Here is a 57671-nt window from a genome sequence, read left to right as displayed (position 1 = left end):
CCGCCCTTTTGTTCATTGAAGGATTTCATGAAGGGTTCGTGCTGTGCGAAAGACGCATCCACGTTGCCATCCTGAACCGCCTGCAGCGCTTCAATATTATTTGAAAACACCACAAACTCAAGCTTGTAGCCTTCTGCCTCCATTGATTTTTTCGCCGCCTTAAGCGAGTTCTCAGACACTTGATTACAGGCAATTTTAATATCCTTTTTCTCATCTTTTTCCGTCGCCGCTTCCTTCTTTGATCCGCACGCTCCCAATACTAGAACCGCTGCTAACATCGCTAATCCAATCTTAAACCTTTTCATCGTCATTCCCCTTATCGTTTTTTTAATCTTTACATGTGTGTGAGCGCACAAAAAAGAAACATACACTATCTGTATGCTCCTCCGATCAGCAGAAATAAACGTGAAAATCACGTATCAAAGAAAGGAGGTAAATTTTGCTTACTCACCGACTTAGAGCCTCTAAGTCCATACCCAACTCAAACTCATAGTTGATAAATAAACAAAATGACCACCTCCCCAAAAATTATAAGCGTTATCATAAAGAGTATAGCGGAAAGAGAAACACTTCACAATAACTCTAAAAAAATCTCTAATAAATAAGCCGAATCCAGAATTGAACTCGGCTATAGTTGCAGCTATTTTTGTTTAAAGTAGATTAGACCGCTGGTACCTAAGACAATCATTCCCAGCACGATAAAGATCGGTTGCTTTTCATCGTTCGTCTTTGGATATACCTTTTGCAGTGTACCATCGATCCAAGTCGTACTACTTGGTGTTTTCGTACTAACATTGGAGGCCACAATTTTACCTAGAACGGTTTTCTCAAAAACGACTTTCCCACCACTTGGACCAGTGACCGTAATCGTCACCTTTTGATCTTTCTTCAAATCCAAGTCTTTGATATCAAGGATGACATTCCCTTTTTCATTCGATTTGCCTAATGCGAATTTTTCACTCTTCTCAACAGAAACATCAATCATTGCATCTGCGATCGTTTTTCCTGTCAACTCTGTGTCACCTTCATAAATATTCGCAAACTTTGTAACCTTTTTGATTTGCTCTGTTTCTTTTGCTGCTGCATCGCCTAAAACATCGACTAAGAATTCTCCACTACCACCTTTTTCGCCGGTAATAATTAAGTGAACCTGATCGTCTTCAAGTAATCCTAATGCTTGTACATCAAGTTTAAATTCACCATCAGCACCCGATTTTTGAGGAGCTGCCGTCGCCGCTTGGACTGCCACTGGTTGAACGACGTTAGCCGCAGTCGTTTCTTCAACAGCTACTTCGACTGTCGCATTTGGAATCGTCTTCCCTGTCAGGTATTGACCCCCTTCGTAAAGATCATCCACTTCCGTTTCATTTTTAATTCGTTTCGTTTCTTCAGCTACAGGATCAGTTGGTTCAGTTGCTTTTGGTAAAACTTTCACTGTAAAGCTGGCTTCTCCACCATTATCTCCAGCAATTGTCACGGTCACCTCTTGGCCCTCTTTCAGACCTAACTGATCAACAGCAATGGTAATTTTTCCGTCTTTATCCGCAGTGCCTTGTGCTAGTGCACGTGCTTTAACCGGTGTGATTGTTACTTTCCCTTTTGGAATCGTTTGACCAGTTAAAACCTTGTCTCCCTCACGGTAGTCGTTGAATGTTGTTTTGGCTTTGATCTTTTCAGTTTCATCCTTAGCAGGATCATTTGGTTCAGTTGCTTTTGGTAACACTTTTACGGTAAAGCTGGCTTCTCCGCCGTTAGCTCCTGCAATGGTGACTGCTAACTCTTGACCCTCTTTTAGCCCTAACTGATCAACAGCAATGCTGATGTTCCCATCCTTATCCGCAATTCCTTGTGCCAGTACTCGTGCTTTTTCTGATGTGAACGTTACTTTTCCGTTTGGAATTGTTTTCCCTGTTAGATATTTATCCCCTTCGCGATAGTCGTTCAATTTTGTTTCAGCTTTGATTTTTTCCGTTTCTTCTTTTGCGGGATCAGTTGGCTCAGTAGTTGCCAATGTTTTGCGGCCTTCAATTGCTGCCGATACCTTTTGGCCTTTTGCTTCTAAGTCCTTGATGTAGCCAATAAAGGTTTCTGTGTCAGGGTCTAATGCACCTGTTAGTTTAGCATTCGTGAATTCAGAGAAACCATCCCCGCCGCCGTATAAGAAATCATTGATGATTAGCTTATACGTTTTGTCTGCTTCGATTGGTGTTCCATCTGCTTTTTTCATTTCTTTAACCACAAAAGAAGTATCGTTTTTCTCAACTGTATATTTTAAGCCAGAAACTTGTAAGAAGTATTTCTCATCCTGCTGGTTCAACACGTTCTCGATTTGCTGACCGGTCATCTCCACAATCTGCATGATATTTCCAAAAGGCTGAACTGCCTGAGCCGCTCCCCAAGTAATTGAAGAATCCGGCTTCACCTTCAGATCGTCACGAATACCGCCATTATTCGTCATAGCAAAATCAACTGGTACACCATTTTTATTCGCCATATAGACTTGTGCATCAGTCACAAGGTTGCCGACTGGTGATTCACCCATCTCATTCACCGTACGAGAAATATCTTCTGCTTTGTCAGCTGTGCCGATTTTTTGCTCCGTTACTTGTGCAACACGCGTGTCCGCATCCGCTACGATTTCTTCTATAGCAGCATCCTTCGCAATTCCCTTAGTCGGATCAACAGCGCTGACCGTTGCCTTTGGTGTCGAAGCAAAATCTTTAGTAGCTGGATCGTATTCTCCCCGCAAGTCAATATAGCCTTTCCCTTGAGAAGTCGATTGAACGATCCGTGTATTTCCTACTACACCATTTGTATAAACATGATTATGTCCCGCAAAGAAGGCATCAACACTGTTGTCTGGATCGGTCTGTTTGACTTTATTCATGATCTCAGCAGTTTCCCCGCTTACCGTTTCACCAGATCCTTGCACCGATGGCGTATGACCAAGGACAACAATTGCGTTTACATCTTGATCAACAAGTTCTTTAGAATATTTGACAATTTCTTCGGCTGGATCAGTAAACGTGTAATCTTTATGATGTTCCGCTAATACAAGATTAGGAATTTCTGTAGTCACCACTCCAATAAAACCAATGTTAATTGGTTCAGCAGCAGTACCGACGTTTTTAATCGTATATGGTTTCCAGCCATAAGGAATAGAGCCGTCTTTTTCGTGTACGTTCGCTATAACTAAATCAAAACCGCCTTTTAACTCGTCTTGAGAATAATCTTCGTTGTATTCCTTAACGATCGGTAAAAAGCCAGAGCTAGGATCTGGTTTAGTTCCCGTCAAAATTCGATTAAACTCTCCTAAACCTTCATCAAATTCATGATTTCCTAACGTACCAACAGCAAATTTCATTTGATTTAAAATTCGCATTGTCGGCTGATCCTGCAGTAAGCCTGAATTTGCTGGACTTGCTCCGACCATATCACCAGCCTGAACACGTAACGTTTTTCCTGTATTATTCTGAGCTTTAAAAGCAGTCTCTGCTTGATTAAAGTAGCCGGCTAACAATGCAGCGGTACCAGCATTAGACGTTTTATTGCCTGTAGCATCATAGTAACTCCCTGTCGTACTCAGAGCACCATGAAAATCATTAATTCCCAGCAATTGAATTGGGACAGTAGCTGTACTTTTTGGTTCATTGTCTAGTTCTGAGCTACTTTCAACTGTTGCTTCAACAGTCGAATCGGCCCCTGTCGTCTGACTGCTGGTTTCGCTATTTACTTCACTGATAGAATTTTCGTTACTTGTACTACTAATCTGCGTACTTGTTGCTTCTGTATTGATTGTTTCAGCTGCCGCAAACCCTGATGGCAACGTGAAACCTAAGACTGTAAATAATGTGACTGCACTTTTAACTAAATTCGACTTCCTCAATAAATTCATCTCCTTCTTTTTAAAAACGCTTACAAAGAAGATGGTAGCAATTATTCACGGAATATTCAAATATTTTCCGTATTTTCTTTTTATTTTTTATACTTCCAAATGAAAAATGAGTCTCTAGTAATAAAAGGGCATTAAAACTTCAGTAATTTTTTTCTAAGCAAAAAGAATCCGTTTTTCCTGTTTATTCCTTTATTCGCCTTCATTTATTTCTTATCAATTTGAAACTAGTGTATAAAAAGTCTTTTTCGATCCGAATTTGTTGATAATCGACTTTCAAGGATACTTATCTAAGTAACGATGCCCAAACCTATTCCTATCCATACAAACCTTCTACTGACACAAAAACAAGCCCAAACTCAGTAAATGAGTATTGAGCCTGTTTTTGTATTCATTAACTGAAGAATGTTGTGTTTAGTCTGTTACCCATAATTTATTGTCGTCTTTGTACGGCCATTTCTTCGCACCGTTCTCAACGATATATAACCGAGATTCATCGATGCCTTCATCGATGAGTAATGAGATTGTACGTTTCGCACCGCTTCCACCGCCTGGGCAGACAACATAGATTGGGTTGTCGCCATCCTTAAATTGATCAGCATTATCCACGACTAATTTTTCCAGTTCTTCAGTATCTACTGGATAAGCTGGTACGCTGATAGAGTTTGGCAGATGGCCTTTTTCATAGTCTGCCTCTGGTTGAATATCGATGATTTGATAATCGGCAGCATCGTCTGTTTCAAGAACGTCCTTCATCTTTTCTGGTGTAATCATTTGCCAATCAATATCCGCTTCGGCACGATCTTTCTTTCCATCGTTGTTGGAACAGCCTGTCAACACGATGGCAAATATTGCTAAAGTAATAAGTAATAATCCGCTAATTCTCTTTTTCATTTTTCTAAATCCTTCTTTCGATCGATTTTTTGTTGGTTCGTTGAATCGGTGAGTCATAGCTTTACTTTCACCTCGTTTTTTCCGCACAAAGGCTGTGACAGAAGTGGACAGCTTCAGGTTATTAACGAAGAAGATACTTCTAAAACGCCGTCAGTAAGGAAGGGGGGCCAAATATTTTTGTCATCCCTTATCCTTCGAAAGTATGGGATCAGATTTTTTTTAAGCACAGGAATACTTTGAGGGTAAGAATGCTACACGAACTCGCTTAGATACTCTAAGTTGGTTTTCACCTCATAGTCATAGTCGTTTTGACATTTCTTCCACCTCCTGCACCCTTTGTGAATCTTTCTTCAATCAAAGTATATAGAAAGGAAAACGCTTTTTCAATAACAATTTGAGTAATTTCTTTTGTTGTGAAATGTTTTAAAATAGCTAAAAAATTTGAATAAAATTACAATCGTTCTATTAATGCAGTTAAAGGAGGTTTAACTCCAGTCCGCCAACAGCCAGCTACTCGTCGTGGCGGTGCTTCGTACTCCGTACGTCAGCATGTTTCCTCCAAGGTCGCTAAAGGTCGCTTCAGCGCCAGCTTTTTAACTCAGCCATAATCTTATCAGCAAAGTAGTAGCTAGAATAAAAGAAAATTCTTGAAATTCCTTTGAAACCGTTATTGTAATCGCTTATACTTTTAGGTGTGAAAGAAAATTCGTTAAGGAGGTTTTTATGCTACTTTTATCTCGTGAAAATATCAAACAAGTATTTACCATGAAGGATGCCATTGAAGCAGACAAGGTGGCCTTCCAATTATTTAGTGAGGGTAAGACAGATGTGCCGTTGCGAACACAGATCGTTTCGGAAAAACAAAATGGCACATTCCTATTCATGCCGTCTTACGCACCTGATTTAGATGCAGCTGCCCTAAAAATCATCAATATTTTCCCTGACAATATTGATAAAGGTTTAGCCTCTGCCCCAGCTCAAGTGCTGTTAGTAGATGGCAAGACAGGTTATGTCAGCGCCCTACTAGATGGCGTGACTGTTACTCAGCTACGGACTGGTGCCGCATCTGGGGTTGCCTTTGATGTCTTGGGTCGAAAAGATGCAAAAAAAGGTGCACTGATCGGAACTGGTGGACAAGCCGCGACACAATTAGAGGCGATGATTTGTGCGCGTGATTTAGAGACGGTCCACGTTTTTGACCAAAATTCTGAGCGAACAAAAGCATTCGTTAAGCAAATGAATGAAGAGCTGAAGGACTATGGGACTCAAATTTTGCCAGCGGAAACTTCAGATGAAGCGATTAATGATGCCGATCTGATCATCACTGTTACCCCAGCCACTTCGCCAGTTTTTGATGGCAGTAAAGTCAAGGCTGGTGCCACAGTCAGTTGCGTAGGTTCTTATCAACCGCATATGCAGGAAATGGACCCGGTAATTTTAGAACGCGCCAGCAAGCTCTATTTTGATTCAGAAGAGGCGGTGCTATCCGAAGCCGGTGATATTTTGATACCACTAGAAGACGGCACAATTACGAAGGACGATTTTACCGGAGACATCGGAGAGGTGCTGATGGGAAAAATTGGCGGTCGCGAAAATGACGAAGAGATCATCGTTTTTAAAACTGTTGGGATCGGTGCTCAGGATCTCGTCACTGCCCAAAAAATCTATGAACGTGCGCTGGAAGAAAAAATCGGAACAGAATGGTCATAAAAAATAGAAATAAGGATGCCAGTCCAACTTCTCGCAGCCCGCTTAGCCAGTGAGACAGCAACGATAATTAAAAGCTGAATTACTTAGTTGGATGGTATACGCCATTCGGATCGGAATAATTTTTCCACGAAAAATTAATACGTTAAAACCAATAAGGAGGAATAAAAATGCCACATTTATCAGTCAAAATGTACCCTGGTCGTTCGGAAGAAGTAAAACAGGACTTTGCTAAAAAATTGCAGGATTTCGTGGTGAAGGAACTTGGTTGTACCCCGAATGTGGTCTCGGTGTCATTCAAGGAGATTGAAGCAGACAAGTGGAAAGACGTAATCGGTGACGAAATCGCAGGTGAGGATGTTTATATCAAAGCGGATTTCTAAGGAGGACGCGAATGAAAGAACATGCCAGTATTTTTAATGATGTGTTAGGCCCGGTGATGATCGGTCCTTCAAGTTCCCATACGGCAGCCTCGGTGCGGATTGGACGTGCGCTGCGGCAGATGGTCGTTGGAAAAATCATCTATTTTCAGGCAGATTTTGATCCAGAGGGTTCGTTAGCTGCAAGCTATATTACGCAGTGCTCCGATATCGGTCTAGTTGGGGGCTTGCTGGGAATGGACCCGACGGACAATCGGTTGACACGTGCTCTTGAAATTGCTGAAGCGGATGGCATGGAAATTGTTTTCCGTGTGATTCCTTACGAAAACAACCATCCTAACACTTATAAAATGACAGTCAAAACAGATCTGGGAGAAGAACTAGATGTAACTGCTCTTTCTGTTGGCGGAGGGATGATCGAGATCACCGAAATCAATCATTTTGCTGTCGAAGTTACTGGAGGCTTCTATGAGACCCTCCTGTTCGGTGAGTCTTTGACGTTATCTGAAACTGACTTAGAAGATAAAATCGACAAATTCTGCTCAGCTGTCGTCAAGGAACAAGCTGGTAAAACGATGCTGCATATCAAGACTCAACAGGAGATTTCTGAAATAGAAATCGCTTGGCTGAATAAGCAGATGAAGGTTGAACGATTCATTGCATTTGATCCTATCCTGCCTATTATGTCGCAAAAGGAACCAAAGATGCTCTTTTCAACAGCCGAAGAGATGATTGCTCTAGCAAAAGAGGAAAATTTAGATCTGGCCGATATGGCGCTGCGCTATGAAAGTCATCGCGGCAGTATTTCCGAAGAAGAAGTCTATAAAAAGGCGGAAGTAATTCTTGAAATTATGGAAAACGGCATTCAAATCGGCTTGACCGGCACTTCCTATGAAGATCGAATGCTGGGTTCTCAGGCGCCGAAAATCCGTGCTAATCGCGATCGGCTGATAGGAGATGCGCTGCCAGCTAAAATCATCGAGAATATCTCTGCCTTAATGGAAGTCAAAAGCTCGATGAATGTATTTGTTGCAGCGCCAACGGCAGGTTCCTGCGGCGCATTACCAGGAACCTTGATCGCTGTTAGTGATTATCAAAAAAAGTCCCATGATGAATTGGTTCGCGCGCTCTTAGCTGCGGGAATGATTGGTGTCTTCATTGCGGAATATGCTACATTTGCCGCAGAGGTGGCAGGCTGTCAGGCGGAATGTGGTTCGGGTTCTGGTATGACTGCGGGCGCACTCGTGCAATTAATGGGCGGAACCATCGAAGAAGCAGTCAATGCCGCATCTATGGGCTTGCAAAATGTCTTCGGAATGACCTGTGACCCAATTGGTGTTCGGGTAGAAGTTCCTTGTCTTGGGAAAAATATGATGTGCGGAATGAACGCATTGGGTGCTGCCAACATGGCGCTGGCTGGCTATGATGTCGTTATTCCGTTAGATGAAACCATCGAAAGCTTCAATAAAGTTGGTCGGATGATTCCAGCATCACTACGCTGTACAGGTCATGCCGGCTTGGCACAAACACCATCAGGACTAGCCATCGCCGAACGCTTAGGCTGTCCATTGGATTGCTGCTGATAGAAATTAAAAACAGAGTGATTCGCCTATTTTGGCGATTCACTCTGTTTTTCGGTTCTCTAAAGTATTTCCCAGATCATCATAAATAATGAAGCAAGAACACATACAATTCCAGCAATTCTGAATACCACCACACCTTTACGGCGAGAGCTGCTTCTTGTCCGTCCTAATGTTTTTTTCTTCACTGGAAAAAGTAACAGCGCCACTCCTAGAATAAGCAGCAGGGATGGGAAGATATACGCCTTTGCCTGCTCAACTATTGAGACTTTTCTCGTTGCCGGAAGACGCTTTTCTTCGGTTTCTACTTTTTTATAGTTCAGCGATAATTTCGGCATGTCTTCTGTCAGCTGCTCCTTCTGACTGGCTAACGACACCCGATTTTCTTGGAGCGTCATTTCTGGTTCCTCGCCTTTTTTCACGACACCATAAAAATCATTCGCTAGCTGTATCGGTTTTCCTTCAATCTCGTGGATTCCTTTTGGTAGGAGCAAGCGATGTTCATACTCATCAAAAACTTTTTTAAGCAACGCATTACCAAAGGGATGACGATAGTATTCTCCGTCTTGATCAGACCAGTCGCCCACCCCTAAGATCACTTCAATCAAACGAGTATCTCCCTGCTTGGCCGTTGCAATATAATTGAAGGCACTGCTAGGACCAGAACCCGTTTTCAAGCCATCTACACCTTCAAAACCATATTTTGCTCCAGGCAATGAATAATTGTAGGTTTCAAAGGTCTCTTCATAGGGCGTTCCCTCCATGGCAGTGACCTTTGGCTGATTCGTAAATTCCAATACTTCTGGATGCTCGTTAATCAAATGAAAAACCATTGTAGCCAAATCACGAGCAGTTGCAGTATTACTGCCATTCGCATCGAAGCCTTCTGGCGTGTAAAGCCCCTCAAAGCTCACAGCTGAAGCACCACTGCAATTATAAAAAGCAGTATTCTTCATACCGATTTTTTGAGCTTTTTCATTCATCTTTTCGACAAATTCACCCGCACGATTATTCGAAACGACATTTGCTAACATAACCGTCGCTACATTCGATGACGGCACAACGACCATTTTCAATAGCTCTTTAACAGGATACTCGACACCTGCTACAATATTATTATTACTGATGGCGTACAATTGACTGATGGCTTGATCCTTTTCCGTTGCCTTGATTTTCGTGTCTAAAGTCAATTTTCCTTCTTTTATGGCATCAAAAACTAAAAAGACCGTCATCATTTTAGAGATACTGGCGGGTTCTCTGACCACATCAGCGTTCTCTTCCCATAATATCTGACCATTCGTTCCATCAACCACGATCGAAGCTTTTGGTTTGTTTTCCTCTAACACATCGGTGTAGCCTGCTGATTTGGTAATCTCCATAATGTCCTCAGCAGCATGAGCAGGCGTTTCGAAAAGGAATAAAACAACTATTACTATTATAAATATGATTTTTTTACCCACAAGGCCTCCTAATTAATACGTAATACACAAAATTTTAGCATAGATAGAAATGAATTATTAGAACTTTTTCCACATAATACAAACTATTTCTTATTTCTATTGGTTCGCTGGGTCAAATTAAAAAAGCAGACCCCAATTTTTTTGGGGAATCTGCTATAAAGTACTCTTTTTAAACTTCAATAATTTTCGGCTGACGCTTAACATAAGGCAAGTATTTTTGCAGAACATCACTTGTACGTAATTTCAAATACCCTGTCGTTGTGCCATCGCTGCAGCCGTAATATTCTTGATCACAGACATCCTTATCCAGAACTAGCTGAACCTTCTTGGCTTCTTCCAGCAACGTACTAAAGATTGTTGCCGCACCGATTTTTGCTCCTAACATTTCAGCCATCTGCTCTGCTGAGGCAAATGAAACCCGAGCAATTTCCAACGCCTGACTGAATTCCTTCGATTTGAAGGGCTTGTCGCCACAGGTGACGAATAGATAAAAATTTGTTTTTTGCCGATTACATAAGAACAAGGTTTTCACCATATCCATCTCTAAACGTTCATTAATTTGCTGGCAATCCTCCATCGTGATGACTTCCTCTGTCTCCACTCGCTGAAACGCCATATCTAATTCTTGCAGGACCTGATAGACTTTTTCCTGCAATGGCGTGTTGCATATTTCTGGTACTGATGTATAGGCTTCACTGACTAATACCATTTTACTCACTCCTTTTTTCTAACCTGTAAATTTTGGCAGCTTGTCATTTGTGTACGCTGTCTTCTTCTATTGAATAGTTACTAGCAGTAATTTATCATAGAAATAAGGATTACAAAAACGAATTTTTAGCATCTTTAATATGATGAAAACAGATGCAATAAATGCTTATTCACATATCAGTTCAAATGAATAGGAGAATTCAATCATGGATATGAACATTCAGAAATACATCGCTTTTGTTAAAACTGTTGAACTGGGCAGCTTCACTAAAGCGGCTAAAATTTTAAACTACTCTCAATCGGGAATCAGTCGAATGATTCATGATCTCGAGCAAGAATGGGGGATCACTTTGTTGGAGCGCAACCGCGCGGGCCTTCGGTTAACGTCTGATGGGATGAATGTGTTGCCTTATGCAAAGGAGCTGGCGGAAAAATATCAAACCTTGCAAAATCAGTTGGCAGAGCTGGGGCATTTAGACACAGGTCTGATCCGTATCGGGACATTTTCGAGTGTGGCTACTCATTGGCTGCCTGAAGCGATCGAAACGTTTCAAAAGGACTATCCTAAGATTGATTTTGAATTATTATTGGGAGATTACGAAGAGATCGAACAGTGGATCTTAGAGGGGCGCGTTGATTTCGGCTTTTCACGATTACCTGCGTCCCATAATTTGGAGCAAAGATTTCTCCATGACGATGAGCAGCTGGTCGTTTTGCCGCAGGGGCATCCTTTTTTAGCTAAAGAAAAAGTCCATGTGACCGATCTAAAAGCGCAACCTTTTATTCTACTAGAACGTGAAGGAACCTCTGACGTCACTGAATTATTAGCAAAAGCACAGGTTTCACCACAAATAAAATTTCGCACATGGGATGATTATTCGATTTTGGCAATGGTAGAGAAAAATTTAGGGATTAGTATTTTACCCAAATTGATTCTGCAACGAATCGCTTTTCAAGTCGAGACTAGACCATTCGTTCATCCGGTCTTTCGTAAAGTCGGAGTCCTTTATCGTAACAAGTCCTTGCTCTCGTTAGCCAGTCGAGAATTCTTGAAGCTATACTTAGATTTTTAGGCTAAATCGGACTTATTTTTTCTTGCGATCGTTCAATGAATCACAATTTTTTCGAATTTTATGGTTTTTCTATTTCGTTTATTGTTATAATTATAAGAAAAAGACCTACGGGAGGATTTATGGCACAGATTATTTTTTATATTTTAATTGGACTGATGATCTTTCAAGCAATCATGCTTGTGCGCGATGTTGTGACCCATCGCGATGATTTAGGTCCAGGAAATTGGCTAATTAGCGGAATTATTGGCTTCATTGCAGATTTTGCAGATACGATTGGAATTGGGAGTTTTGCACTCACCACCATGATGTTAAATGTTACGAAACAAAATACTGATGATCGAAAATTACCTGGAATTTTAAATGTTGGGCACGCGATCCCTGTCTTGACTGAAGCTGTGATTTTCGTCACAGTTATCAAAGTTGATGCGTTGACTTTAGTCGCTTTAATCTTAGCGGCGATCGTCGGCTCTTGGTTCGGATCAAGATATGTTACTAAGCTATCCGAAACAGCGGTTCAAAAATGGATTGGTTGGGCATTATTGATTACAGCGATTTTGATGTTGCTACGTCAAACGGAAGTCATTGCCTTATTGGGTAAAGGAAATACCGCGATGGGATTAAGCGGGGGGAAATTAGTCATCGGTATCATCGGCAACTTCTTATTCGGTGCCTTGATGACGGTTGGTGTTGGGCTATATGCGCCATGTATGGCGATGGTCTACATGCTAGGAATGACACCATTAGCTGCTTTTCCTATCATGATGTGTTCATGCGCGGGACTTCAACCAGTCGCTAGTATCAACTTCATTCGTGAAAAAGCTTATTCTAGAAAAATTGCCTTGGCGATCACGATCGGCGGGATTCCCGGCGTTATCATCGCGTCACAATTTTTGATGAACTTAGACATTTCAATGGTCACTTATTTAGTTATTGTTATTATTTTCTATACAGGTATTCAATACATTCTAAAATCACGGAAAACGGCAGCGGCTTAAATCGCTCTGTTTATCAAAAAATGGTTTTGTACCAATATTGGTACGAAGCCATTTTATTTTTCTATGCGGCTTTCACCCTTATGAAAGGCCTTGACCTTTTCCAAAATGAATAAGACACCCACCAAAACCAAAATCGAGATAGATAATAACAAAGAATTCGTTCCGTTTCCGTGAGCCAGTAATAGCTCCCGCAGGATGGCGGTAATACTGATTAGAATCAAGTAACGAACAGGAATATGATGCCCTTCCTTGATGTAACGCAGCAGCATCAATATGACTTCCAATAAAATGAACAGCGTCGCGATTTCATCAATCAAGAGGGTCAATTCCGATACATTATTCAATGGAATCACGTGCATGATCATATTGATGATGCCTTCCCCCATGACAATGACAACAACAATTATCAATACAGCTAATAATATATCCACGACCGTACTGATCGCTTTTTCGAATTTTAAGAAATAATTCTCCTTCATCGTACGTCCTCCGTTCGATTTCTATCTAAATTATAGCAACTCTCAAAACGAATCAGAAGGAATACGCACTTAAAAAACTCCGCCAACTCGCTCAGTAGCTTACTAAGAGCGAGTTGACGGAGCTTATTTTATTATGAATGTAATTTCGCTTCTCTGGCTAAAGCTAAACAGCCAATTGTTCCGGCATTATTACCAAGCTTTGGTGTCACAATATAATCTTCTAATTCAGGTGTTTTTACATAATCATTCACTAATTCTTTGAAACGCACGCGAACCTTTTTAACTAAATGCTCCTGCTGCATCACACCGCCGCCAAAGATGATCACATCTGGTGAAAACATCAAGGTCGTATTGTAGGCACATTGTGCGATGTAATCCGCTTCAATGTCCCAATATGGATCGTCTTCGCTTAAGTCCTGACCTTTGCGTCCTAAACGTTTTTCAATCGCTGGACCTGCCGCCATTCCTTCTAAACAATGTCCGTGGAAAGGACAGCTTCCTTCAAAATCATCTTCAGGATTGCGGCTTACTAACACATGACCCATTTCTGGATGACTGAAGCCTTCAATAAAATTGCCTTTTTGCAACGCGCCGCCGCCGATGCCAGTACCAATGGTATAATACACGACACTGTTCACGCCATCGCCGCGACCCTTTACATATTCGCCATAACAAGCTGCGTTCACATCAGTCGTCCAAGCGATCGGTAAATCGAATTCCTTTTTCATGGTGCCGACAAAATCAAAATTCTGCCAAGCCAATTTTGGTGTTGACGTAATGTAACCATAGGTTTTTGAATCGCGATGAATATCGATCGGCCCAAATGACCCCACACCAATACTGACTAATTGCTCTTCATACTGCTTGAAGAAGCTGATCACTAATGCCATCGTCTCTTCTGGAGTAGTCGTCGGATAACTGACCCGCTCCACGATTTCCAGATCATTATTTCCCACTGCACAAACAAATTTTGTTCCGCCGGCCTCGATCCCGCCAAATAATTTTTCCACTAAGCTTCACTCACAATCATTTAGATTTATTCAACATACAAGGTCACGAATTTCGCGTGCCCGATGTTCTCGAGTTCTATTGTATCATTAATTATTGGCAGCGGTTCCTTTGTTTTTTCTTTCAAATCAACTTTTTCCGCAATTTTGATTTCATGCTTGAAGGTGATCGTTGCGTATCCCTCTTCAATAAGCAAACCATTATACAACCGAATAATATAGCCCGGGCGATCTTCGGCTTTTTTCAAAACACTCAGCGTCAGATTTCCTGTAATCTCAAAAAGGCTGAATTCAGCGGGTAGCGTAGGTTCGACATCACCTAGCGTAAAGATCAGACGCGAGTTTAAGAATTCCGCGTATTGATACAGTTCTATCGGAGTCACAGCTTGTTTGGCAAGTTGAGCTACGTTGGCTTGATCAAAGCCTTGCGCAAAGTAAGCAACCGAAAAATCAAAGCTCATCGTCTTATGACATTGCGCGTCTGGGGTGGCGATCACCGTTTCGCCTGATGCCCTTCCAGGACGATACATCAGATTTTCTTTCCCCATGAAGCCATAGGTCCGGAAAATCGTTAAGCGAATTGTGTCATAGTCCTCACCAACGATTTCATATTCCCGCACTCCTTTTGGCATCACTGCAACGCCATGCGTCTCATCGAATAAACCGACAAAAGACTGGCAGGTTTCGATGGCGATCGGCTGTTCATTCCATTGCTCTTTGTTGGCTTCCCATAGAGCCATTTCTTTTTCAAAAACAACTGGACGCTGCAACGTGCCGAATTGCTGATCAGCGATCGAGAATTTCGAGGTGATCCCAGTATCAAACAAAACACAGACCCGATGACTATCCACGGCTTGATTGTCCACCGTCAAATTGAAATCAATGATCGGCGAATTTTTCTTCAAGACTAATTCAAGAACGATCGGTAATTCCGCTGTCGCCTGTTTCTCAGACCGTTCACTCAAGTTTTGAGGAACCTTCAACAAGAATTCTAAACGTACCGATTGATAAATATCGGATTGTTGGATCGTGATTTTAGGGTCAACATCAGTCGATGAAATCGTCCAATCCTTAACTGGCGGCGAATAATTGAAGGAGTCGCCATCATCGCCATTTTCCTCAATGATTCCTTGATTCTTGTAGAGAATATCATTGGCCTTGTCCAAAATATCGAGTGAGCCATTCGGGTTGATCGTGATTTGATAATACTCATTTTCGATCATCGTATTCGAAGCGGCTTGTAAGGGTGCACTGCTATCGCCTTTTAGATCAATCGTCAACTGGGTATAGCCAATGCTTGGTACCGTGGTCGTTTCGATCGCGACTTTGGCTTTATAGACTTTTTCCGGCAAATAGATTTCTTTGACGGAATTCAAGATATTCCCTTGGTTCAGAACATATTCCGTCTGATCGATCAGTTCTAGGATCGTATAAGGCAAGAAATTTCCTGCTTGATCGAGGATCGCAAATGTCTTTTGCGGTAGATAAACTTCTGCTTCGATCACGCCTTCACGCGCAGTGTCGTAGGTATTAAACAGCGTAAACGTGATTTCTTGTGTCTGCGGATTATTGATGGCGGTTGAGATTTGACGTAATGTTAATTCTACTAGGTTCATGGAAATATCTCGCGCTTGTTTGTAGCGCATATAGACATCCTCATTTGTCGTATCCGACACACAGGAACCGATCGAATCGTGTGCCGCATTCTCAAACATCAGCTTCCAAATTTCCTTAACTGTTTCTACGGGGTATTCAAAACCTAATTGCATCGCCATCGTCAACACTGGCTCCATCACATTTACCAGATAATGCTGAATTTGCGTATTCAGTGCCTTCAAGTCTGGCCGTGAAGAGAAAATCGTTTTGTGGATACGCATCAACTTTCCGTTGATCAGCTCACCGGCAACTTCTTCTAATTCCGGATGGCGTTCTTTGACTGCCGCGATGTATTTTTCAATCGTTGAAAATTGCAGCTCATATTCCCCTTGGTAAAGCTCATTCATTTGTTCGACTAACTCCGGCAGGTTTTCTCTCACCGGTGCTTGGTCAAAGCCATTCGGAAAATAAACCTGATCCGTTGCGCTGCGACCCCACGTCGTTTTAAAAGGCTCTTGATGCAGGAACTCGGCTAAATCTGCTTCCCGCTCAGGAATCGCCCCGCCAATGTAATAGCCGCTGGGGATCTGATACACGTTCACAACGGAGCCGTCTTCCCCGCGCCAAGTGTATTCGGTATGCGTCACATCATCGTCACTCACCCCGCGCCAAAACATCGTATCGCTGATCCCAAACTCGCGATAAATCTGTGGCATGCTGGCTGCTTGTCCGAAGGAATCCGGTACGTAACCAACATTCATGTAGTCCCCGAACTCTTCACAAATCTTCATGCCGTACAGCATATTGCGGACAATGCTTTCGCCTGAAATCACCAGCTGATCGGTTTGCGTATACCAAGGACCAATGATCAGCTTGCCCTGCTGAACCAGCGTTCTAATTCGCGCTTGATCCTGCGGACGCCATTTCAAGTAATCATCCAATAACGAAGCCTGTCCGTCTAAAATAAAACTATCGTAAGGATTGTCCTTCTCTAGCTGCTCTAAAACTTTTTTTAAATCATGCATCAAGTAAATTTTTGATCGGCTGGTGGTGAAATACCATTCGCGATCCCAATGACTGTGAGGTACAACGTGTACTGTTTTTTTCATGTAAAAATTCCTCTCGTTTGATTAAAATAGGCACTCAACGATCTGCATCGTCAGTGCCTATTAATTTTTTGTCTAGTTTAGCGAACTAACTTTTTTTGCTAATTTTCAAAGCTAATATCAATATCTTCTAATTCAACTTCATCCGTTTGTTCTTCCTGTTTATTGAAGTTAACGAATAATGGTGCGACAAAGCCGATGAAAGCTGCTCCGACGAATAGACCAATCAGATACGCCCAGCCATTCCCAACTGTGAAGAAGCCGTAAATCCCTCCTACAGGCGGCATTTTTGCGTACATACCAAGCGCAATTCCTAAACCAGAAGCAATCGCTCCGCCGAGCATATTGATGGGAACCAAACGTAATGGATTAACCAACGTAAAAGGAATAGCGCCTTCTGTAATTCCGATGAAACCCATGATAAAATTGTTGCGACCGGCATCTAATAGTTCGTTGTTAAAACGTTTTTTGTGGAATAAAGTAGCCAAGGCATAACCAAATGGAACCGCACAGATCGCTACGTTAACGATAATCGCTGGCAAGTAAACACCTTCTGCTAATAAGACATTTCCGGCCATCCATGCTGCTTTATTCACTGGTCCGCCTAAGTCAGACCCGATCATTGCACCCATGATCATAGCCAGCAAGATCTTGTTCACATCGTTTTCGATCATATTACGAATCCAATCAACGAGACTAGTATTAATCCATGCTAACGGCTCCGATAAAAGTGCCCCCATAACGATCGCCACAGACATGGTCGCGATCAACGGTAAGATGACTAACGGCATCACGCCTGAGAATGATTCTGGTAATTTGATTTTTTCCTTCGACCATTTCACTAAGTAACCAGCTAAGAAACCAGCGATTACCGCACCAAGAAAACCGGCATTTGTACTTGAAGCAACGGCACCGCCGATAAACCCTGCACCTAATGCAGCCTTATCGCCGATGGAATAAGCAATAAATCCAGCTAATACAGTGTTGATCAAGCCAATCCCAGTCCAACCAACTTGTTCAATCAAATAAAGTGCATGTTTGAAGCCTTCTGCTTCTGCATATGGATCTAAACTCGTTATCCCCATGCCAAGGGCGATCATTTTCGGGATCGCAACGACTAGGGAAGCACCAATAATCAACGGCAGTACAAAACTGATCCCACTCATTAAGTGGCCCTTTAAATCTGCTAGAACTTTCTTCATCATTCTTGCTCCTTTTCTTTAATTTGCTTGTCTTTGCTGAACAGCAGCGATACATTTCTTCAAAACAGCCTCTGGTGCCTTGATACAAGTATTGATATTCACGCGCAGCTGCGGTTTTCCTTCAAATCGTTCCAGTCCCTCCACCTTTTGATCGGTTGCCAACAGTAAAAAATCAGCCTCTTTTGCTTCTTCTGTACTAATCTTATTGACTTGTCCTAATGAGCCCTGTTGTTCGATTTTGACATCGTAGCCCATCTTCGCGCCGGCCTTTTCTAAGGCTTTAGCGGCCATTGGTGTGTGTGCCAAACCTGCTGGACACGCGGAAATTCCTACTATTTTCATTTGATCCTCTCTCCAATCATTTCTTTTTTGATCAATTCAACTAATTGTGTTTTATCTTCTGATCGTTGAACCTGCTGGATAAACGACTCTTCCAATAACGCCGTCGCCAACCGACTCAGCATTTCCAGATGAACCGTTCCTCCGTCTTCTTTGGGAACCATTAGGGCAAAAATATTTTTCACCGCGGAATCATCAAAAGTCTCCCATTCGATCTCCTGTTTCAAGCGAATGAATAAAACAGTCGGCTTCAAAACGGTTTTCGCTTTCGCATGTGGGATCGCAAAGCCATCCTGCAAGCCAGTCGAATATTCTGCTTCACGTTCGATAAAAGCTTCGCAGGTCTCAGCCGCATTTGCGACAAATCCCAATTCATAGGCATAATTCGCAATGACTTCAAATAGTTCTTTCTTCGAAGCGACCGCTACATCCAAAAGGATTGTTGATTCGTTAAAGTCCATATCGGAAGCCCCTTTCTTAATTGTTTAGTTTTTGATTCATGTAACGTTTCGCTTTACACGTTTAATTTACGAGTTCTGGGCCTTTGTGTAAACACTTCCAATTTCCAACTAATTTGGCAATCATTAGTAAAGCGTTTTCCAAAGAGATTGCCAACTCTTTTGGAAAAATCCAGTACGACGGAACGATTTCAATCTTTTCTTCTATATTGTATGATTGGGTTAAGAACCGGAGGTGAAATACGTGTCAAAGCTTGCTTATCAACGTTTAGATGACCTACTAGAATTATTAGCCAAACAAACCACTCCGCTGCCGATGAAGGAATTAGCCAAAAGCTTCTCGATTTCTGAGCGAACCGTGCGAACGGACATTGCCAATCTAAATGATCTATTAAGCAATGTCGGTGCCACGATCACTCTCCTTCGTGGACAGGGCTATTTATTGACGATTCATTCTAAAGAACAGTTCAACGACTGGTGGACAGAAAGTATGACCTCTGCGGAATCTTTTTTAACGACCAGTGAAGAACGCCAAGCTTATTTACTGTTCCTTTTATTTAAAAATGAAACCCCTTTATCGTTGGATGATTTTTTGGATCGGCTGTTCATTAGCAAAAATACCTTTTACTCTTATTTAAAAACAGCTCGCGACAATTTGTTGACCTATCAATTGAAGATCATCAATCGTCCCAACATTGGGTTTGAGCTTCTAGGGAATGAATTTGCAAAGCGGCAGGCAATCAGCGATTTATTGATCGAAAAAGATTTACAGGAATATCTAGTGGGCTTTACGGAGATGGAGTTGGCTCTATTTGACAATATCGATCTTGACCTCTTACAACAGCTGGAGCTTGAATCCCTCGCGCCTTTGGGATTATTGGATTCGGATTATTATCATAAGAATATTCTTTCTCATTTTGCCTTAGCGTTAAGTCGTTTTCTTGATGGGCATGTCATCACTGATTTTCCTGTACGCGTTCCTATCTTGAAGCAGGAAGCTAAAGATGCTCTCAGTCGTTTTTTGGGCGAAATTGATCGCGCCTTCGACATTCAATTAACTGCTGCTGAAAAGGAATATTTTACGTACTACTTGGCATTAAATGCACCACGTCTGGTGGAAACGGAACTGACAAGCACCTCTTCGACAGAAACCGCGAAAACCCTCGTTGAAGAGTTATTGCAGGTGATTAAACGTACGTCGAACTTCGATTGGGTTCAGGACGCAACACTGGTGGAGGATCTAACCTCACATATTGAAGGCTTTATTAATATGAACCTGATGGAGGCCCGCCGCAGCAATCCTCTGTTGGCGACGATTAAAAAGTCCTTTCCCCAGGCTTATGATTTATGCCTGACCCACTTAGAAATATTAGGGGAAAAGCATGGATTGTATTTTTCACAAGACGAGGTGGGCTACATCGCCTTGCATATCGCAGGAGCAATGGAACGAAACTCTGTCAGCAATAATCGAAAATATCGAGTGATTCTTGTCTGCGGAACAGGACGCGCTATGAGCCGGATTATCGAAGCCAAGATCAATAAGAATTATCAGGATACCCTTGAGGTAGTGGATCGGTTTTCCTATGTAGAGCTGCAGCAATGCAATCTATCCACGATTGATTTTATCATTACGACCGTGCCGCTAGAGCAATTAAGTGTTCCTCATATCTATATCAATATGGCAAAATTAGATAAAGAAATCGTTAAAATCGAGAACTTCATAGCGAATTTTAATGAAGCGAACGGTGAAATTTATTCGTTGTTTCGAGAGGAGTTTTATTTTTACGGTGACGTAGAGAACAAAGAGCAGCTGCTCAAAAAAATGACGCAGCAATTATTCAAGCTAGATTTTATTCCTGAAGATTTCCATGACAGTATTATGAAGCGGGAAGCCATCAATCAAACAAATATCAATGAATGGTTGGCAATTCCCCATCCAATGTCCCTATTGGCCAAGCGCTCAGCGGTAGCCGTCGCGGTACTGCCTGAAGGTGTGGATTGGGGCGACGGCGATCTAGTTAAATTTGTTTTCCTGTTTGCCATTAGTAAAGAAGACTACGAAGATACAGAGGAAATCTACAGTCTGCTGCTGGAATTAATGGAACGCGAGGATATCCAGCAAGCGATTCTACAGCAAAGCGACTTTCAAAATTTCTTAAAGCAGATTAAGCAATTGTAAAAGGAGTTGGGAACTTTCCCAACTCCTTTTATGTTTGTTCACATAAAGATTTCTCTAATCCTGCTCTTGACTTAATAATGAGGAGCGTTTCTTTAGTAGAGAGAATAAACATTTTTTTCACGTTAAGTTTCACCAGTTTAGTTGATTAGATTTCGTATTTTTATACTGATAGAGCGAATGGGGTTCGAAAAAATCAATTTTCCTTTATCACAATTGAAAAAAAGCGCAATTTGCGTATAAATGGAGGTAAAGATATGACGATCAATGTTTCACCTGCTTTACTAGAGCCATATAATTCTTATGAGTTTCGGAATTTACCAAAGGAAAGTTTCAGAGGAGCTTCAACGGAATTTAGTCGTTTTCCAACAGGATTAGACTCAGAAGAGGAATTAGAAGAGTTAAAACTAGCCATCCATGAATCAGTTTTTAAGGAACTAGATCGAATTGATCATGCTATTTTTTCTGATTTTGACAATAAGAATATCCAAAAAAGAGAGTATCATGGAGAAATCACTTTTATCAAACTATCTCGAAATTAGGGATTTATTTTTCCAAAAACCGGAAAAATAGTCTGATGCTCGCCACGCATATCATTAGGCTACACAGCACCATCGGTTATTTTCTATCTAAAAATGAGTATATCCCGATCGTTGAATACTGCGAAAAGCCTAACTGACAAAGAGTGATCTGACTATCAACTATCGTGGAAAGATTATCTTCCTCAAAAAAATACGATTCATTAAGCATATGAGTCGAAGCAATCATGATACGTCAATATTCGAGTTTCGAATTGATTTGCGGGAAGATCTAATCAACAAATCAATTCCCGAATTTTCAGAATTGAGAAATTTCTTGAGAAAACGAAGTGTTGCTTTTCGCGGACTTTTTCTTATAGGTAATAATCCAGTACCTAACAGAGGGGCAAATCGTTTCATTACTGAAACTGTTAACAAATATTTTTTATGTTTTTTTGACAAAGGAATCACAAGCGAAAATAGGTATTCGGAAGCTTTCGAAATGATTCGCGTGCATAAATTTGAATTGTTGCTTGCTGTCCATGTTAGTAAAGGAGATGAGTTGAATGTCGATAAATCCGAATATTTTTAATCCAAATTTTTGGGATACGATTCCTTATGAAGATAAAACAGAGGAGTTACTCACGATTTCTAATAGTATGAATTGGGGATCTGAACAGCTTGCCAAAAAAATGGGGATTTCTGATGATGAGTTAGAAGAAATTATTACCCTGGAAAAAAAAGATGAAGTGCTAGTTACAGAATCATTAAAAAGATTTACCCCTATCTTAGCTCAACAACTAGAAGAGCATAAATTAAATATTGCTAGAAAAAAACGTGAAAAAACCAAAGAAGAAAACCGAAAGTATGCCTATCAGATAAGAGTAGTAAAGCAAAAGGCAAAACAAAAACACCTGAATCTCCCTGATTTATTAAATGTTAATGAACGTACTTTTCAAAACTGGTCTCAGGGAAGATCAAAGCCTCATGGATTAGAAGCTAAGGTAATGGATATTCTTATTAGAGATTTTGATACAGGAGTAAAACTGGTGATTGAAATTGAGGAAACAGCAAATCAAATCCAAGATCCTCCACATGATAAAATAAACGCCTGAATAATAAGGCGTCTTTTCATCTACCCAAATATCAATCCTCGCGTAACAATACCTACAGCCATAAGACCCTGAATAATACTAGAGACTTGAATTTTCTCTGAAACTACTCTTGTTTTGAAGAAGATTATTTCCTTACTATATTGGTATTGGTCAAGCTATGGATAAATATACGACCATTGATCCTTTTCAAAATCAATGGTCTACCACTCTTTTTCTACTATTTTAAATGTAATTTTTGATCAAACTCGACTTTAGAAAACGTGGTTTGGTCTGGCTTATGACATAGCATCAAATAGAACAACGGCAACCCTCTCGCATCTCTAATATTGCGCGCAAAGGTGTTTTCCCCTAATTAGGACTTCCAATGATCATCACCTTTTTTCATGACTGCTACTTATTCTGCTTGATTTGTCTAATGTACATGAAAAAACGCAACACAAAGGAAATTAGTTCAACGCTGCTTTCATTTCTTTCGCTGCTGCCACCGGATCATCCGCCTTCAATATCCCACTGCCGACGATCACAATATCCGGATCTAGCGCTACATAATCTCCGATAGTCTCAGCATTGATTCCGCCAGCAACTGCTACTTGAACATCTTTTGTATATTGCTTCAATTCCTTCAAATCCTCCAAAGGTGTTCTTCCGGCCTGCTGCTGATCCGCTCCTGTGTGGACTGCGATAATATCCACACCGAATGCTTCGATAATCGGCACCCGTTTAGCAAAATTCTCCACACAAATCAAATCCACCATGACTTGCCGCACTTGCTTTTGAGCCTGCTCAACACAGCCCTTGATTGTTAAATCATCAGTGATGCCTAAAACGGTCACATAATCAGCACCGGCATCGTAAGCCAACTGCGCTTCATAGGCGCCAGCATCCATGATTTTGGCATCGCATAAAACCTCAAGCTGTGGATAGGTCGCTTTGATCTGGCGAACAGCTTCACGACCAGCATCAATTAAAAATGGTGTTCCTACTTCGACAATATCTATATAGGGATGAATGTCTTTTAGAACCTCCAACGCTTCGGTAAGAGTTAATTCGTCGATTGCTAGTTGTAATTTCATTTATTTTCCCCCTTACTCTAAATTTGCATGTTTTTCAAACGCTCGATCAGTCGGAACTTTTTGTTCTATTGCCAACTCAACAATCAAGGAATCCGACAGTAATAGGACTGCTTCTTCAAACATGCTGCCACCTGGCAAAATTCCCTTTTGATTTTCCTTGCTTTCAGGCAGCTTGTCGGTATAAGCAGGAATTCGAATAATACTCGCAGATAATTTGGCTAAAGTTGATTCTGGAAAAACGGTCAAGCTAATGACGTTGCCGCCGATCTTTCCTGCCTTCGTTACGGTATTGATCAATGAAGTAGTTTCACCTGACGCGCTGGCCACGATCAATAAATCCTCCGATAAAAATGCTGGCGTTGTCACTTCTCCCACTACATAGACTTCATACCCCAGATGCATCAAACGCATCGCCAACCCCTTCAGCATTAACAAGGAACGGCCAGCCCCTGATACAAAAATCCGTTTCGCTTGCTTGATACTGGTTGCCAATTGATCTATCTGTTTTTGATCAATTTTTTTCAACGTTTCTGCCAGCTCTATTGCCGCTGTGTAGGCAACTTCCTTCGTTTCCATCTTATGCCTCCTTATTTTTATAGCTCGCCACGAATAGATCTAAGGCCCCGGTAAACTCCAAGTGCTCAATCCCCGCTGGAATTAAGACTGTTTCTCCCTTTGAAATCGGAACCTCATTTACCGTGCCCGCTCCATCTACTACTGTGATAAAAGCAAAACGCTTAAGCCGATACGTTCCCTGTTCTTTTGTTTTGATCCGACTCAAACTGTATAAACCTGGTTCATCCCAATAATCAGTGATTTCACAGCCGTTTCGTTGATAAGGTTCAATCCAAACAAAGCCCTCTGAAGTATCAGGAACTAAGACATTTTCCAAGACTTTATCGATGTGTAATTCTCTTTCTTCTCCTGTATTCGGATCGACTCGTCCATAATCATATAGTCGATAGGTCAAATCGGCGTTACGGGAAATGTTGTAGGTCAAGACATCGCGATTGATAGCATGCAATGTCCCTGCCGGAATATCAATGAAATGGTCCTTCTTGGCTGGCAAGTATTTCAACAGCTTTCCCCAATCGCCGGCATGTGCCCACTCCGCAAATTCTTCCTTGGTTTTCGCATGGTGACCAAACTCGATTTTGCCATCCGCGGGCGTATCTAGGATCACCCAAGCCTCTGGTTTTCCTCGTGAATTATCGTGCTTCATGGCATAGGCATCATCTGGATGGAGCTGAACAGATAAATCTGCTAAAGGATCTAATAAATTCACGCGAATCGGCAGTTCCTCCGTCTCACAATCGAACCAATCAGGATATTCTTCATAAAGCTGAGAGAGCGTCAGATCGGTATCAGCAACTGGACAATCCGCTGCTCCCGGCAAAGCCACTACATTGTAGACCTCACCAATTGGATAAATATCTGTCTGATAATTGAAGGTTTCCAGCATCCGTTTGCCGCCCCAAATACGTGCTTCAAAAAAAGGCAAGATTTTTACGATTTGTTTTTCCATTATGGCCCCTCCTTTTGTTTCCGCTTACAATTAGAATTATACAGTCCTGTATTTCTTTGACAATCCCCTAAAAAAATTAGTCCTTTTGAGGAGATATTTTCTGTTTTTACACTTTTATTCTGTTCTCTAGATCGTTTGCTCTTTTAGGGCGCAGCTTTTACTAGAAATCCCCTGAAAGAATACAATTTACAAACATTTTTCATTTGAGACCGATTGAGTTACTGGTTACAATAGTAAAAAAGAACGGATTTGAGGAAAAATTTATGGAAAAAGCCTTGCTTGTTGTTCACCGCTATATATCCGAAAAAGCTGATGATTGGGGTTTTATTGCAACAGACTATGCCACTGCGGATATGCTTAAAGACATTTCGAACCTTTATCCTGATTATGACTGGCATCCTGCAACATTGACACAAGCCAGACAATTACTGCGTGAAATTGACATTGATCTGTTGTTATTAGTTCCGATATTGAAGGATCATATAGCAGAGTTAAATGCCTATCCTCATGTTGAGGTCGACTATCTGAGAGCCGACGAGTATGGAAAAATCAGTAAATCGCCATTTTCTTTTATGCGAAAGGAACCGTTTAAATAATAATTTCTTGCAAAAAACCCGCTTTCCAGTTTGGATAGTGGGTTTGCTATTTCTTCTGCTCGGTTAATAGTCCATTTTTCGACTCATTCATTGCTTCTCTTACTTGTCGCTTGTTTAATAAAAAAAAACTTGGGCGACTATACTATGAAACTAAAAACAAATTCCATATAAAAAACCAACCTTTTCAGATTGGTTTTTCCGTTTGTTATATTAAGCGATCCACCTCATACTCAAAACCATTTTGATCGCTGAGCTGTTTGTAGAATTCCCCGCTTTTTTTGATCGTACGTTTTTGTGTTGGTAAATCAAGTGAGACTAAACCATAACGATTTTTGTAGGCATTGATCCATGACCAGCAATCAATAAAGGTCCATAGATGATAGCCTTTGATATTGCAGCCATCATTAATTGCCTTCCATAGATAAGCCAAATGATCTTGAATATATTCGATGCGATAATCATCGATCACTTGACCTGTTTCATCCATAAAGCGTTCTTCGTTGGCGACGCCCATGCCATTTTCCGAGATAAAGGCTTCAATGTTGCCATAGTTTTCCTTGATATCCATGCATAGATCATGAATGCCTTTTTCATAGATTTCCCAGCCGCGGTATTCGTTCATACGGCGGCCTGGCATCACATGATTTTCAAAGAACCAGTCTGGTAAAAATGGCCCTTTTGGATTAATCGCAGTTAGACGAGCCTTCACCCGCTTTGGCTCATAATAATTCAAGCCTAAAATTTGCGCCGTATTTTCTTTGATACATGCTAAGTCTTCTTCCGTATAATCAACCGGTAGCTGGTCGTATTCCTTCAGTAAATCAATTAATTTTTTAGGGTACGCCCCTTTGACCATCGGATCTAAAAAACTCCGCACATAAAAGAGATCAGCAATCTCTGCGGCTTTCACATCTGCTGGATTTTGACTACGTGGAAAGGTCGGACTTAAATTTAAAATGACGCCGATCTTACTCGTAAGCTTATGTTTTTTATGGGTCGCAATCGCCTTAGCATGAGCCAAAATCGTAAAGTGGGCAGCCTGTGCCCCTCGTTTGAAGTCAATGATATTTGGATAATGAAAATCTTCCAAATAGGAACCTAAAATTGGCCCCAACGGTTCATTGAAGGTAAACCAATGATAAACCAGATCGCCAAATTCTTTAAAACACGTATCCGCGAAATGTACATACGCATCCACGACCTCCCGTGATTCCCAGCCGCCTTTATCTTGTAACGCTGCCGGCATATCAAAATGATACAAGTTGGCGAAGACTTTGATGCCATTATCCTTCATTTCTGTAAATAAATCGCGATAGAATTCAATCGCTTTGGGATTGACCTCACCGACACCATCGGCTGGAAACATCCGTGCCCAAGAGATCGACACACGGAAAGAATTGTGTCCTGTTTGCTTCATCAGCTGGACATCTTCTTTGTAGCGATGGATATGATCGGTGGTTGTTTCTGAACTAATTCCTTGATAGAAGCGATAGGGTTGCTCCTTATACCAGCGTTCCCAGACGGTTTCTGCTTTACCTGTTTCCCCGCGTCCTTCTGATTGCTCGGCTGACCAGGCTGATCCCCACCAAAAGTCCGTTGGAAAAGTTAATTGCTGTTTATTCATTGTAGTCCTCCTCGTTCCGATTAAAAGTGAAGCCCATTTTCATGCCATCTCTTTCTAAGTATCCGAAGTAGAAATGGCAGGTTAAAGGCAGGTTTTCTTGTTTGCTCATTCATCATAACATCGCTTACTAAAAAATGAAATAGTTTTTTAATTAAAAGAATATACTTTTAAAACTAAATAATTCTTTTAACTACGAAAGCATTGCTAAAACCTCGCAAAAGTATATAATTATTTATATCTTTAATCGTTTGTTAAAGGAGGTAATTATGAAGAAAAAGGCAAAATATATGGAGGTCTATCTAGATGTAAAACGAAAAGTTGAGGATGGTACCTACGCGATTGGGGAGAAGTTGCCATCAGGTACTGAGTTAGCGAAGCTGTACAATACGAGTAAGTTAACCGTAAAAAAAGGGTTGGATATGCTTGTTTCAGAAGGCGTTCTACATAGCCGAAGTGGATTTGGTACCGAAGTATTACGCAAGCCGATCGATAATTCAAAGGTTTTCGGACCTAGTGAAGGACTCATGAGCGTCGTAGGTGAAGAGCATGTGGATTCAGAGATTCATACTTTTTCCATTGAGTTGCCTTCTAAAAAAGTTGCTGAAATGCTGCAAATAGACGAAAAGGACTATATTTATAATATTGTTCGCAGCCGCTTTGTAGATCAGCAACCTTACTCATTAGAACAAACCTTTATGCCCCTTTCCATTATCCCTGGGTTGGTACCAAAGCATCTAAAAAAATCCGTTTATTCCTACATTCGTGATGAACTGCATTTAGAGATCAACGCCTCTCACGTTTGGATGAAGGGTGTCCTTGCGACAGAATTCGATGCCAAAATCTTAGGGATCGATGTTGGCGATTTTATGATTGAGATTGAAAAGAGTGTTTCTTTAGCAAATGGCACACCTTTTGAATACTCAATTACGCGACATTTGTATCAGGACTTTATTTTTGAAGCTGTTTTTGTAGAGAATTGATTCCTTGAGCTGAGTGTTCAGCTCTTTTTTTGTCACTTTACAAATCAAAGATATATATTTTTGTAAAAAGGTATTTACTTTATTGTCGATCCGTTTTATTATGTAATCAAGGTAAGTGCTTACAACCAAAACATAAGGATGCAGTACCTTTTTTCGCAGGATACTGAGAGAAAGACAAACTAGCATTCTACAAAAAAGGAGAATCTATCGTGGAGAAAACAAATAAAAAGGAACAGCTCTTTGAACGCTTCGGGATTATCGCGACCAAGCTAGGAAATCAGATCCACATGCGAACGTTGCGTGACGCTTTTGCTACATTCATGCCCTTCATGATGTTAGCTGGTTTCGTAACCTTGATCAACTACGTTATCTTAGAACCCACCGGCTTCATGGGGAAAATCATCAACCCAGCCACCCTGATGAAGATTCAAGAGATTGGCATGTCAATCGCCAATGGTACCCTAAGTATCACAACACTATTAGTTGTTGCTGCAGTTTCTTATCATATGTGTGTCAGCAGAAATTATACCAATCATATTGCAGCTGTCTTAGTATCAATCTCGACTTTCATCGTTTTGACACCGATGAAAACCATGTTCACACCGGAAAATGCCAAAAAAGCGATTGAGGTGACTGGCGTTATTCCCGGTTCACATACGGGCGCTTCTGGGATGTTCGTCGGTATCTTTGTTGGTTTATTAGCGACGGAACTCTTCATCAAACTGTCCATAAATGAAAAGCTGCAAATCAAACTATCGGGAAATATTCCACCGGCTGTTCTGAAATCATTCAATGTATTGATTCCGATCATGATTACTGTCACAGTATTTGCGATTCTTTCTTTTGGTGTTAATCAATTGTTCAATATGGATGTCAATGGACTGATTACAAAAGCCATCACAGGTCCTTTGAGTCATGTCACTACTGGATTACCTGGCTTTGTCCTGATTACATCAATTGCCAATCTGTTCTTTGGCTTCGGGATTCACCAAGCCGTGATTTCTGGTTCATTGCTTGACCCATTCTTATTACAAAACATGCAGGAAAATATGGCTGCCTATGCGAATAACGAGCAAATCCCGCATATTATTAATATGGCCTTCAAAGATACTTTCGCTGTAATGGGTGGATCTGGAAACACGATTGCCTTACTGATCGCGATTTTCGTTTTTAGTCGTCGGAAAGATTATAAAGACTTTGCGAAATTATCTGTCACACCTGCCTTGTTCAATATTAGCGAACCGATCATCTTCGGTCTGCCGATCGTATTTAATCTAAGTCTGATCATTCCATTCGTCTTGGCTCCGATCTTCTCACTAGTAACAGCCTATTTCGCAACAGCTGCAGGATTGATCAATCACGTGGTTGTCCAAATCCCTTGGACCACACCGCCAGTGATTTCAGGCTTTCTCGCAACGGGTGGTGATTGGCGCGCCGCCATTTTACAAATCATCATTATTGCAGTCAGTGTCTTTATCTACTTGCCGTTCTTGCGAATCGATGAACACGTAACAGCGAAAATGGCTCAAACAGAGGCGGAAAAAGCGCTAAACTAAAAAAGTTGAATTCAGTTGAAAGAAAATCTTTCAACTGAATTCGACTTTTTATTTTACAATTCAAATACCGGTTCCAAATCAAAACTAACAGGTGAATCATCTGGATTTGTTTCCATTAAATCTTTCATATATGTCCACCATTTCTGATTGATGGCTGTAGTTGAAACCTGATTCCACTTTTCTTCATCCTCGATTTCAAGATAGCCGAAAAGCTGATTGCTTTCTGAATCTAAGAAAATAGAATAGCTTAACACCCCATGTTCCTTCAGCATTTCCCGCATCTCCGGCCACAATTCGTCGTGCCTTTTCTGATATTCTGCTTTCGCTCCAGGATATAGGTTCATTCTGATCGCTTTTTTTATCATGATATTCTCCTTTTTCAATCACAATGTTTCTACAATACCTGTTCAATCAATTGAACGGCTTTGTGAATCGCTTGATCCTTGGTCTCTTCCAAAACAACAAACAATCCGGGTTTTTCCTTGGCAATCAAGCGACAAATTGCTGGATAATCAATCAACCCTGTCCCTAAATTAACTGGGACGATTTGATCCTTTTGAACCTGATAGTCCTTCAAATGAATCGCAACGATTTTTTCGCCAAAACGTTCAAAAGCTTGTTGGACCAAAGCCACTTGATTTTGATAGGTTTCGCTGGTAATCAGATTCGTCGGATCTAAAATGATCCCTAAATAATCTGAATCGATCTGTTGGATTAATTGCTCTACTCGATCTAACGAGTAAAGTGGATGATTCAATCCTGGCTCAATTCCGATCAGCGTCTGCTGTTCTTCCCCAACCTTCACCAATCGCTGAATGACTCGAACCATGTCATTAAATGCTTCGTCGGTAAAATTCTTCGGCGTATAACGAATCTCCGGCAGTACATTCCCTGTCTCTGTCGCTACCATCGTCGCTCCAAAGTAACGAGCATGACGGACATAGCTTTCAAATTTGGTTAATGCTGCTTCACGCAGACTGCTGTCAGGATGAATCATATTGATATAGCAGCTTAAAATCCCTACTTGAATCTCACTTTTCTGCAAAACCCCTTTAACCCTTTGCCCTAAACCTGGATTTAGATTTTTGCCATCACTAGGCCAATCTGGAAAAGAAAGACCTAGTGCTAATTGCAGCGTTTGGACATTTTGTGCCTGTGTTTTTTCAGCTAAAGATTCTAGCGTTGTAACATCGGACAAATCATGTCCGCGAATCGATAAATTTAACATTTTTCTACCCCACCATATTCGGCAGCCACATAACTAGTGCTGGGAAATAAGTAATCAGTAATAAAATCACTAAAATAGCGACATAAAAGGGAATCAACGGCTTCAGCATCTGTTCGGCCTTGACGCCGCCGACACTGGCACCTACGTATAATCCCGTTCCGACAGGCGGTGTGATTGAACCGACACACAAATTCATAATAGCAAATAGACCAAAGTGCACAGGATCAACACCTACACTCGTCACCACTGGTAAAAAGATCGGTGTAAAGATTAATATCGCCGGACCGACATCCATGAACATACCGACAAGTAATAAGACAATATTGACTAATAATAAAACGATGAGCTTGTTGGTTGTTAATCCTAAAATCGCTCCACTGATCGCTTGAGGAATTCCTGTAAAGGCCATCGCAAAGGACATCATCGAAGAGGTTGCTAACAAGAAGGAAATTGTCCCTGTCGTTTTGACTGCTTCTGTTAACATTTTAGGAATATCTTTAACAGTGATCGTTTTGTAATAGAACATCGCGATCAATAAGGAGTACGCTACTGCAATCGCCGAAGCCTCTACAGCTGTAAACAGTCCGAAGAGAATACCGCCGATAATGATCACAATTAACATGACACTCGGAATCGCCTCTTTTAAAACCTTCCCCGCGGTCCCTTTTTCAGCGCCTTTGATCGTTTGATAATTGTTACGCTTAGCATGAATAAAAGCTACCACCATAATTCCGATACACCATAAAGCACCTACAAGATAACCGCCCATGAATAACGCTGAAATCGAAGCGCCACCAGCAACCAATGAATACATAATGAAGGCCGTACTAGGCGGTATCACCATTCCAGTGGGAGCCGAAGCGATATTTACCGCTGTGGCAAATTTTCGGTCATAGCCAGCTTTTACCTGCTGTGGTACCAACACACCGCCAATTGCCGTAGAAGCAGCAATCGCAGAACTAGACATGGAACCGAAAAGAGCGTTACCTAAAACATTCGTATGAGCTAAACCACCAGGAATTCGTCCAACAAACAGCATTGCAAAGTTCACCAGTTTCTCGGCGATCCCACCATTATTCATAATGATTCCCGACAAGACAAAGAAGGGAATGGCGATCAACGAAAAGCTATTTAGACTAGAAACCATTTTTTGTGCAGAGGTAAAGACCGCATTTTCAAAAGGAATCACTAACAACAATGTACAAATCGAGGAAGCAGCGATACTGATCGCGATCGGCATCCCAACGATTAAAAGAATTGCAAAAATTACAAAAAGAATCAGGCCAGCTTCTAGAGCCATAACTATTCCGCCTCACTTTCAACTGTTCGAGGAGTTCTATCTAATAAATTCATTACACTATATAAAAGCATGATGGCTCCCGATACTGGAACCGATAAATACACATAGCCCATAGGGATCGATAATGAAGGCGAAATTTGCCCCATTGTCACAAGAGAAGCCTGCCAGCCGCCATAAATCATGATGACTGCCGCAAACAAGATAAAGAGAACCTGAACGACAATTTCTAAAAAGAGCTTGCCTTTTTCATTCAAATTATCGCTTAACAAGGTGACACATAAGTGGCTCTTTTTCCCTACGACATAAGCTGACGCTAACATCGCAACCCAAACTAAACCAAAACGAACCAATTCCTCCGTAACTGTATTGGGATTGTTCAAAACCTTCCGAGCAAACACTTGATAGAGGACAATCAAAACCATCGCTGCTAAGATTGTAGAGCATAGAATCTCCATGAACTTATCCAACCCATTTCTAAACGCTTTCATTTGTCTTCTCCTACCTTTTCTGCTAACGCTCGAATTTCCTGATACAGCTCGCGATAATCTTCATTGTTCTTAAACTCATCGTGTAATGGCTGAACCAGCTTTTGGAATGGTTCACTATCTACTTCGTTATATTGAACACCATAATCCTTGGTCGCGATTTTCTTTTCTTCCTCGACAGCCTTTTTGAATACTTTCTTTTCATATTCTGTCGATTCTTTTGCCGCTTCCTGTACAGCTTTGTATTGTTCTGCAGTTAGACGCTCTTTAACCGAATCATTCATAATCACTACATCCGGCACACGGGTATGCTCATCGTAGGAATAATATTTCGCTACTCCGCCATGTCCAGCGGTAAATAGCACAAACTCATTGTTTTCAGCACCATTGATCAAATTCGATTGCAGCGAGGTATATACTTCGTTGCTCCCCATCGGAACCGCTGATCCACCAAGCAGCTCGACCATTTTGATCGCCGTCTCACTTTGCATCACACGAATCTTTTTCCCTTTTAGATCTTCGGGTGTTTTGATCGGTCCTTCTGTCATATAAAAGCTCCGTTGCCCTGAATCATAATAGGTCAATCCGACAAAGCCCAGCTCTTCTGTGGACTGATAGATTTCATTCATGATTTTTTCATTTTCCATCACTCTGAAGAAGTGTTCTTCATCGTCAAACAGGTATGGAATACCAAAGATCGAGTAATCCTTCGAAAAGCTTTCTAAGGCCGAACCGCTGACCTTGGTAAAATCGATTGCTCCAGTTTGCGTCAATTCGATCAGCTCGGTTTCTCCACCTAATTGTGCATCTGGATAATATTCGATTTCGACTTCTCCATTTGTCTTTTCTTTTACCAGTCGTCCGAACTCCTTCATTGAATCAACGACTGGCTGACTGTTGGAAGCATAGGCATAACGTAACGTTACCGCCTGTTCGTCAGCGGCTGCAACTTTCGTATTACTGCAGCCGCTTAAAAGAAAGGTTGTTGTAACTAGTGCTGCGGCTGTTAAAATCAATGATCTAATTTTCATCGTTTTGCTCCTTTTTCTTTAGCAGTAAGAAACTAACAACTCAGTCAGGCATAGAACAGTTAAGGATTGTCCGTATGGCATCGCAGTGATCCCAATATTTTTATAGAAATCCAAGCTGTCTCCCATTCCTGTCCCGACTGATACATTTTGCACCGTGCCATTTTCATCAATTTGCGCTAATAATCCTTCGATCGCCTGATACGCAACTTTCTCATATTTCTTCGGTAAATAATTCTTATGCACCGCTTTCAATATGCCATAAGCAAACCCAGCCGCTGCAGAAGATTCCTCGTATGAAGTTGGGTCATCGATCAATGTATGCCATAATCCGCTATCCGCTTGATACTCTGCTAAGGCCTTAACTTGGGCTTCTAATGTTTCAAGTAAGAATTTCCGTAAAGCATCCTCTTTCGATAATTCTAAAATTTCGATGATCTCTGGGATCGCAATGGTTAACCAGCAATTCCCTCGTGCCCAAAACGCTTCTGCGTAATTATGATTTCCTTCAAAGGTCCAGCCGTGGTACCATAATCCGGTTTTTTTATCCATCAAGTATTTGATATGAATCAAAAATTGATACCGGGCTTCTTCCAAATATTCTGGACGATTAAATAATTTTCCAATTTTTGCTAATGGCAAGACCGTCATCATCAGCGTATCATCCCACAGTTGATTCTTATTTTCAGGACCATAAGTTGCATGCTGCAGTCCGTTTTCTTTTGTTCGCGGCATGTCGTGCATCACCCATTCAGCCCATTGCTCTAAATAAGGGATATAACGTGTATCTTGTGTATCTTCGTACAAGTAAGCCATCGTCAATAAAGGCGCCATTGTATTGACATTTTTTGGTGGCGCTCCTTCTTCCATGCGCGCCTCAAACCAATCAGTAACGACCTTCAAAGCAGCTGGATTTTTGGTTATTTGATAATTTTTATAGATACCGTATAAGCCCACTCCCTGCGGCCAATTCCAGATAGTCCAGCTTTTATCATCGACCTTCAAGCCATCAAAGTCCAGGATAAATTCTCCACTGCTATCTTTGATCGTTGTGAGATTCTCGATTAATAAATCGATTTTTTCTTTGACTGTTTCTTTTGGTATGAATAGTTCTTCTAAAATAATTGCCATTGCTCTCTCCTTAATAAATCGCTTTCATTTCTTTCACGTGAATAGAGTAACAAATAAAAAGACCACAATAAATGTCTTAAATTGATCAAAAACTTGCAAAAATTGCTATTCGTAAAAATCAGAGGATAGGAACAAGCGCTCTAATAATTCCTATCCTTTTGCGAAATAGGCTTACGGCTGTTTACCAATATAAGCTAGAATGCCGCCATCAACATATAAAATATGCCCGTTCACAAAATCAGAGGCATCCGATGCCAAGAAAACCGTTGGGCCTGCTAAATCACTTGGTTCACCCCAACGCGCGGCCGGTGTTTTTGATACGATAAATTGATCAAAGGGATGACGTGAGCCGTCTGCTTGTTTTTCTCTTAAAGGGGCTGTTTGCGGCGTGGCTATGTAGCCAGGTCCAATCCCGTTACACTGGATATTCGCTTCTCCGAACTCTGAACAAATATTTTTCGTCAGCATTTTTAGTCCGCCTTTAGCAGCTGCATAACCCGCAACAGTTTCCCGACCCAGTTCACTCATCATAGAACAAATGTTGATGATCTTCCCATGACCTTTTTTGATCATTGATGGTAGGACTGCTTTAGACACGATAAAAGGTGCGTTCAAATCAACGTCGACTACTTGGCGGAAATCCTCCGCAGACATTTCTAGCATCGGAATACGTTTAATAATCCCAGCGTTGTTGACTAAAATATCAATCACGCCGACTTCATCTTCGATTTGCTTAACCATGGCCTGAACCGCTGCCTCATCAGTAACGTCACAAACATAGCCATGAGCCTGAATACCCTCTTTTGTATAATTTGCTAACCCTTGATCGACCGAAGCCTGATCCAAATTATTGAAAACAATCGTCGCTCCAGCTACTGCTAATGACTTGGCAATTTCAAAACCAATCCCATAGACCGCACCAGTAACCAAGGCGATTTTTCCATCTAAACGAAACATGTCCATCTTAAATTCCATTTTTTAGTCTGCTCCTCTTTATTTTATTTGATCCATTTCTACCATATCCATATCAGTATAGGTAATATTTTCACCACACATTGCCCAAATAAAGGAATAATTACTTGTGCCGACACCAGAATGAATCGACCAGCTAGGCGAGATCACTGCTTGCTCATTGTCTACAACTAAATGTTTGGTTTCATCGGGTTTGCCCATCATATGAAAGACCCGCGTATCTTCTGTTGCGTAGTCAAAATAAACATACGCTTCCATGCGCCGTTCGTGAGTATGACATGGCATGGTATTCCAAGCACTGCCTGGCTCTAAAATGGTATAACCCATTTGTAGCTGACAGCTTTCGCAAACATTCGGATGAATGTATTGATAAATTTTCCGTTCATTTAACGTCTGGCCATCACCAGTTTCCATTGGCTTGATTTGATCAATACTAATTTTGATATTTGGATATTTTTTATGCGCTGGTACACAGCTGATATAAAATTTCGCCGGGTTTGACGGATCTTCAGAGGTGAAGACCACATGCTTTGTTTCCTTGCCAATATAATACCCATCCTGCTTTTTCATCGTATCTCTTTGCCCATCAATTTCAATAAATCCTGGTCCGCCAATATTAATAACCCCTAACTCCCGACGCTCAAGAAAATAGTCCACCCCTAATTCTTGATCCAGTTTGATTTCCAGTGCTTCATCTGTCGGTGTAACACCACCAAAAATCATTCGGTCATTGTGAGTATACGTTAAGCTGATTTCACCAGGTGCAAAAATCTTTTCTACCAAGAATTCTTTTCGCAATTCTTCCGTTGAGTAATGACGAATATCCAACGGACTATGCGTATACCGAGTTTCCATCTGCTGCATGTTAAAACACTCCTTTTTCCCTAAAAAGATTGATTAATTGCCTAAAAAAATCATTGTAACTGCTTACAAGAGTTAGTTTAGCAGGGAAACTCTTTTTTAAATATGGCAATTTTTGATTTAAAACTGTCAAAAATTGCAGAATTTTGAAAATCTGAACTACTCAGCTCTCTTCTGATGTTTAATAGAATTAATAAAAGATAACGAAAGAAATTTTATTTATTTCTCTACCTGCCCTCACAAAACTACAGTATAATAAGCAACGATTGTTCAACTATTCACTAGGAGTGATTACATGACCCACCATAATAAGAAAAAATATTATGTGAATACAATGCTTTCTGATCAATATGAGATTTATCATGTAAAGGACAATGTAAATAACGAAAAGACTGTGTACCATTACCATGATTTTTACGAAGTGCATGCTACCTTGGAAGGCGTGGCGACCTTTTATTTAGACAATCGGCAGTTTGATATCGTTCCTGGAACTGTCCTGCTGATTCATTACAATGATCTCCATCGTATCATGAAGCAAAGTACCGATTATTTTGAACGGGTGTATATTTTTTTAACGGAAAAATTTTTACAGGATCGCTCAACTGAATGGACAAATTTAGAAGCCTGCTTCCATCCAGTTGGCGAGCAGCGAAGCAAGGTATTACAGCTAAAGCCGGAAAAACTACACGAACTGCTGCGTTTTGTAGATGAAAAGCCTTCCCCTGAGGTTTATGGTTCAGATATTCTTTATGAACAGCAGCTGGTTCATTACATGATGCAGCTGAACCAATTGATCGAAGAGGACACCCAAGAAAATCACGGTCTGCCGATCATCCAAAATGAACGAATCGTAGAAATGATTCATTTTATTACAGAAAATCTCTCCCATCCTTTGACCTTAGAGGAAATGGAGCAAAATTTTTATGTGAGCAAGTACTATATCACGCGGGAATTTAAAAAGCATACAGGCTTTACCTTTCATCAATTTGTCCTGAAAAAGAAGCTGCTCTATGCCAAGCAGCTATTGAAGCAATACAAAAGCTCCTCTGATGTTTACAGCAAGTGCGGCTTCAACTCCTATGCACATTTTTTGAAAGCGTTTAAAAAGGAATTTGGAATTACACCAAAAGAATTTCTGAAGCATGCGAACGAGAATCCGCCGATCAAATTTATCGAACCCCATTGATTTTTATGGGTCGTAGGTAAAATGCGTCGCAGGTCTGATATTAAGGAAAAATAAAGACTGTTATACTTTAGGAAAGATTAAAGGTATGTAGGATGTCAGTTCCACTTTTTACAGTGATTAACATGAACTGGGAAAAAACTTGTATAGGAATAAGGAGGGAAACTAATGAAGGATTCAGATAAAAAGGGAAGTGTTGGTAGAAAGCTTTTCTGGATTTTATTTATTTTAGCATTCGCAATAACGGGCGTAACGAACTTTGCGATTGATCAGCAATTTACTTGGTTTCGTATTGTCGGGAGTGCGTTGATTTTTGGAGGTTCCTTATTGGATGCGTTGCTTTTCAGCAAGAATTATCGCGTAATTCACTCGGTATCAGTTTTCACTGTATTGATTATTCCGTTCTTTATGGTTGTCGAGCGAACGGTGAATAACTACTTTTTAGATGCTCCGGTTTACTGGCTTTGGCCAATTGGAATTCCCATCGCAGTGACTTGGATTGTTTATTTCTGGGCCACAATCGGAACTCGAAAAATCTTGCACTGGAATATGGGTTCTTGTTTAGGGATGGCATCACTGCTGGCGATTCCGGCTGTTCTTATAACCAATACAATTGCTAATCAAACCACTGTCTACAATGTGATCGAGATGAGCTTTATCACTATTCTTACATTGTTATCCTGCGGCGGACTCGGGCTGATTGCTGGTCTGTTTATGCGTAAACGCAAGCATTAAAAAAGCCATCCAGATTTTATTAATAAATCTGGATGGCTTTTTTGTTTATCAACGAAGATACCGCTCTTCGATTTGCTGTGCCGCAGCTTTCGCACCATCGACTCTCTTCATCAAATGCTGCATTTCTTCCGCTTTTTTTCGATAATCGGGTGATTGCAGCTTTTTGGTACTACGCGACAAGGCCTCTATTGTTAATTTATTAGGCGGCAAGGCAAGCGCATTGCCAAAGTTTTCGCAATATGCGACGTTAACTTCCTGTTCGTATTGTAGGCCGATGCCAATAAAGGGTTTGCCAGAAGAGCAGGCGATTTGCACGGTTCCTTCGCCGCCATGGATCACCGAAAAATCAACAAGTTCAGAAACCTCCAATGCTGGCAGCCAATCAAAGACATGGATATTTCCAGCAACGAAATCCTCTGTCAAATAGCTTTTAATTGGTGCGATCACCTCATAGTCGGTGGTCACAAAATAGGCTAACAGCTTTTCGATCAATGAACGATTTCCTGAACTGCCCATCGCAAAATAGACGACTGGCTTTTTTTGCTGACGAGCTTTTTCAATAATTCGACTCACCTCAGCTGGCAGCTCATAAGGCAGACACGCAAATATCGGACCGACAGATTGATAATTATCCGGAAAGACTAAATCTTTTGTGAAAGCCGGAAGTGTCGTGATTAAATTCAAATCGCCATCCAGCAAATCCAACGTATACTTAGGCAGTGCTAGTTTGTAGTGCTGCGCAACCTTTTTGAATCCACTGGGTTTCCAAGTCAAATGTTTAGAAGCCCTCAGAAAAAGCTTCCACAGAACCGACTTCGGCAGGTAGGCTTTATCCAGCTGACTAGGAATAATACAACCCACTTCATGATCAAAATGCGGACGGGACATCGCCACTGGTTTGACGTACACTAAAGGAACTTTTTCGATACGGGCGGATAGGAAGATCGTCACGTTACTGCCTGTCACGATCACAGAAGGAGCCAACTCGTTAATCAAAGCTAACTCACTAGCGACTCGATCAACCACAATTTCTGCCGTAAAGGGATTCTTCAAGCTTTTTCCTTGATCAAATTTAATAATCGCGGCTTCTTGCTGTGGTGTCAGTGTGGGGCTCAACAAAGTAACCTCAAACTCTGCCTCTTTAATCAATTTGACATACGTTTTTGAAAACCCGCAAAAAACGCAGTGATACTTCTTGCTCATCCGCTTGGCAATCTCGATCATCCGAGTGGTCTCCGCTAAATTAAAGGTCGCTGGGGCAAAAAGAATCGTTTTCATCACAGTCCTCATCTATTCTGCAAGGCTTGTTCGACGGCTTTTTGGGAATGGATTTCAGTTGTATCAAAAACTGGGATCGCAACATCCGCCTGTTGGATCAACAATCCAATTTCCGTGCAGCCTAAGATGACGCCTTCCGCTCCGGATTTGATTGCTTCTTCAATCACCTCGATAAATTTCTCTTTTGATTCCGTTAAAATCTTTCCATGACACAATTCAGCAAAAATGATTTGATTGATTGTTTCAATCGTGGCTTCGTTGGGAATCCATACATCGATCCCGCTGTCGATAATTTTCTGTTTGTAAAAAGCTTGAGTCATCGTATATTTCGTCCCTAATAAGGCGACCTTTTTGATTTGCTGCGCTTGTAGTTCGGCAATCGTAGCATCTGCAATATGCAGGATCGGAATCGTTAAATATTCAGCAATCTGTGGTGCGACCTTGTGCATCGTGTTGGTGCAGATTAGTAGAAAATCAGCCCCTGCTTGCTCTAATTGCTGCGCTTCTTTTCCGAGAACCGCTCCGCTTTTTTCCCATTCATTTGCTGCCTGATAGTTTTCAATTTCTTCAAAATCAACACTGGCTAGTTTAATTTTAGCCGAATGCAGCCCACCTAATTGCTGATTCATTAATTCGTTGATTCGTGTGTAATACGTTACCGTGCTTTCCCAGCTCATCCCGCCTAATAATCCAATCGTTTTCATGCGCCACCTCGTTTTTCAATTATTATAGCAAGAAACGAAAAGGAACTCGACATTCCTCGCAAACATTTAAAAACAGTTTTTAACTGAAATATGCTATGCTAACGGCAATAAATAGAGAGCTGGTGAAGCGATGTATCATGGAGAAGTGGTTCGGAAAATTCGGCTAAGTAAAGGCTTAACTCAAAAAGAGGTTTATCTCGGCATTGTTTCAAAATCCTACGCCATTGAATTTGAAAAGGGGAATCATAGTATTTCAGCGACCTTGCTGCTAGATATTTTGGAGCGACTTTCCTTAGATATGGACGAGTTTCTCTATATTAGTCAGGATTACCGCTTGAATGAGCAAGCCGATTATATTTTTCGTTACTCCAATTACAGTAACAACTATGATCTTCCAGCTCTTTATCAGCTTCTGCAGGAGCTACAAGAGCAACAAGGACCGATCGCGAATGTCCATGTTGCGGAAGTTCGTTCTCGGATTCGGATCATCGAAGCGACGAACAAAACAGGCAGCTATACACCTGATGTCGTTTTGTCAGAAGATAAGGCAACGATTATTCAGTACCTGACAAATCTGCAAACGTGGACACTGCAGGAAATCCAATTATTTGCCAACACCTTGGAATTTATTGAAGGTGAAAAACAGTTGCTCTTCTTCAAGCAGCTCTCAAAATCTTTAGAACTATACAAAAATTATGATCGCGGCAGAGAGATTTTCTGCAGTCTTTTAGTCAACTTAATTCGGGAAACGCTTGATGAAAACCTATTAGACTATGCGGAAGTATTAATTGAACAGCTTTTGCTTTTAAGTACCGAGTACAAAGAGTGCTTTCATCGACTGTGTGCCAAATTTTTCAAAGGGGTTTTGCTGACAAAACGCGGCGACGCGAACGGACAAACAGAAAGTGAGATGGTCTTAAAGATTCTTCATGAGCTCGATTATGCACCCCTTGCTAAAGAACTTGAATCACTTTTATAAAAATCTGGTCCAGTATATAAGACCTATTTAAAAAAATCCATTTTTCTGTGATACAACTAACAAGTATCAAAACAACAGGAAAGGATTTTGAAATGAAAACTATTAAACAAAAAATCGCTATTGGATTCGGACTTACACTCTCGACAATCGTCGTCTTTCCGTTTCACGCATTCGGGAATACAAATGAATCAGCTAATTTTTCTTCACAAAAATATTTAGTCAATGGGACACTTTACGAAACCGATAGTTCCAATGATGAGAATCGTTTATTCCTTCATAATGATAACGGAAGTTTAACGCTTTATCGTGACGGCAACCATTGGTATAGTGATGGCGGCGAAGTGGTTCCAGAACCCTATACCGAACCAACGACAATCCCTGAAAGCATACCTGTCACTGAGACAACAACGGAGGCACCGACAACAACTACCTCATCAAGCGTACAAATAATTGATCAGAAAACAAATACACCTGAATCAATCAAGGATGATTTTACTGATAAACAGCATAATTCAGAAACATCTGCGCTCGAAAAGGAACCACAAAGTAGTGACGAGTCACCTGCTAAGCAAGTGATAAATAATGAAAAAAAAGCGACTGAACCAAAAAAAGAATCAGCCGCTGGCTCCGAACAAACTAGCCCAGCCGCAACAACGGAAAAATCGCAAGTTGCTTCCACTGAAAGGACAAAAGAGAGCCAGTCAATCCAATCAGAAACACAGGTATTCTCTGATAAAAAATTACTGCCTAAAACGGGATCATCAAGGCGGCAAACCCTATTTTTTACAATTTCAGGCGTAATTCTTTTATTGTTAACGCTAATTTTGTTCAAAAAAACGAACCGTAACGAAGCTTCCTTAGGAGGAAAAAAATGACTAGACCATTGAATTATTCTAAGATCATCGTCGCCACGCTGCTCGTCGGACTTGTTTTCTATCTCGTTAGCAATGTAAATCACTTTATCTCTATTCCCTATATCGGCTATTTTTCTCTTTTGATTTTTGGCACGATCGCCTATTGCCTTGTTTTTGGCTTTAAAGCATACGAAAAGCTTTATCAAAAACCAGTTCAATTCTGGAAGAATTTTATCAAGTATTTCCTCATCGCCCAGCTTTTCTCTTTTGTTTTAGGGATATTGATTGTTGCGATTACTCACACCCACAAAGGAAATCCAGCAGCAGATAATCCAATTTGGTTTTTCTTTTTAATTATGCCCTTTGCCTTGATAGGCGAAGAACTATTCAGTATTTATTTCTATGACTTATTCAAATTAAAAGCTTCACCTTTAGTAGCAAATATCCTTGTTAGCATCATATTCGGTCTAATTCATTACTGGACCTATTTCAATGGGGCTATCCTATTAACGATCCTTCAAGTGATTGCGCTTCAAGGTTCTGCCAGATTTTGGTTTAATCGCAGTTATGAACAGTCAAACTCTATTCTTACCAGCTTTGCCGTTCATTACCTGTTTGATCTTGCTGGTTTCATGCTTTCCTTTCTTCTTCATTAATACTCAAAAAGGCAGTTTCTAACAATTCAGAAACTGCCCCTTTTTTATTTTTCAACAACGAAACAAATCGTTTCTGAATCCTCTGTAGCTTTCATTCCACGAATATCTCCAAAAACTTCACTGCTTTCAAAACCTATAGTGCTTAATTCCATAAGCAGTTGTTCTTGTTCAAAGACCGTTTCCCAAATGAAAAATTCTTTGATCTTATCTGGATAAAGCAAATAATGCTGATCCAAATAGGTATTGGTTCCAGAGTAATTTTTCTGTGCTGTTAAGTGTACACACGTTTCCTGCGTCCAAAAATTATTTTTCTCCAGCTGCCAAGTTCTCGCCGCTTCGAAGTCCGCATATTTCTTCGGAGTGAAGACATCAAAAATGAATCTTCCACCTTTTTTTAGCGCAGCATAAACCTTTTGAAATACGCGCTTTCGATCCTCTGGTGAAAAAACACCCAAATCACAATAGATCAAGACGATAAGATCATAGGCCTCGCTCCCTAAATCCTCTTTCAAGTAGTCCCCGCATTGATAATCAATGACGTATTGCTTTTCTTCAGCTGACTTCGCAGCATGAGCAATACTCAATTTAGAAAAATCGATCCCTTTGACCTGATAACCTGCCTCATAAAATTTTTCAGCATAAATCCCAGGACCGCAACCCAGATCCAGCAGCTTAGGAAACGACTGTGCCGGACATTTTTGTGTCAACCACGCCATAGATTGATTTATATATTCCGCATTTCTCGTGGCTCCATCAAATTCGGTATCCAAGTGGGCCGCCAACATTTGAGGCGCTAAATGCGCATCTAACCAAATTGAATCCTTGCTGTGACTAAAAATCGGGACATCCTGTTTAATATATTCCATCATTTTTTTTCCTCTTTCTCACTGACGACAATCCAACAGACAACAAAAAAACGTGAAAAATTTCTGCACAACAAATAAACTGTCTTTTCATCCGAAAATTTTCAGTTTATTCATTGTCAGAATACTTTTCCACGTTTCACTAAAATCCTTTAATTACGGAATGAATAGTGCGCCGGACCAAAATCGCCTCTCATCTATTTTTTGTGATTGTCGTCATAATAAGTTTAGCATAATCAGTTGTTTTATTACAACTCAGTCCGTCAGCTAATTTACGCTGCTGTTTCGATTGATTGATCCAGTGCTTCCTCAAGCTGCTTAAATTGTTCTTCCGTTAAGTATGGTTTGTAGGTACTCTTGATTTGATCAATTTGTGCTTGCGTAAATTGACCACGCCCTTGCTTAATGGCATCCAACAATTCATTGAACTCTTCTTCCGAAACCAATGACTCATTCTTCTGAGCATCATCTAAGATTTTTTGGAACTCTTCCATTGAGATTGTATCTGCTGATTTTGGCAATGTAATTTTTTTCTTAGAGTCTTTGGCTTGACTGTTCATCGTCAAGTCCATCGAAACTGTACTATCATCGTTTTTCGCAGCGATTTTCATTTTGGTCTTTTGTGTGTGCTTTTTCGTATTCAAGGTCGTTGTTTGTTCATATTTAGTCAGATCATCAAGATTTTTTTCCAGCTCTTTGACAGCCTTCTTCTCTTCTTTACTTCCATTTTCTTTGGCGTAGTCAATATAGCCTTTGATATCCTTCTTCGTAAAGGTCCGTTTGATTGTATCATCTTTTTTCTCAAAAGAATCAGAGTCTAACGTATTAAGATAATTCCCTAAGAACTCCCAATCAAAGTTTTCATATGCTAAACTTGTATCCGTCTTGTTATTAGCGTTCTTCTTCATATCCTCTTCAGTCATTTGGACGTATTTGCCTTTTAGCTTTTCAATTTCCTTCGCATCAAAAGCCATCTCTGCATTGAATTCCTTCATGATATTCACTGTTTCCGTCATAAAATCAGTACTTAAGTACATTGATTTTTTCTTCTGATCCATAAAGAAATCCATCGGAATCTTCTGACCTAAAACATCAATGTTCATGTCCATCGCGATTCGTTTTTTCTCGCTATCTTTAAGATAATCGCCTGAAATTTTAGTCCCGCTGATCATTTTTGCTCCTAAATCCATAGAAGCGCGAGTCCGTGCGTCTTCACCCTCACCCGAAATCGTCATTTTATCAATTACGATCGAATAGCTACCGGCATTCATTTCGCTTTGTTTCGCTAATTCTGCAGTAAACTCCTCTTGCGGCTTCTGTTTACACCCAGCAAAAAGCACTAATGCTAATGCTGTTACCATAACCAATTTTACCTTTTTCATTTTGACTCCCCCACTATGCTATTAATAGTTTTTTTAGCTGTTCCTTTCTCCATCATATAGGTAGAGAAACGGTAACACAAATATTTTTAGTCAAAATAGAGAGATTTTCCGCTAAAATTCAATAAATAAATTAAGCAGCCTAGCTCACAAAAGAAGCCAACAAACATCGACCATTTGTTGACTCGTTATTCGTAGTAGTTATCTATTTAGTTCTTTGATTTTTTCTACAGTTTTTTTCTGAACCGAGTTTTTTGCATTTGTCAAAACAGCGATCAAATTAGCCTCAGCAGGATTGCTATCATAGGCATGGCCAATACTCTGAATATAACTTTGGCGTAATTCACTTGCTACATTTATTTTGACTACATTGTAGCTTTTCATTCGTTTTAAATCACTTGAAGAAATCCCGGACCCGCCATGAATCACTAAAGGAACAGCCGATTCTTCAGCAATTTTTGCTAATAAGTCAAAATCAATCTGCGGTTCTTCATCTATTCCATGAACATTCCCCACAGAAACCGCCAATAGATCACAGCCCGTTCGTTCCACAAACTCTTTCACCTGCTTCGGATCTGTTTTGCAATCCGCTTCGCTGACATGATCATCTTCTTTTCCCTTAATCGCACCTAATTCGGCTTCCACCGGAACGCCATAGGCTTTCGCAAAATCGACGGCTGCTTTGGTATAACGAATATTTTCTTCAAAATCAAACTCTGCACCATCAATCATTACTGAATTAAATCCAGCACGTACCGCCGCTTTAAAATCCGTCAGTTTTTTCCCATGGTCCAAATGCAGCGCTACTGGTGTATCCATGAAGCGAGCTTGGCGCTTAACCATTTCCACAATGCCTTCATAGCCGGCTAATCCAATATTAGAAGGAGCAATTTGGATGAAACTTGGAATTTTGGTTTCTTCAACAGCCTCCAAGATACCTACTGTTGTTTCCAAATTGGTTGTATTAAAGGCACCGCCCACTACTTGTTGTTCCTGAATGAATTCAACTAATAAATTTCCGTTGACTAATGGCATTCCTTTTCACACTCCTTTTTCATCTCAACGCTCCTAATAAATCAGATAGCAGCTCCGCTTTATTCTCGGCTAATGCCAAAGTGCTAGATATCCCCGTACCTTGTGCTCCTAAACGAATCAAGCGACGAACATCTGCCCCACAAGTAATTCCAGCCCCTTCCATGATTAAAATATCTGGATTTACTTTTCTTACAGCCGCCATTGTATCTGCAATATATTTCTCATCGCTCAATGTTCCTGTCCCTACTAAATGATTCGGTTCACAGAGCACAATATCCGGATCAAGCATTGCCACTGCAGCTGCTTCATCTGGTGTGTCTGCACATACAATAGTAATGATCCCTAATTCTTTGGCACGTATGATTGTTGTGCTTAATTCTTTTATTGTTAATTGATGTTCCATGTGATTTAAGAATGTCGCTTGTACACCATTTTCTTTGAGGGATTCCAAGATTGTCCTCCCCATTCCTCTTCCTAATCCGTTAGCATCCGCCGTTTGTGCAGTTACAATGACGTGTTCCGTATTCTGAACAATATTTACCAATTCTGTAGCCGGTGCAACAAAAAAAATCGTAGATTCATGTTCCTTTGCATACTGATCGGTCAACTTTGCTAATTCTAGCAGCTCATTACCTACTAAATAAGACTTAGGGCTAACTGTGAAAAAGGGAGGAGTTATTGCTTCACGCTTCATCATTTTCGCTCCTTTCCTTTTTAATCAACGCATCTGAATAAGTGATAAATGCTTGATAGTTGTTCTGATATTTTTTTACTAATATTTCTTCTGGTTCATATTCCCGCAGCTCATTTGGTAGAACGGGATACCGTTGGTGACAGTGATAATAAGCCAGCATTGCCGCACCACAATTGGCTTCGCGGGCAGTACAATTGATCTGGATTACACAATTTAAAACATTGGCAAATATTTGCGGCCAAAGCTGACTTTTAGCGCCGCCGCCAATCAGCAGGCATTTATCATTTTTTTGCAACGGCCGCATTTGCTGCATCAATCTCTTGATTGCAAAGGCGGTTCCTTCATAAACTGCCAATGAAAAATCATCTTGTTCGCTATTTAAATCAATGCCAAAGAATGCTCCGGAGAGTTTGCTCTCTTTAAACAAGGTTTTATCCCCGTTCAGATAGGGAAAGAAAATCACTTGGTTCTCACCTAGTTTAGTTGTTAGCCTTGCTTCAAATTGAGTAATATCTTGCTGAATGATGTTCTCTGACCACCACTCGATCACTTTCGCACCGCTTTGCAATGCTCCTTGCGTGATAACCCGCTGGTCTTCTTTGGCGATTTTAGCTAGTATATTTTTCCCGGTGGTCAACCGCTCATTACATCTGTTTGATAGGATTACTACTCCTGATGTTCCTAAAGAAATAATCGGCTGCTGGACCTGTTGGTTTTGATTTGCGATCGCCGAAGCGACATTATCCCCAGTTCCAACTACTACAGGAATTCCTTTCTTTCCTTCAATATCGAACAAAGATAGATCCAGGGTGCCCGCACGACTAGAAGCATAGCCAACCTCTGGCAGTATTTTTTCGGAAAGCTGGAATGTGGATAAAACCTCTTCAGACCATTGTTCAGTAGTCACATTATATAAACTGCTGGTTGATGCATCACAATAATCTGTAAACAGCTCCCCAGTAAGAATCAGGCGAACATAATCCTTGGCTATCAAGATTTTCCCTAAACGTTCGTAATGTTCTGGCTCAAATTGCTTCAGCCAAATAAGATTGGCTAAAGGACTGCCTGTTGAGACAATAGCTAAAATATTTTCAGTTTGCGAATTTTTCGGTAATTCCGTTTTGATTTTCTTTACCACATCAATTGTTCGCTCATCATTCCACATGATGGCTGGTCGCACTGGCTGCTGCGCTTGATCTAAGAATACGGTTGTATGCATCTGTCCGGTAACGCCGATCGCTTCTATTTTCTGGTACGGAAAAATGGAAAAAATTTCTGCTAATTGTTCAAGAACGATCGTTGACCAAATAGTCGGATCAATTTCCCTCCAGCCGTCTTCGGTTGCGGTATAGTTGTATCTCTTACCAACATGAAAGCAGATGTTGAATCTTTCATCGTAGACTACTGTCTTGATTGAAGTAGTACCGATATCGATTCCAATATAGTATTCTGCGTTAACGTCTTTCATTGACTTAGCCTCGTTGTTCTTGAATTTTGTTTAGAGATAATTTCAGCGCATCATAGAACTTGTCTCCGTTCGCTTTCTCCAAGACTGAATCCACGCCACAGCCAACCAGCTCAGATTTTTGTCTAAAGTTAGAAAAGGTTGTCCACCCATATAAATACTGACAATCTGTAATTTTCCCATCAAAGTCTGCAACGATAATGACCATTACTTTTCTGAAAAAGTTGACTTTGCTTATTCCAGTTCCTAAATAACCAGTAAAATTCTGCTTCAATTCACTAAGCTTGCCGTTGACTTTTTTCCAATGAAAATAAGAAGAGATCGTTCCTAGCAACCAGACTAGAATTATCACAAATAAAATCTTTATTTCATCCATCACTCTCGCTCCTATCCTCTATAGACCAAATGAAGCAAAGTAAGCAATCACAATTGCCAATGGTCCTGTCAATAATTTCCCAATCAGAAAGGCTGGCACACCATTTTCAATGGTTTCAGGTTTTGCTTCCATTAATGTCAGGCCAACTGGAGCAAAATCAGAACCCACCTGGCAATTCACCGCATACAACGCCGGTAAAGCATAATGTGCCGGAATCGTTCCCGAAGCAATTTGATTCCCGATTAATAGACTGATCACTGACGCGATGATTGCTCCTGGACAAATCAACGGCGAAAGGAATGGGATACTACAAAACAGACCGATCGCGATCAGACCCCAAATACTGCCAGCTAATGGGGATAATAAGTTTGCAATGACATCCGCAAAACCTGTGTAGTTAATAATCCCGATTAGAACAGATACAAACAGCATGAAAGGAATGATATTTCGAATAATTGTATCAACAGTATCTCGTGCGGCTTGATAGATGACGTTGATTACATTTCCAACGGTTACCCCTACTTTGTTGATAGCATCCATCATGCCATTGCTTTTTGTTTTATTCGACTCGTACTTTTCACGTGCTTCTTTCGTGATGCTCTTCTTGGCTCCTGCATTTTCCTTTTCAGTACTTGTCTGATTAATAGTTGCTTCTTCTCCTTCAGCAGCTAAAGTAATACTCGTTGGCGTTACTCCTGAAACAAAAATATCCTCCGTAATATATTTTGCTAACGGACCAGAAGGTGAACCTAATTTTACATTTACTGTCGGAATTCCTAATTTTGGATATGTTCCACAACGAGCAATGCCTGCGCAGTCAATTACTGCACAAAATGCTTCCTTGGTATCAATCGGATTAGTAAATTGATCAATTACCGTCGCTCCAGATAATTCGGCGATACGTTCTGCTACTGGATTGATTCCGCCTGTCGTCACACTGATCACATATTTCTTTTCAGCTGTAGGCGTTACAACTAAAGGTCCGCCCCAGCCGCCATTACCATGAGAAATCTTTATCGTATTGAACATGTTTTTTCCTCCCCAGTTCTCTTTTCATTCCTGCTGAATTTCTATTTTAAGAAACTTCCGCTGTTCTTCTGGCTGCGAAGCGTTTGGCTAATTGCTCAGTTACAATGCCTCGAATCAGACAAATGACAAAACCTGTTAATAAGAAACGAATGGCCAAATCACTTTGATTTCCGACTGATGCAAACCCGCCTGATACCCCTAGCCAAACGAATAGTTCTGAGGAATTGGCATGTGGAAACAAACCAGTGATCGGATGCAACATTGAAACAGTTGAATCATAGAACCCTGCCTTGTATTCTTCTTCTAAAAAGGTTCCAAAGGTATAACACATTGGGTTCGTTAGAAAGAAACAAGCCAAGAAAGGAATAACGGTGTATCTCAAAAGTGTGAAACGAGTCATCTTCTTCATAAAACCAAAGACTCGATCTTCGCCGATAAATTGAATAAGAGCGTTAACAAAAAGAATCAGACAAGCAATCAACGGGATCATTCCTCCAACAAATGAAGTGAATTGATCTGCTCCCGCTTGAAACAAACCAGTAAAGTGTTCTGCGATGTTAATCAAAAAATCCATAATAAATCTTCCTTTCTCTAATTAATTGATCCTTCTTTAAAGCTAGAATGTCCTCCTTTACTTGACGGTGCCGAAAGCGATTTGTTACTATACATATATAAACGTCTATAATGGTATAGTAATAGGAACGCTTTCATTTGTCAACAGGATTTCAAAAAATAATAGGAGGAATAACAATGAAAATCTTTGAAACTACGGTAATTGCGATTGGGCAGAATGCGGAAGAATTTAAACAGGAGAACATGCTGCTATTTTTCGGCGAAGAAGCGCCGCCTGAACTTAGTGATTTTTGCTATAAAATTATGGTTACGCCAATTCAGGAAAGAATTGTTCCTGATATGGTTCTTTGCTTTAACAATGAAAGATATGCAATAACTGCTGTAGGGAAAGTTGCAGAAGAAAATCTACGGCAGCTTGGTCATATTACTGTCAATTTCGATGGTGCTGCAATAAGCGAGCTGCCAGGAACTATTCATGTTGAGCAGAAACCTCTTCCAACTATTAATGTTGGCGATCTTGTTTCTATCATAAGAACGTAATTTTCCCGAATAGATCATAGCTATCGAGAAAGAACGAATGTCATTTAGTTCCATTTCAAAGAAATTATCCCTACATATCGCATGTAAAATTGGATATAATGATATCAAGAACTTTTCGACTAAGGGTTAGGAGAATTTGATTTTATGGAAATCGATAAGAATTCATTAGTACCAATTTACGAACAAGTGATGGATTATATTAAGAAGAAAATTGAAAAAGGCGAATGGAAAAAGGGAGATAAAATTTCTACAGAAAAAGATCTCATGGAACTTTTCGATGTAAGTCGCGGTACGATCAAGAAGGCTATCTCATTACTGGTAGAAGAAAAGGTTTTAACTCAAAAGCAAGGCAAAGGTACCTTTGTCATTGACGAAAACATCAGCTTTCCTTTAGCAGAAGGTTTGATCTCTTTCTCTGAATCAATGAAAAGCCAAGGCATTGATTTTGAGACAGAATTAATCAATTTAGAAAAAAAGAAGGCAGATGAAAAAATTGCTGAGCAGCTAAAAATCAATGTTGGCGACGACTATCTTTTTATTGAGCGAACACGAACGGTGCATGATGAAGTGGTCATGTTCATTCAAAATAATATTAATATCCAATTAGCGCCCAATATCGATACTGCAGATTATGCTCACGAAAGTCTTTTTAATATAGTTGAAAAATACAGTGAACATAAGGTGGCTTATAGTGAAACTTCTTTTGCGGCTGTTCCATCTACTAAGACAATTTCCGAACTACTTCATATAGAAGAAAATTCTCCATTACTTTATCAAGAACAATTGGTTCATCTAGAAGATGATTCGATTATCGAACTAGGAAGAGTCTGGCTTAAGTCAAATAAATTTTATGTTGGAAGTATTTTGCAAAGATTATAAAATCAAATAGAAAAATCCTGTAAACACAGCAGCTAATGCTCATCGGTTTACAGGATTTTTAATTTGGCTCCAAGTAAAAAGAACAATCGGCAAATAATTAAAAACAAAACTGAGTCTCTGCCAAAATCCTAGCTGCTGAAAAATGATGAATTGATTCAATTGCGGGATACGAGCCAGTCCATACATCGCAGCAATTGTTACACTTAAAACAAATAATTTTAAATAGCGCCGGCTTTCGTAAGGATTGTTCTGTTTTTTGTAAATCCAATATAAGATTAAAGGAAACAGCAAAAAGCCAGTATAACCGATCCCTGAGCCGATATTGTGCACCCAAGTCGAGAAATCCCACTGAGCTTCAACAGAATCGACACTAAACAAGCCAGTAAAAATACAATCACCAATACCATACAGCCCGATCGCTGCGGTAGCTAAACTAGCTAGTCCCTTCGAAGTTTCTTTCAAAGCTGCATAGATTGCTGGCAACGATAGCGTATAAAAACTACCAGCAACTACTGACCAAATCAAGAAAGCACTTCGAACTGGACTATCTATATCCCCAAACAGGCTGATTACAGCAGTCAATTGATTGAGCTTTGGGTAAAATCTTCCTAAGACGTACGGTGTCAAAAAATCAGCGATTACCGCGATGAGTAAAAAATAGAAGCCGTATTTTTTTAAGTAGCGCAAATTTTCCATCTCCCAATTTCTAGCTAGAATTATTCTAACACTGGCATTGTGAACTAGAAAAAGGAAAACCCCTGAATCAATCCAACAAATAATGCAACATACGCTTATGATCGTCGTAAAAAAGCTTCGTTTCTTTATAAGCAAGGGTCTCTTCTAACGGTAGTTGCTCCAGTCCGGCTTCTGAGAACTGATAAATCGTTGCAGCAGGATAGGCCATCAGAATCGGAGAATGGGTGGCGATAATCAGTTGACTTCCTGTCTCAACTAGGCGGTGAATTTCTCGCAGCAACGTATATTGTCGACTCGTCGCAAGACCTGCTTCCGGCTCATCTAACAGATAAAAGCCTTCCTTACCGAAACGATTTTCAATGATCGACAACAGTCCTTCTCCATGAGAGCGGGTGTGTAGAGACTTTCCACCATAGGAGGCAAAAGCAACTTCGCCATCATCTTTTGCCATGTATTCCAATTCAGAGGCAACATTGTAATAAGTCTCCGAACGAAGGAAAAATTTTGTCTTAGGAAGATTCCCCTTTCTGACCAAACGCACTGACTCATGTAATTCAGAGTGACTCTCCACAGTTTGAAAATTAAAGTTCTGACTGCCGCCTTCCGGATTAATTCCATAGGCAACCGCAATCGCTTCTAGAATGGTGGATTTCCCCGTCCCATTGTCTCCAGATAGAAAAGTAACCGGTTGTTCAAAGCTTAGACTCCCTTTGCGAAAAATTTCTTGAACCGCAAAAACATCAAATGGATAAACGATCTTTTTAGGAAAATCAGTTAATTTAAGTTCATGAACAAACACCCATCTGCCTCCCATAAATTTGACTTATACACCTTCACATCATACCTTAATTATTTGACAAAGAGAAAGACGATTTCTGTAAAAAAAGCTTTGGAACATTTCAGCAGATGAAATGTTCCAAAGCCTTACTGTTACTCACCGATCAAACAGTTTAATGATCTGCCGTATTCTTGCACGACAGTATTCGCAATGTCTTGATCGATTTTTCCTTCTTTTTCTAACTGATGAATCAATTGAATGATCTTATCGTTTCCTTTGCGTTCGCTGATTCGGATTTTTTGAATCAATTTATCCAGTTGCTTTCTTAGCGTTGGATAGCTGGTAGAGTAGATATTAGACAGCTTTTTAATTGATCCAGGGGAAAGAACAAAAAATTTAATAAATTCAAGTTCTTCATCATTTAATTCCGAAATCCAACTTGGTTCTCCGTTAGTTTTCATGGCTTCCTCTTTTCTGCTAAATATTTTTCCGTTTCCCAAATACGACTAAGCCAAACATCGCTAAGAAGAACAGACCTAAAATAACTAAGCCTTTACTTTGAATACTTCCTGTTGATGGTAATCGTTTTGAAACTGTGGTTCTCTTTCCTGTAGCATTTCGATACGTTGTTTGAACATTGGTGTTTTTATTGCTAGAATTGCCGGTCTCAGGTAATTTAAGAGGATCATTTTCTTGATTGATCTCTTTTTTGCTTGGCTGATTATTTTTTACTGAGAATTTTATTGGCGTCTCATCGATCAGATAGCCATCCGGTGCTTTAGTTTCGATGATTTGATATTCACCATCAGCCAATCCTTTAATGAAAATCGAGCCATCTTCTCCAGTAACAATTTTTTCTTTTCCAGCTACAACCTGTCCTTTGTCATCTACTAACTTAAATTCGGCGTTGGCTAACGTTCGGCCAGTTTTACTATCGATTTTCTTTAATAGCAGCTCGCCAGTTGGCACTTCCTTTTCTGGCGTATACAGATTTCTAAAGATTGGCAGCTCGCCAGCTTCAAGGTTTTCGTAAGTGGCTGCAGCTTCCAACATTCCAGCCTTTTCTTTTACTATTACGGTTACTTTATATTTCGTATCATCGTATGTGACACCTGTTTCTTTGTCTGTTGGAATCGCCTCTGAGATTGTATACTCGTAGGTTCCAGCTTTGTCATAAGTGATTTCATCAAAGGTAACTTTACCATCGGCAGCATTTTTCTTTGTTTGGTCAACGTTATCACCTTTTAGGTTGAAGCTGAATTCGTCAGCTTTTAGTGAACGTCCATCTAATTCCTTCTTCGCTTCTAACTGGATACTTCCTGGTAGTGCTTTGTACACATTTTTGAAGGTTGGAATTTCTCCGGCTTCAAGGCTTTCGTAATCCACTTTTGCTTTTAATTTTCCAGCTTCTTCCACGACAGTTACAGTTACTTTATAAACTGCTTCATCATAAGTCAGACCTGTTTCTTTGTCCGCTGGAATCATCTCAGAAATCGTATACTCATAGGTTCCGGCTTTGTCGTAATCAATTTGATCGAATAGGATTTTGCCATCAGCATTATTTTTCTTCATTTGGTCAACGTTATCACCTTTTAGGTTGAAGCTGAATTCGTCAGCTTTTAGTGAACGACCGTCTAATTCCTTCTTCGCTTCTAACTGGATACTTCCTGGCAGTGCTTTGTAGGCATTTTTGAAAGTTGGAACTTCGCCGGTTTCGTAAACGGCTGTCGCTTCTAATTTTCCAGTCGTTTCTTCTACTGTTACGGTTACTTTATATTTCGTATCATCGTAAGTGACACCTGTTTCTTTGGCTGCTGGAATTTTTTCAGAGATCGTGTATTCATACGTTCCCGCTTGGTCATACGTGATAGCATCGAATAATACTTTACCATCTTTAGCATTCTTCTTCGTTTGGTCAACGCCGCCGTCGCCTTTCAACGTGAAGCTGAACTCATCCGCTTGTAGTGTACGACCGCTTAGTTCTTTCTTCGCTTCTAATTGAATCGTTCCTGGTAGTGCATTGTACGTATTTTTAAAGGTTGGAACTTCGCCTACAGTAACATCTTTGTATGTTGCTGTTGCTTCTAGCTTATTATCTTTTTCTACTACTTTGACTGTTACTTCATATTTCTTGGTGTCATAAGTCATTCCAGTTTCCAGTGCGTCGGGAACAACTTCTGAGATCGTGTACTCATACGTTCCCGCTTGGTCATACTTGATAGCATCGAATAATACTTTACCATCTTTAGCATTCTTCTTCGTTTGGTCAACACCACCGTCGCCCTTTAATGTGAAGCTGAACTCGTCGGCTTTTAGTGGGCGACCACTTAAATCCTTTTTCGCTTCTAATTGAATCGTTCCCGGTAGTGGTTTGTAGGTATTCTTAAACATTGGGACTTCGCCGGCTTTGATATTTTCGTAAACGGCTGTTGCCCCTAATTTCCCAGCCTTTTCTTCCACTGTTACCGTTACTTTATATTTCGTATCATCGTAAGTGATACCCGTTTCTTTAGCTGCTGGAATTTTTTCAGAAATCGTATATTCATACGTTCCAGCTGTGTCATACGTGATGGCATCGAATAATACTTTGCCGTCTTTATCGTTTTTCTTTGTTTGGTCAACGCCGCCGTCACCTTTCAACGTGAAGCTGAAATCTTGATCTCTCAACGCGCGACCTTCCAATGTTTTTTCTGCTTTTAACTTGATTATCGCTGGTTCTTTTACTTCCTTTTTGTTTTCTAAAATGAATGTATAGGTTTGTTCTTTGGAATCAATTGTAAATTCATATAATTTATCGTCCTTAATATAACCATCTGGAGCACTCTCTTCCTGAATAGCGTATGCGCCATAACGTAAATTACTTAATTGATCAATCAACTTTCCATCGCCAGCTACAATTTTATTGTTCTTCACTTCTAGATTTGGAATAAATATTTCATAGTTATTTTCACTGTTTTTACGATAGATATTGAAAAAGGTTGATTCATTAATAGAAGTCTTGTCATCACTATCAATTTTATGAATAATCAGCGCACCATTTACACCACTTGAAGTACCAGAACCGTCAGTTGATTTTACAATTACTTCCTCGGTTACTTGATGAATTTCTGTTGTGCCACCGCTAAGTTTTACATCATTTGTAATTTTCTCACTATTCATTATTCCCGGATCTAGCTTTGTTTGGTACTCGATAATGTAAGGCTTTATAATGTATTCGTCAAACTCTATTTTTAGGCTTTGAGTTCCTTCAACTGAATCAGTCAAAAGTGACGCGCCCTTTCCTTCAGGAAATATGACTTCTGATCCTTTATCAAAGTTGTTTCCATTTTTGATTGCTTCATAAACCTTTACGACTACTTGATTTTTTTCATCCAAGATAAATGTTTGTTGATTTAGTTTTACAGTATCCATAATTGTGGCGTTATGAATCTTCTTAGAATCTTTATTGATTATTACTTGCCAATCAACCAAACGATTATTTTGAAGCCCCTCTTTGGTTAACCAATAATCCTTTTCAGAAACAAGTACTTCTGCATCAGCAGAGACGATTTTTTCACTTTTATCATTTTGCAATTCTGCATAATTCTTGTATCTGTAAAAATCTTCATCTGCATCCACTGCAACGGCAATTGATAATGTCTTGTCCGTTTCCTTAAGAAGTGTAATAACGATATCACCGTTTACAACTTCATAGTTGTAATCTATCCCTACTTCTAATTTTTTTCCGTAACTTTCTGTAAGATCACCATCACGATTCAGCGTCGTTTCATATATTGTCAGTTTCCTAAGGACTTGCCCTTCGCCTAAAGTATCAATGATTTTATAATTTGCTGGAATCTTATTCTTAAAGAGATTAAATTTAGCAATCCAATAAACACTATCTTCAGGTGCTTCAGTCTCTTCAAAAATATTCGTAAAGTTCAAATTGTTT

At 40.4% G+C, this 57671-nt stretch carries 55 protein-coding genes (2 of these 55 only partly in view); 18 read left to right on the top strand and 37 right to left on the bottom strand.

Going from position 1 to position 57671, the window contains the following annotated elements; all coding sequences use genetic code 11:
- The 3 genes from OMU_RS09810 to OMU_RS09800 form a co-directional block, all read right to left on the bottom strand.
- Positions 1-305: the beginning of a MetQ/NlpA family ABC transporter substrate-binding protein gene (locus tag OMU_RS09810; protein WP_034875598.1), read on the bottom strand. 508 nt of this gene lie to the left of the window's left edge; the window shows 305 of its 813 coding nt (coding positions 1-305); the start codon lies at positions 303-305; its stop codon lies off the left edge, out of view.
- A gap of 335 nt (positions 306-640) precedes the next feature.
- Complete coding sequence (locus OMU_RS09805; RefSeq protein WP_371079480.1) at positions 641-3895, bottom strand: bifunctional metallophosphatase/5'-nucleotidase; 3255 nt, start codon at positions 3893-3895, stop codon at positions 641-643.
- A gap of 411 nt (positions 3896-4306) precedes the next feature.
- On the bottom strand, positions 4307-4786 hold the full coding sequence (locus tag OMU_RS09800) for a rhodanese-like domain-containing protein (RefSeq protein ID WP_016179763.1): 480 nt from the start codon (positions 4784-4786) through the stop codon (positions 4307-4309).
- A gap of 723 nt (positions 4787-5509) precedes the next feature.
- Between OMU_RS09800 and OMU_RS09795 the strand changes: the two genes are divergently transcribed.
- The 3 genes from OMU_RS09795 to OMU_RS09785 all read left to right on the top strand — a co-directional run bounded on the left by OMU_RS09795 (position 5510) and on the right by OMU_RS09785 (position 8456).
- Positions 5510-6496, top strand: coding sequence for an ornithine cyclodeaminase family protein (locus OMU_RS09795; protein ID WP_016179762.1), 987 nt, complete (start codon positions 5510-5512; stop codon positions 6494-6496).
- 167 nt (positions 6497-6663) lie between these two features.
- A complete protein-coding gene (locus tag OMU_RS09790) occupies positions 6664-6876 on the top strand; it encodes a tautomerase family protein (RefSeq protein WP_016179761.1) in 213 nt (70 codons plus the stop codon).
- Between the two features lie 11 nt (positions 6877-6887).
- Complete coding sequence (locus tag OMU_RS09785) at positions 6888-8456, top strand: L-serine ammonia-lyase, iron-sulfur-dependent, subunit alpha (protein ID WP_016179760.1); 1569 nt, start codon at positions 6888-6890, stop codon at positions 8454-8456.
- 59 nt (positions 8457-8515) lie between these two features.
- On the opposite strand, the gene OMU_RS09780 is transcribed toward OMU_RS09785, so the two are convergent.
- Together OMU_RS09780 and OMU_RS09775 are read right to left on the bottom strand one after the other, a co-directional pair.
- A complete protein-coding gene (locus tag OMU_RS09780) occupies positions 8516-9913 on the bottom strand; it encodes a DUF1958 domain-containing protein (protein ID WP_016179759.1) in 1398 nt (465 codons plus the stop codon).
- A gap of 169 nt (positions 9914-10082) precedes the next feature.
- Positions 10083-10622 carry a prolyl-tRNA synthetase associated domain-containing protein gene (locus tag OMU_RS09775; RefSeq protein ID WP_016179758.1) on the bottom strand — a complete coding sequence of 180 codons (540 nt, stop codon included), beginning with the start codon at positions 10620-10622 and terminating at the stop codon, positions 10083-10085.
- Between the two features lie 205 nt (positions 10623-10827).
- On the opposite strand from OMU_RS09775, the gene OMU_RS09770 reads away from it, so the two are divergent.
- Both OMU_RS09770 and OMU_RS09765 read left to right on the top strand, forming a co-directional pair.
- Positions 10828-11694: a LysR family transcriptional regulator gene (locus OMU_RS09770; protein WP_016179757.1), complete on the top strand. Its 867-nt coding sequence runs from the start codon at positions 10828-10830 to the stop codon at positions 11692-11694.
- 119 nt (positions 11695-11813) lie between these two features.
- A complete protein-coding gene (locus OMU_RS09765) occupies positions 11814-12689 on the top strand; it encodes a sulfite exporter TauE/SafE family protein (RefSeq protein WP_016179756.1) in 876 nt (291 codons plus the stop codon).
- A 53-nt stretch (positions 12690-12742) separates the two neighbouring features.
- Here the strand turns inward: OMU_RS09765 and OMU_RS09760 are convergent, their stop codons facing one another.
- From OMU_RS09760 to OMU_RS09735, 6 genes are all read right to left on the bottom strand, one after another.
- Entirely contained in the window at positions 12743-13168 is a 426-nt protein-coding gene (locus OMU_RS09760) for a phosphate-starvation-inducible PsiE family protein (RefSeq protein WP_016179755.1), read from the bottom strand.
- A 131-nt stretch (positions 13169-13299) separates the two neighbouring features.
- Positions 13300-14178, bottom strand: coding sequence for a fructokinase ScrK (gene scrK, locus OMU_RS09755; RefSeq protein WP_016179754.1), 879 nt, complete (start codon positions 14176-14178; stop codon positions 13300-13302).
- Positions 14179-14204: 26 nt separating this feature from the next.
- Positions 14205-16880 (bottom strand): mannosylglycerate hydrolase, encoded by a 2676-nt coding sequence (gene mngB / locus OMU_RS09750; protein WP_016179753.1) that lies wholly within the window; start codon positions 16878-16880, stop codon positions 14205-14207.
- A gap of 98 nt (positions 16881-16978) precedes the next feature.
- Positions 16979-18079 (bottom strand): PTS fructose transporter subunit IIC, encoded by a 1101-nt coding sequence (locus tag OMU_RS09745; protein ID WP_016179752.1) that lies wholly within the window; start codon positions 18077-18079, stop codon positions 16979-16981.
- 18 nt (positions 18080-18097) lie between these two features.
- On the bottom strand, positions 18098-18421 hold the full coding sequence (locus OMU_RS09740; RefSeq protein ID WP_016179751.1) for a PTS fructose transporter subunit IIB: 324 nt from the start codon (positions 18419-18421) through the stop codon (positions 18098-18100).
- Complete coding sequence (locus OMU_RS09735; protein WP_016179750.1) at positions 18418-18879, bottom strand: PTS sugar transporter subunit IIA; 462 nt, start codon at positions 18877-18879, stop codon at positions 18418-18420. Before OMU_RS09735 ends, OMU_RS09740 begins: the two co-directional genes overlap by 4 nt.
- Before the next feature lie 241 nt (positions 18880-19120).
- Here OMU_RS09735 and OMU_RS09730 point away from each other — a divergent pair, with 241 nt between their 5' ends.
- The 3 genes from OMU_RS09730 to OMU_RS09715 all read left to right on the top strand — a co-directional run bounded on the left by OMU_RS09730 (position 19121) and on the right by OMU_RS09715 (position 22685).
- Positions 19121-21055 carry a BglG family transcription antiterminator gene (locus OMU_RS09730; protein WP_016179749.1) on the top strand — a complete coding sequence of 645 codons (1935 nt, stop codon included), beginning with the start codon at positions 19121-19123 and terminating at the stop codon, positions 21053-21055.
- Positions 21056-21309: 254 nt separating this feature from the next.
- On the top strand, positions 21310-21594 hold the full coding sequence (locus OMU_RS09725) for a hypothetical protein (RefSeq protein WP_016179748.1): 285 nt from the start codon (positions 21310-21312) through the stop codon (positions 21592-21594).
- Between the two features lie 542 nt (positions 21595-22136).
- On the top strand, positions 22137-22685 hold the full coding sequence (locus OMU_RS09715; RefSeq protein ID WP_016179747.1) for a helix-turn-helix domain-containing protein: 549 nt from the start codon (positions 22137-22139) through the stop codon (positions 22683-22685).
- 446 nt (positions 22686-23131) lie between these two features.
- On the opposite strand, the gene hxlA is transcribed toward OMU_RS09715, so the two are convergent.
- Genes hxlA through OMU_RS09700 form a run of 3 tightly spaced genes read right to left on the bottom strand, consistent with a single transcriptional unit; the run spans position 23132 to position 25283 of the window.
- Entirely contained in the window at positions 23132-23758 is a 627-nt protein-coding gene (gene hxlA / locus OMU_RS09710; RefSeq protein WP_016179746.1) for a 3-hexulose-6-phosphate synthase, read from the bottom strand.
- A 12-nt stretch (positions 23759-23770) separates the two neighbouring features.
- Positions 23771-24334, bottom strand: a complete 564-nt coding sequence (hxlB, locus tag OMU_RS09705) for a 6-phospho-3-hexuloisomerase (protein WP_016179745.1) — start codon at positions 24332-24334, stop codon at positions 23771-23773.
- Position 24335: 1 nt separating this feature from the next.
- Positions 24336-25283, bottom strand: coding sequence for a class I mannose-6-phosphate isomerase (locus tag OMU_RS09700; protein WP_016179744.1), 948 nt, complete (start codon positions 25281-25283; stop codon positions 24336-24338).
- Between the two features lie 263 nt (positions 25284-25546).
- On the opposite strand from OMU_RS09700, the gene OMU_RS09695 reads away from it, so the two are divergent.
- Positions 25547-25879, top strand: a complete 333-nt coding sequence (locus tag OMU_RS09695) for a hypothetical protein (protein ID WP_016179743.1) — start codon at positions 25547-25549, stop codon at positions 25877-25879.
- 205 nt (positions 25880-26084) lie between these two features.
- On the opposite strand, the gene OMU_RS09690 is transcribed toward OMU_RS09695, so the two are convergent.
- On the bottom strand, positions 26085-27503 hold the full coding sequence (locus tag OMU_RS09690) for a glycoside hydrolase family 1 protein (RefSeq protein WP_016179742.1): 1419 nt from the start codon (positions 27501-27503) through the stop codon (positions 26085-26087).
- Positions 27504-27769: 266 nt separating this feature from the next.
- On the opposite strand from OMU_RS09690, the gene OMU_RS09685 reads away from it, so the two are divergent.
- Together OMU_RS09685 and OMU_RS09680 are read left to right on the top strand one after the other, a co-directional pair.
- Entirely contained in the window at positions 27770-28483 is a 714-nt protein-coding gene (locus OMU_RS09685; protein ID WP_016179741.1) for a GntR family transcriptional regulator, read from the top strand.
- 209 nt (positions 28484-28692) lie between these two features.
- Complete coding sequence (locus tag OMU_RS09680; RefSeq protein WP_016179740.1) at positions 28693-30039, top strand: PTS sugar transporter subunit IIC; 1347 nt, start codon at positions 28693-28695, stop codon at positions 30037-30039.
- A 53-nt stretch (positions 30040-30092) separates the two neighbouring features.
- On the opposite strand, the gene rhaM is transcribed toward OMU_RS09680, so the two are convergent.
- The 8 genes from rhaM to kduI form a co-directional block, all read right to left on the bottom strand.
- Entirely contained in the window at positions 30093-30404 is a 312-nt protein-coding gene (gene rhaM, locus OMU_RS09675) for an L-rhamnose mutarotase (protein ID WP_016179739.1), read from the bottom strand.
- A gap of 29 nt (positions 30405-30433) precedes the next feature.
- A complete protein-coding gene (locus OMU_RS09670) occupies positions 30434-31267 on the bottom strand; it encodes a sugar phosphate isomerase/epimerase family protein (protein ID WP_016179738.1) in 834 nt (277 codons plus the stop codon).
- 4 nt (positions 31268-31271) lie between these two features.
- Entirely contained in the window at positions 31272-32567 is a 1296-nt protein-coding gene (locus OMU_RS09665) for a TRAP transporter large permease (RefSeq protein WP_016179737.1), read from the bottom strand.
- 2 nt (positions 32568-32569) lie between these two features.
- Positions 32570-33055 carry a TRAP transporter small permease gene (locus OMU_RS09660; RefSeq protein ID WP_016179736.1) on the bottom strand — a complete coding sequence of 162 codons (486 nt, stop codon included), beginning with the start codon at positions 33053-33055 and terminating at the stop codon, positions 32570-32572.
- Positions 33052-34083 (bottom strand): TRAP transporter substrate-binding protein, encoded by a 1032-nt coding sequence (locus tag OMU_RS09655; RefSeq protein ID WP_016179735.1) that lies wholly within the window; start codon positions 34081-34083, stop codon positions 33052-33054. Before OMU_RS09655 ends, OMU_RS09660 begins: the two co-directional genes overlap by 4 nt.
- Before the next feature lie 18 nt (positions 34084-34101).
- Complete coding sequence (gene bglB, locus OMU_RS09650) at positions 34102-35211, bottom strand: beta-galactosidase BglB (protein WP_016179734.1); 1110 nt, start codon at positions 35209-35211, stop codon at positions 34102-34104.
- Between the two features lie 171 nt (positions 35212-35382).
- Entirely contained in the window at positions 35383-36186 is an 804-nt protein-coding gene (locus OMU_RS09645; RefSeq protein ID WP_016179733.1) for a gluconate 5-dehydrogenase, read from the bottom strand.
- An 18-nt stretch (positions 36187-36204) separates the two neighbouring features.
- Positions 36205-37047, bottom strand: a complete 843-nt coding sequence (gene kduI / locus OMU_RS09640) for a 5-dehydro-4-deoxy-D-glucuronate isomerase (protein WP_016179732.1) — start codon at positions 37045-37047, stop codon at positions 36205-36207.
- A 292-nt stretch (positions 37048-37339) separates the two neighbouring features.
- On the opposite strand from kduI, the gene OMU_RS09635 reads away from it, so the two are divergent.
- The gene (locus tag OMU_RS09635) at positions 37340-38230 is read left to right on the top strand and encodes a helix-turn-helix domain-containing protein (protein ID WP_016179731.1); all 891 of its coding nucleotides are present in this window, start codon (positions 37340-37342) and stop codon (positions 38228-38230) included.
- A 165-nt stretch (positions 38231-38395) separates the two neighbouring features.
- Complete coding sequence (locus OMU_RS09630) at positions 38396-38962, top strand: hypothetical protein (protein WP_016179730.1); 567 nt, start codon at positions 38396-38398, stop codon at positions 38960-38962.
- 48 nt (positions 38963-39010) lie between these two features.
- Here OMU_RS09630 and OMU_RS09625 read toward each other — a convergent pair whose 3' ends face one another.
- The gene (locus OMU_RS09625; RefSeq protein WP_016179729.1) at positions 39011-40240 is read right to left on the bottom strand and encodes a glycosyltransferase; all 1230 of its coding nucleotides are present in this window, start codon (positions 40238-40240) and stop codon (positions 39011-39013) included.
- Positions 40241-40248: 8 nt separating this feature from the next.
- Entirely contained in the window at positions 40249-40944 is a 696-nt protein-coding gene (locus tag OMU_RS09620) for an aspartate/glutamate racemase family protein (protein ID WP_016179728.1), read from the bottom strand.
- Between the two features lie 130 nt (positions 40945-41074).
- Between OMU_RS09620 and OMU_RS09615 the strand changes: the two genes are divergently transcribed.
- From OMU_RS09615 to OMU_RS09605, 3 genes are all read left to right on the top strand, one after another.
- Positions 41075-41923, top strand: coding sequence for a helix-turn-helix domain-containing protein (locus OMU_RS09615; protein WP_016179727.1), 849 nt, complete (start codon positions 41075-41077; stop codon positions 41921-41923).
- A gap of 92 nt (positions 41924-42015) precedes the next feature.
- Positions 42016-42798, top strand: coding sequence for a hypothetical protein (locus OMU_RS09610; RefSeq protein WP_016179726.1), 783 nt, complete (start codon positions 42016-42018; stop codon positions 42796-42798).
- Positions 42795-43433, top strand: a complete 639-nt coding sequence (locus tag OMU_RS09605) for a CPBP family intramembrane glutamic endopeptidase (RefSeq protein ID WP_016179725.1) — start codon at positions 42795-42797, stop codon at positions 43431-43433. Before OMU_RS09610 ends, OMU_RS09605 begins: the two co-directional genes overlap by 4 nt.
- Before the next feature lie 44 nt (positions 43434-43477).
- Here the strand turns inward: OMU_RS09605 and OMU_RS09600 are convergent, their stop codons facing one another.
- The 8 genes from OMU_RS09600 to srlA form a co-directional block, all read right to left on the bottom strand.
- Positions 43478-44302, bottom strand: a complete 825-nt coding sequence (locus tag OMU_RS09600; RefSeq protein ID WP_016179724.1) for a class I SAM-dependent methyltransferase — start codon at positions 44300-44302, stop codon at positions 43478-43480.
- A gap of 266 nt (positions 44303-44568) precedes the next feature.
- Positions 44569-45678: a hypothetical protein gene (locus OMU_RS09595; protein WP_016179723.1), complete on the bottom strand. Its 1110-nt coding sequence runs from the start codon at positions 45676-45678 to the stop codon at positions 44569-44571.
- Positions 45679-45876: 198 nt separating this feature from the next.
- Positions 45877-46710: a class II aldolase gene (locus OMU_RS09590; protein ID WP_016179722.1), complete on the bottom strand. Its 834-nt coding sequence runs from the start codon at positions 46708-46710 to the stop codon at positions 45877-45879.
- Between the two features lie 19 nt (positions 46711-46729).
- Entirely contained in the window at positions 46730-47404 is a 675-nt protein-coding gene (locus tag OMU_RS09585; RefSeq protein ID WP_227655564.1) for a triose-phosphate isomerase, read from the bottom strand.
- The gene (locus OMU_RS09580) at positions 47394-48872 is read right to left on the bottom strand and encodes a xylulokinase (protein WP_016179720.1); all 1479 of its coding nucleotides are present in this window, start codon (positions 48870-48872) and stop codon (positions 47394-47396) included. Before OMU_RS09580 ends, OMU_RS09585 begins: the two co-directional genes overlap by 11 nt.
- Before the next feature lie 4 nt (positions 48873-48876).
- Entirely contained in the window at positions 48877-49245 is a 369-nt protein-coding gene (locus OMU_RS09575) for a transcriptional regulator GutM (protein ID WP_016179719.1), read from the bottom strand.
- A gap of 18 nt (positions 49246-49263) precedes the next feature.
- Positions 49264-50274, bottom strand: coding sequence for a PTS glucitol/sorbitol transporter subunit IIB (srlE, locus tag OMU_RS09570; protein WP_016179718.1), 1011 nt, complete (start codon positions 50272-50274; stop codon positions 49264-49266).
- Between the two features lie 46 nt (positions 50275-50320).
- On the bottom strand, positions 50321-50848 hold the full coding sequence (gene srlA / locus OMU_RS09565; protein WP_016179717.1) for a PTS glucitol/sorbitol transporter subunit IIC: 528 nt from the start codon (positions 50846-50848) through the stop codon (positions 50321-50323).
- A gap of 176 nt (positions 50849-51024) precedes the next feature.
- Here srlA and OMU_RS09560 point away from each other — a divergent pair, with 176 nt between their 5' ends.
- Positions 51025-51387: a PTS glucitol/sorbitol transporter subunit IIA gene (locus OMU_RS09560; protein ID WP_016179716.1), complete on the top strand. Its 363-nt coding sequence runs from the start codon at positions 51025-51027 to the stop codon at positions 51385-51387.
- Between the two features lie 144 nt (positions 51388-51531).
- On the top strand, positions 51532-52266 hold the full coding sequence (locus OMU_RS09555; protein WP_016179715.1) for a GntR family transcriptional regulator: 735 nt from the start codon (positions 51532-51534) through the stop codon (positions 52264-52266).
- Positions 52267-52305: 39 nt separating this feature from the next.
- On the opposite strand, the gene OMU_RS09550 is transcribed toward OMU_RS09555, so the two are convergent.
- The 4 genes from OMU_RS09550 to OMU_RS09535 form a co-directional block, all read right to left on the bottom strand.
- Positions 52306-52953: a DUF998 domain-containing protein gene (locus OMU_RS09550; RefSeq protein ID WP_016179714.1), complete on the bottom strand. Its 648-nt coding sequence runs from the start codon at positions 52951-52953 to the stop codon at positions 52306-52308.
- Between the two features lie 76 nt (positions 52954-53029).
- Positions 53030-53761 carry an AAA family ATPase gene (locus OMU_RS09545; RefSeq protein WP_016179713.1) on the bottom strand — a complete coding sequence of 244 codons (732 nt, stop codon included), beginning with the start codon at positions 53759-53761 and terminating at the stop codon, positions 53030-53032.
- 131 nt (positions 53762-53892) lie between these two features.
- Positions 53893-54201: a DUF2089 family protein gene (locus OMU_RS09540; protein WP_016179712.1), complete on the bottom strand. Its 309-nt coding sequence runs from the start codon at positions 54199-54201 to the stop codon at positions 53893-53895.
- Between the two features lie 16 nt (positions 54202-54217).
- On the bottom strand, positions 54218-57671 hold the 3' portion of the coding sequence (locus OMU_RS09535; protein ID WP_016179711.1) for a Spy0128 family protein. It continues 2417 nt past the right edge of the window; only the last 3454 of its 5871 coding nucleotides appear in the window; its start codon lies beyond the right edge, outside the window; the stop codon is at positions 54218-54220.

The sequence above is a fragment of the Enterococcus avium ATCC 14025 genome (assembly GCF_000406965.1).
Lineage (GTDB): Bacteria > Bacillota > Bacilli > Lactobacillales > Enterococcaceae > Enterococcus_A > Enterococcus_A avium.
The sequence above is the reverse complement of the archived record's forward strand: the minus strand, read 5'-3'. Positions and strand labels throughout refer to the sequence as shown.

What these genes read in the sequence shown, in the direction of transcription:
- OMU_RS09580 (WP_016179720.1), bottom strand. Translation starts at nt 48,872, where the DNA reads ATGAAAGACGTTAACGCAGAATACTATATTGGAATCGATATCGGTACT.
- OMU_RS09540 (WP_016179712.1), bottom strand. Translation starts at nt 54,201, where the DNA reads ATGAAAACTAACGGAGAACCAAGTTGGATTTCGGAATTAAATGATGAA.
- OMU_RS09800 (WP_016179763.1), bottom strand. Translation starts at nt 4,786, where the DNA reads ATGAAAAAGAGAATTAGCGGATTATTACTTATTACTTTAGCAATATTT.
- OMU_RS09630 (WP_016179730.1), top strand. Translation starts at nt 38,396, where the DNA reads ATGAAGGATTCAGATAAAAAGGGAAGTGTTGGTAGAAAGCTTTTCTGG.
- OMU_RS09595 (WP_016179723.1), bottom strand. Translation starts at nt 45,678, where the DNA reads ATGAAAAAGGTAAAATTGGTTATGGTAACAGCATTAGCATTAGTGCTT.
- OMU_RS09735 (WP_016179750.1), bottom strand. Translation starts at nt 18,879, where the DNA reads ATGGACTTTAACGAATCAACAATCCTTTTGGATGTAGCGGTCGCTTCG.
- OMU_RS09765 (WP_016179756.1), top strand. Translation starts at nt 11,814, where the DNA reads ATGGCACAGATTATTTTTTATATTTTAATTGGACTGATGATCTTTCAA.
- OMU_RS09690 (WP_016179742.1), bottom strand. Translation starts at nt 27,503, where the DNA reads ATGAATAAACAGCAATTAACTTTTCCAACGGACTTTTGGTGGGGATCA.
- OMU_RS09635 (WP_016179731.1), top strand. Translation starts at nt 37,340, where the DNA reads ATGACCCACCATAATAAGAAAAAATATTATGTGAATACAATGCTTTCT.
- srlA (WP_016179717.1), bottom strand. Translation starts at nt 50,848, where the DNA reads ATGGATTTTTTGATTAACATCGCAGAACACTTTACTGGTTTGTTTCAA.
- hxlB (WP_016179745.1), bottom strand. Translation starts at nt 24,334, where the DNA reads ATGGAAACGAAGGAAGTTGCCTACACAGCGGCAATAGAGCTGGCAGAA.
- OMU_RS09760 (WP_016179755.1), bottom strand. Translation starts at nt 13,168, where the DNA reads ATGAAGGAGAATTATTTCTTAAAATTCGAAAAAGCGATCAGTACGGTC.
- OMU_RS09685 (WP_016179741.1), top strand. Translation starts at nt 27,770, where the DNA reads ATGAAGAAAAAGGCAAAATATATGGAGGTCTATCTAGATGTAAAACGA.
- OMU_RS09615 (WP_016179727.1), top strand. Translation starts at nt 41,075, where the DNA reads ATGTATCATGGAGAAGTGGTTCGGAAAATTCGGCTAAGTAAAGGCTTA.
- bglB (WP_016179734.1), bottom strand. Translation starts at nt 35,211, where the DNA reads ATGGCAATTATTTTAGAAGAACTATTCATACCAAAAGAAACAGTCAAA.
- OMU_RS09670 (WP_016179738.1), bottom strand. Translation starts at nt 31,267, where the DNA reads ATGTTAAATTTATCGATTCGCGGACATGATTTGTCCGATGTTACAACG.
- OMU_RS09665 (WP_016179737.1), bottom strand. Translation starts at nt 32,567, where the DNA reads ATGGCTCTAGAAGCTGGCCTGATTCTTTTTGTAATTTTTGCAATTCTT.
- rhaM (WP_016179739.1), bottom strand. Translation starts at nt 30,404, where the DNA reads ATGATAAAAAAAGCGATCAGAATGAACCTATATCCTGGAGCGAAAGCA.
- mngB (WP_016179753.1), bottom strand. Translation starts at nt 16,880, where the DNA reads ATGAAAAAAACAGTACACGTTGTACCTCACAGTCATTGGGATCGCGAA.
- OMU_RS09785 (WP_016179760.1), top strand. Translation starts at nt 6,888, where the DNA reads ATGAAAGAACATGCCAGTATTTTTAATGATGTGTTAGGCCCGGTGATG.
- OMU_RS09700 (WP_016179744.1), bottom strand. Translation starts at nt 25,283, where the DNA reads ATGGAAAAACAAATCGTAAAAATCTTGCCTTTTTTTGAAGCACGTATT.
- OMU_RS09695 (WP_016179743.1), top strand. Translation starts at nt 25,547, where the DNA reads ATGGAAAAAGCCTTGCTTGTTGTTCACCGCTATATATCCGAAAAAGCT.
- OMU_RS09585 (WP_227655564.1), bottom strand. Translation starts at nt 47,404, where the DNA reads ATGAAGCGTGAAGCAATAACTCCTCCCTTTTTCACAGTTAGCCCTAAG.
- OMU_RS09625 (WP_016179729.1), bottom strand. Translation starts at nt 40,240, where the DNA reads ATGAAAACGATTCTTTTTGCCCCAGCGACCTTTAATTTAGCGGAGACC.
- OMU_RS09620 (WP_016179728.1), bottom strand. Translation starts at nt 40,944, where the DNA reads ATGAAAACGATTGGATTATTAGGCGGGATGAGCTGGGAAAGCACGGTA.
- OMU_RS09770 (WP_016179757.1), top strand. Translation starts at nt 10,828, where the DNA reads ATGGATATGAACATTCAGAAATACATCGCTTTTGTTAAAACTGTTGAA.
- OMU_RS09775 (WP_016179758.1), bottom strand. Translation starts at nt 10,622, where the DNA reads ATGGTATTAGTCAGTGAAGCCTATACATCAGTACCAGAAATATGCAAC.
- kduI (WP_016179732.1), bottom strand. Translation starts at nt 37,047, where the DNA reads ATGCAGCAGATGGAAACTCGGTATACGCATAGTCCGTTGGATATTCGT.
- srlE (WP_016179718.1), bottom strand. Translation starts at nt 50,274, where the DNA reads ATGTTCAATACGATAAAGATTTCTCATGGTAATGGCGGCTGGGGCGGA.
- OMU_RS09610 (WP_016179726.1), top strand. Translation starts at nt 42,016, where the DNA reads ATGAAAACTATTAAACAAAAAATCGCTATTGGATTCGGACTTACACTC.
- OMU_RS09790 (WP_016179761.1), top strand. Translation starts at nt 6,664, where the DNA reads ATGCCACATTTATCAGTCAAAATGTACCCTGGTCGTTCGGAAGAAGTA.
- OMU_RS09605 (WP_016179725.1), top strand. Translation starts at nt 42,795, where the DNA reads ATGACTAGACCATTGAATTATTCTAAGATCATCGTCGCCACGCTGCTC.
- OMU_RS09590 (WP_016179722.1), bottom strand. Translation starts at nt 46,710, where the DNA reads ATGCCATTAGTCAACGGAAATTTATTAGTTGAATTCATTCAGGAACAA.
- OMU_RS09645 (WP_016179733.1), bottom strand. Translation starts at nt 36,186, where the DNA reads ATGGAATTTAAGATGGACATGTTTCGTTTAGATGGAAAAATCGCCTTG.
- OMU_RS09655 (WP_016179735.1), bottom strand. Translation starts at nt 34,083, where the DNA reads ATGAAAATTAGATCATTGATTTTAACAGCCGCAGCACTAGTTACAACA.
- OMU_RS09575 (WP_016179719.1), bottom strand. Translation starts at nt 49,245, where the DNA reads ATGGATGAAATAAAGATTTTATTTGTGATAATTCTAGTCTGGTTGCTA.
- OMU_RS09555 (WP_016179715.1), top strand. Translation starts at nt 51,532, where the DNA reads ATGGAAATCGATAAGAATTCATTAGTACCAATTTACGAACAAGTGATG.
- OMU_RS09795 (WP_016179762.1), top strand. Translation starts at nt 5,510, where the DNA reads ATGCTACTTTTATCTCGTGAAAATATCAAACAAGTATTTACCATGAAG.
- hxlA (WP_016179746.1), bottom strand. Translation starts at nt 23,758, where the DNA reads ATGAAATTACAACTAGCAATCGACGAATTAACTCTTACCGAAGCGTTG.
- OMU_RS09660 (WP_016179736.1), bottom strand. Translation starts at nt 33,055, where the DNA reads ATGAAAGCGTTTAGAAATGGGTTGGATAAGTTCATGGAGATTCTATGC.
- OMU_RS09745 (WP_016179752.1), bottom strand. Translation starts at nt 18,079, where the DNA reads ATGAAGAAAGTTCTAGCAGATTTAAAGGGCCACTTAATGAGTGGGATC.
- OMU_RS09725 (WP_016179748.1), top strand. Translation starts at nt 21,310, where the DNA reads ATGACGATCAATGTTTCACCTGCTTTACTAGAGCCATATAATTCTTAT.
- OMU_RS09715 (WP_016179747.1), top strand. Translation starts at nt 22,137, where the DNA reads ATGTCGATAAATCCGAATATTTTTAATCCAAATTTTTGGGATACGATT.
- OMU_RS09600 (WP_016179724.1), bottom strand. Translation starts at nt 44,302, where the DNA reads ATGATGGAATATATTAAACAGGATGTCCCGATTTTTAGTCACAGCAAG.
- OMU_RS09805 (WP_371079480.1), bottom strand. Translation starts at nt 3,895, where the DNA reads ATGAATTTATTGAGGAAGTCGAATTTAGTTAAAAGTGCAGTCACATTA.
- OMU_RS09740 (WP_016179751.1), bottom strand. Translation starts at nt 18,421, where the DNA reads ATGAAAATAGTAGGAATTTCCGCGTGTCCAGCAGGTTTGGCACACACA.
- OMU_RS09560 (WP_016179716.1), top strand. Translation starts at nt 51,025, where the DNA reads ATGAAAATCTTTGAAACTACGGTAATTGCGATTGGGCAGAATGCGGAA.